The following is a 42,621-nucleotide window of genomic DNA, read 5'->3' on the forward strand; positions in this document are numbered from 1 at the left end:
TCTCGTAGGTGGGCGCTGCGGGTGCCGGAGAGGTGACGCCGCACGTCGGGTCGTCGGCGTCCGCGCGGGCCGCCTTGGCGACAGCACTCGCCGGGACCCGCATCCGCCGCTCCGCGGTGCGCGCGGCGCTTGTGCGCGCCGGCGCGGACTGGGGCCTGCCCCGCGCGGTCCTGACGCGCGCGCGCCTGCGCGACCTCACCCCCCTGCAGCGCTCGCGCCTGCAGAGCGCACTGGCAAGCGCCGCCGCCGAACTGGGCGGCGCGGGCTGGCTCGTGCTCGAGGCGCCGTTCGGCGGCCTGGCGGGCCGCGAGCGCGCGGGCGCCCGCGACCACCTCGTGCGCACCCTCGCCCGGCGCGGCCTGGGCCTCGTCATGAGCACCGCGGATCCCGTGGACGCGGGGGTGGTCGGCGGGCGCGTCACGGTCCTCGAGAAGGGCCAGGTCGCCGATTCCGGCCCGTTCGGCGCGCAGCTCGCAGCCCCCCGCTCGAACCTGGCCGCCGGCCTGGCGGGCGTCAACGTCTTCTCCGCGCTGGCCCGCGGCGGGTGGATCTCGATCGGCCACTCGCAGGTGCGCGCGCGCACCGAGCTCGACGGCAAGCTCTTCGTCACGATCCCGACCTCCGCGGTGCGCCTGGCCGTCGACGAGTTCTCCGCGCACCTGACCTCCGATGCCGTCTTCGAGGCCGTCGTGGTGGGCATCCACGACCGCGGCGAGGGCGTCCAGCTCACCCTCTCCCCCACCGACACCGAGGCCGGGCTCGCCCTGGCCGCCGACCTCTTCGACTTCTCCGCCGCCGCCGCGCACGCAGCCGCCGCCCGCGCCGCGGGCGAGCAGGACGCTGGAGCGCTGGACGCTGGAGCTGGGAGCGCTGAGGCACAGGCTGCGGGACCGGACGACGATGCGCCCGCATGGGGCATCCTCCACCCGGCTCTGGGCGCGGACGTCGCGGCGCAGCTCGCGGTCACCGGCGTGGGCGCGCACCTGTTCGTCGAGGTCGACACCGCGGCGCTGCGCGCGTATCCCGTGGACCGGGCGCCCACCGCGCTCCAGTAGCCGGCCGCGGGCTGGCGGCGGGCCGGCGCGGAGCCTTGCGATAGTGTGCACGAACAGCGCCCAGACCGAGCCGGAGGTGGAGATGCGCGAAGCAGCGCGCAGCGCCGCGGCCTCCCAGTGGGCCCTCATCGCGGGCCTCCTCGTCGTGGTGCTCGGCGTCGCCTCCGTGCCGCTGGCCAATGCGGTGCTCTACACCCCGCAGCGCGCGGTGCTCGCCTACCTCGACGCCCTGGGCGACGCCGATGCCGGCCGGGCCCGCGGCTACCTCCAGGCGCCCGACGCCGCCAACCCGTCCGCGCTCAGCGATGCGGCGCTCGAGGGCGCCGCGGCGCTGCCCGCCCAGGCGCGGATCACCTCGGCGCAGGTGGAGGGCGCGAGCACGCGGGTGAGCGCGTCGTATGTGCTGGGCTCGAAGCCGCACGAGACGACGTTCGAGGTCATCCGCACCCGGCCCGTGTGGGGCCTCTACAGCCGCTGGGCGATCCGCATCGAGCAGTGGCCGACACTCGACCTCGATGTCTCCGGCGCCTCCGCGGTGGACGTGGGCAGCGCCACCGTGGCCGCCGAGGGCGGTGCGCCCGCCGTGCTGTTCCCCGTCAGCTACGGGATCGGCTTCAACGAGAAGTACCTGCGCGCGCAGACGAAGCGGGTGGACGTCGTCAGCGCCGACGATGCCGCGCGCGCGGCGCTCAAGCCCCAGCCCACCGAGGAGCTGCGCAAGCGGGTCGACGAGATCGTCCGCTCCCAGCTCGACGAGTGCGCCAAGCAGCCCACGCTCATGCCCGCGGGCTGCGCGTTCGGCTACGAGACGAACAACGACGTCCTCGGCAAACCGCAGTGGACGGTCGTGAAGTACCCGAAGATCGAACTGCAGTCCGAGGGCGACGAACTGCGGGTCGTGCCCACGACGGTGGGACTGCGGCTCACGGCGCGGATGCGCGACGCCGTCACCGCCTACATCTCCCAGACGCAGGAGCCGGTCTCCGCCCCCCTCGGCGCGAGCGTGCGCGTGGTGGGCGACGACGTCACGGTCGAGCAGGACACGGGCGAGTCGCTCGGCGGGAGCTGAGCCGGCCGCTTGCGCCCAGCGCTCAGCCGCCCGCGCCGCGCAGGTCGAGGTCGAGCACCGCGGGGCCGTCCGCGCCCAGCTCCACCGGGATGCCCCAGTCCTGCTGGTAGAGGTGGCAGGCCGCGTGCAGCGGGATCTCGCCGCCGGGTTCGCCATCGCAGGCGGCCGCGCGCGCGGTGATGTGCAGCACCCCGGAGTCGAAGCCCTCGGCCAGCTTGATCGTCCGGTCGATGCCCTCGGATCCTCCGGCGCCGGCCGCGATGAGCTCGGGGGGCGTGGCGGAGACCTGCAGGTACGTCGGATCACCCCAGCGGTCGTCGAGCTTCTGGCCCCTGGGGACGTCGAAGTGCACGCGCACGCGCAGGCTCCCGGTGCCGATGCGGGTGGCCGGTCGGCTCGTCTGCTGCGCCCCCTCGGTGACCCGGGCCAGCTGGTCGGCGATGGCGACGGCGGTGAGGCGGTGGGCGGCCGATTCGACGACGAGCAGGTGCGCTGGTACACCGTCGGCCTCGCCCACGACGAGGAGGTCCGAGGGCTCCGCGAGGCCGCGGGCCAGGGTGCCGACCTCGCCGGTGGCCGGGTCGTAGCGGCGGATGGCTCCGTTGTACGTGTCGGCCACCGCGATCGAGCCGTCCGGCAGCTCGGCCGCACCCAGGGGGTGCTGGAAGCGGGCCTGCTCCGCCGGGCCGTCCTGGAACCCGAAGTCGAAGAGGCCGGTGCCGACGTACGTCGTGACCTCGCCCGTTGCCGGGTCGAGGCGGCGCAGGGCCGAGGTCTCTGAGTCCGCCACGATGAGCGAGCCCTCGGCCGCGGGCGCCAGGCCGGAGGTCTGGGCGAACCACGCCTCTTCCGGCCCGCCGTCGACGAGTCCCTCGTTCATCGTGCCCGCGAACTGCCGGATGGTCCCGGCGGCCGGGTCGAAGGACCAGATCGTGTGGTTGCCGGCCATGGCGACGAGCACCTCGGCGGTGGGCTGCGAGAACGCGAGGTCCCACGGGCTCGACAGCTTCACGGCGCGGGCGGCGCCGCTGTAGCGCCCGGCCTCGCCGCTGCGGCCGGCGACGTTGTCGCTCGCGCCGATCATGTACTGCTCACCGGTGCCGGCGATCGTGCTCACGGTGCCGGCGGCCAGGCTGATGCCGCGCAGCAGGTGGTTGACGGTGTCCGCGGCGACAAGGTCGTAGCCCACCCGCTGGGCGAGCTCGGGCGGCAGCTCGACGGCGCCGCCCGGCTCCGCGAAGCGGGCGGCGGCGAAGTCCCCGTCGGCGCGGCCCCGCTCGCCGCTGCCGATGCGCTGGAGGAGCCGGGCGCCGCTGGGATCGTATTCGGCATAGGAGTGGTGGCCGGAGTCCGCGACGAGCAGATTGCCCTCGTGGCCGGGTGCGGTGAGCCGGATGACCTTGCCGGGGAAGCGCAGCTCGCCCTCCACCGGCTCCGGGGGCACGTAGGGCCCATCACCGCGGTGCAGGGTGCCCTTGGCCGCGTGCTCCGCGATGAGGTCCTCGATGAGCCCGGCCAGGCCCGCCGAGTGGCCCTCGCCGGACATCGAGGCGACGAGGTAGCCCTCCGGGTCGATGACGGCGAGCGTGGGCCACGCGCGGGCAGTGTAGGCCTGCCAGGTCACGAGGTCCGGGTCGTCGAGGACGATGTGCTCCACCTGGTAGCGCTCGACCGCCTGGTCGACGGCCTCGACCGTGCGCTCGAACTCGAACTTGGGGCTGTGGACGCCGATGATGACGAGCTCGTCGCGGTACTTCTCCTCGATGGGCCGCAGCTCGTCGAGGACGTGCAGGCAGTTGATGCAGCAGAACGTCCAGAAGTCCAGGAGCACGACCTTGCCGCGCAGGTCGGCGAGGCTGAGCTCGCGGCCGCCGGTGTTGATCCAGCGGCGGCCGGTCAGCTGCGGGGCGTGCAGGCGCGGGGCGCCGCCGCGAGCCGGGGAGGGTGCGGATTCGCTCATGCGCACAGTGTGGCACGCAGCCCCAGCGCTCCAGGCGGCGCGGGTCACGGGGCGTCACGGCCGTCTCCGGCTAGGATCGGCGCATGGTCACGGTGAGCGAGTACCGCAGGACGATCTTCGACCTCGTGAGCCGGCTGCGGCGCAGCGAGGAGGTGCCGCTGGCCGCGAGTGCGGGGCACGTCCTCGTCCTCGCCGAGGACGTTCACAGCCCCGCCGACGTCCCCCCGTTCGACAACTCGCAGATGGACGGCTTCGCCGTGTCCTCCGAGGATCCCGCCGTCACCGGGGCGCAGGCCCCGGCCGCCCCGGCGCAGACCGCGGGGGACGTGCGCGCCGCCGCGGACGCGAGCTTCGGGGGCCCCGCCCTGCCGCTCATGCCCATGGTCCCCGCCGGCCGCGCGCCCGAGCCGCTGCGCCGCCGGCACGCCGCGCCCGTCATGACCGGCAGCCGGATGCCCGCGGGCGCCGACTGCGTGATCCCGGTCGAGCAGACCGCCGACGGCTTCGAGCGCGCCGACGCCGTGTCCTTCACCGAGTCCCTGGGCGAGCTCGCCCAGCCCGGCCGGTTCGTCAGGCGCCGCGGCTCCGACACCGCCGCCGGCGAGCGCATCGCCCGCGCGGGCGAGCGCCTGAGCCCCGCGCTGGCCGGCGTCCTCGCCTCCTGCGGGCTCGCCCACGCCCCGGTCTGGGCGCCGCTGCGCATCCTCGTCGTCTCCACCGGCGACGAGGTCGTGGCGCCCGGCGCCGAGCGCGGCGAGGCGCAGATCTTCGACGCCAACGGCATCGCCGTGACCGGCGCGCTCATGGCCGCAGGCGCCCGGATCGTCGCGACGCTGCACGTCTCGGACGATCCCGCGGACCTCTTCGCCCAGGTGGGCCGGTGGGCCGCGCAGACGGACCTCGTCGTGTCCATGGGCGGCATCTCCCAGGGCGCGCGCGAGGTCATCCGCCTCGCCGCCGCCGCGGAGGCCGAGGGTTCCGGCGGCGCGGCTGCCGGCGGCATGGTGTTCGACGCCGTGGGCATGCAGCCGGGCGGGCCCCAGGCGCACGGCAGGCTCGCGGGCCTGCCGTGGATCGCGCTGCCGGGCAACCCGGTCTCCAGCCTGGTGAGCATCGAGATGTTCGTGCGGCCCGCGCTGCTCGCCGTGCCCCCGGAGCGCGCGCCCCGGCCCGTCGCCGAGGCGCGCCTCGAGCTGGCGGCGCCCCAGGACTCGCCGACGGGCAAGCTCCAGGTCCGGCGCGCCCACCTGCGCCCGGACGCCACTGTCGAGCTCATCTCCGGGCCCAGCTCGCACCTGCTGGGTGCGTACGCGCGCGCCGATGCCCTGGCGCTCATCGGCGCGGAGACCACGCAGATCGCCGACGGCGACGAGGTCATCGTGTGGAGCATCGCATGAGCGGCGGGGCGCACCGGCCCGGGCCCGCGCAGCGCGAGCCCGCAGCGGAGCGGGGGCCGGCGGGTACCTCGGGCGCGGCAGGCCGGCTCAGCCACCTCGACGAGGCGGGCCGGGCGGTCATGGTCGACGTGTCGGACAAGGACGTGACGAAGCGCAGGGCGGTGGCCCGCGGGAGGGTGCGGACGACGCGGCAGGTCATCGCGCTCATGCGCGCGGGCGGCCTGCCCAAGGGCGAGGCCGTGCACACCGCGCGGCTGGCCGGGATCATGGGGGCCAAGCGCACCGCCGAGCTCATCCCCATGTGCCACCCGCTCCCGCTGTCGGGCATCGACGTGGACATCGAGCTGGGCGAGGCCGAGGTGCGCCTCGTCGCGGCGGCGAAGACCACGGGCCGCACCGGGGTGGAGATGGAGGCCCTCACCGCCGTGAGCATCGCGGCGCTCACGGTCGTGGACATGATCAAGGCCGTCGACCCGGCCGCGGTGATCGGCGACATCACGGTCGTGGAGAAGTCCGGCGGCAAGTCCGGCCACTGGCACAGCCCAGCGGACCCCGCCGGCACCGCAGACGACACGAGCACCGCAGGCAGCGCAGGCGCCACAGACAGCGCAGGCAACACAGAGACCGCAGGCACCGCGCAGCGGTCAGCAGACACCCCGGAGCACCCAGCAGAGAAGGAGCCATCATGAGCATGCACCGCGTCGCCCAGGCAGCAGCGTTCGTGGGGGTGAGCACGGATACCCTGCGGCGGTGGATCGCCCAGGGCCGCCTGAGCGAGCACCAGGACTCGGCGGGCCGCCTCGTGGTCGACGGGGCCGAGCTCGCGGCCCTGGCCCGCGACACGGCCGTCCTGCCGGCGGACCCGAGCGGCGTGGCCTCCTCGGCCCGCAACCGCCTCGTGGGCCTCGTCACGAAGGTCACGACCGATACGGTCATGGCGCAGGTCGACATGCAGTGCGGGCCCCACCGGATCGTCTCCCTCATGTCGCGCGAGGCGGTCGAGGACCTCGACCTCAAGCCCGGCGATGTCGCGGTTGCCTCGGTCAAGGCGACCACCGTCGTCGTGGAGACCCCGCGGGACTGAGCGCGTGCGCGCCGCGTTCGGCACACTCCGACGAAACGGGCGAAACCCCACGCGGAGCCGCACCTGCCGACTAACACGGCCACTGAAGGCGCATATGATGGAATCACCAGCCCCCGTCAAGGAGATCCCATGCCGCGCCGCACCCGTCTCACCACCGCCCTCGCCGGCTCCGCCGCGCTCGCTCTCGCCCTGAGCGCCTGTTCGGGCGGGCAGGGCTCCGATTCGAAGGACGGCGGGGAGAAGACGCTCACCGTCTTCGCCGCCGCCTCGCTGAACTCGACCTTCTCCCAGATCGGCAAGCAGTTCGAATCCGACCACGACGGCGTGAGCGTGAAGTTCAACTTCGCGGGCTCCTCCGACCTCGTCGGCCAGCTCAAGGAGGGCGCCCCGGCGGACGTCTTCGCCTCCGCTGACGAGAAGAACATGAAGAAGGCCACCGACGACAGCCTCATGGACGGCGAGCCCAAGGCCTTCGCGACGAACGTCCTCACGATCGTCACCGCCCCGGGCAACCCCAAGAAGATCACCGGGCTCGAAGACCTCTCGAAGAGCGGCGTCCAGACCGTCGTGTGCGCGGACGGCGTGCCCTGCGGCAACGCCGCGAAGCAGGTGACCGAGAAGGCGAAGGTCACGCTCAAGCCCGTGAGCGAGGAGTCCAAGGTCACGGACGTGCTCGGCAAGGTGGAGTCCGGCCAAGCCGATGCCGGCCTCGTCTACGTCACGGACGCCAAGAGCGCCGGCGACAAGGTCGAGGAGGTCGACTTCCCCGAATCGAAGGCCGTCGTCAACACGTACCCGATCGGCGTCGTCAAGGCCGCCCAGGACAAGGACCTCGCGCAGCAGTTCGAGGACGCGGTGATGTCCGAGTCGGGGCAGCAGGTGCTGGGCGAAGCGGGCTTCGGCAAGCCGTGAGCGCCCTCCTCCGCGCGGCCGGGCCCGTGCGCCCGAACCGCCGGAGGCGCTGATGCGCGTTCCGCTGCCCCGCTGGCTCTGTGCGCCCGCGGCACTCGGCGCGCTGCTCATCGTGCTGCCCCTGGTGGGGCTCATCGCGCGCGTCGACGTCGCCGCGTTCTGGGGCCTCATCACGTCGCAGAGCGCCCTGACGGCCCTGGGGCTCTCGCTGCGGACCTCCCTGGTCGCCACGGCGATCTGCCTGCTGGTGGGCGTGCCGCTGGCGGTGGTCCTGGCGCGCAGCCGGTTCCCGGGCCAGCGGCTGCTGCGCACGCTCGTGCTGCTCCCGCTCGTGCTGCCCCCGGTGGTGGGCGGCATCGCACTGCTCTACACATTCGGCCGGATGGGATTCGTGGGCACGTACTTCGAGGCTGCGGGGATCCGCATCGCCTTCACCTCCGCGGCGGTCGTGCTCGCGCAGTCGTTCGTGTCCCTGCCGTTCATGGTCATGACGGTCGAGGGCGCCCTGGCCAGCCAGGATGAGCGCTACGAGGTCGTGGGGCTGGGCCTGGGCGCCTCACCGGGCTACGTGCTGCGCCGCATCACGCTGCCGCTGCTGCGCCCGGCTCTCGTGTCCGGCACGGTGCTCTCCTTCGCCCGCGCGCTGGGCGAGTTCGGCGCGACGATCACGTTCGCCGGCTCCCTCGAGGGCACGACGCGCACCCTGCCGCTCGAGATCTACCTCCAGCGCGAGACGGACCCGGATGCCGCCGTCGCGCTCTCCCTCGTCCTCGTCGTCATCGCCGTCGTCATCGTACTCGCCACCTACGGTGCGCAGGGGGCCAGCGCCGGCGGGGCCCTGCGCCGGCTGCGCGCGTTCCGGCGCGGGCACGGGGAACGCACCGGGCGCGGGGAACGCGGTGCGCACGGTGGGCACACGCCGCTGGGCGATGCGCCCGAGCGTCACCGCGGGGACGCCGTCGCGGTGAGCCCCTCCGGGCAGCCCCCCGCCGCCGAGGCGCCCGCCGGGCCGGCCGCGCCCGCACCCCCAGTGGCGGCCGAGGGCACGAGAGGGGCTCCGGCCGGTGCCGCATCCGAGTCTCCCGCGGGTCCCGGGTTGCGCGTCGCGTTCGCGTGCCCGGTGCGCGGGATCACCGCGGACTTCGCCGTGGCCGCGGGCTCGACCACGGCCATCATCGGGCCGAACGGCGCGGGCAAGTCCACGTGCTGCGAGGTGATCTCCGGCCTGCTGCGCCCCGCGGCGGTGCTCGTCGAGCTCGACGGGCGGGTCCTGGCCCGCGAGCATCGGCGCCGCGGGCACGCACCCACCGCGGAGCCTGGGGGCACGGGGGGCGCGGGGGTTGACGAGATTCGCGCCGCGATCGCCGGTGCGGGGAGCGGGCGCGCGTGGGTGCCCTCGCACCGCCGCGGGGTCGTGCAGCTGGCGCAGAGCCCGCTGCTGTTCCCCACGCTGCGGGTGGAGGAGAACGCGGCGTTCGGACTGCGCGCGGCGGGCGAGGGGCGGGCGGCCGCGCGGTCGCGGGCCCGGGTGATGCTCGAACGGGTGGGCGCGCTGCCGCTGGCGGACCGACTGCCGTCCGAGCTGTCCGGGGGGCAGGCCCAGCGCGCCGCGATCGCGCGGGCGCTGGCGGCCCGGCCGCAGCTGCTGCTCCTCGACGAGCCGATGGCCGCGCTCGACTGGGACTCCGCCCGCGCGATCCGCGAGCTGCTCGGCGGTGTGCTGGCCGCTCAGACGGCACTGCTCATCACCCACGACGTGCGCGATGTGCGCGCCCTGGCCGACCACGTCATCGTGCTCGAGGACGGCGGGGTGCTCCAGTCCGGCACCGTCGCCGAGGTGTTCGCAGCCCCTGCGTCCCCGTTCGTTGCGCGCTTCGCCGCGCAGGGGTAGCAGCACGGCACGGTGAGAGGCCGGCCGGCGAGAGCAGCGGGCGGGCTCGGCGGAGGGGCGGGGGACTCAGCCGCGGAGGCTCAGCGGAGCACGGGGTGCTCGAGGTCCGTGTTGTCGAGGAGCCAGTCGGCGCGCTCGCGCGGGCGCGCCTCGGCCAGGTAGAGCCGCTGGCCGCCCACATAGCGATGGTTCGAGGGCGCCTCGGGGTCCGGGTCGTGGGGTTCCGGATAGCGCACCGCGCCCCGCGGAACCGTGACCTCGAACGGCGCATCCACCCAGACGGCGGCATCCCACACGGCGCGCAGCTCGGGGCGCTGCAGGAAGATGCCGTCGACCACGACGAGCGCGCCCGGCGGCACTTCCACGGTCCGCAGGGTCACCGGGGCGTCCGCATCGACGTCCCAGACCTCCGGGGTGATCGGCTCGCCCCGGTGCAGCGGCTCGACGACGCACGCCCGGAACGCGGCATAGTCATAGGAGCCGCGATAGGCGCCCTCCGGCCCCAGGCCGGCGGCGGCGCGCTGGGCTCGGGGGACGTGGAAGCCGTCGATGCCGACGTTCACGACGGGACGGCCACCCGTGCGCTGGGCGCGCAGCACGAGCTCGGCCGCCAGGTGGGACTTGCCCACCCCATCGACGCCGTCGAGGGCCACGAGCGCGCGGCGCTCGGGGTGCACCGCGCGCAGCCGCTCCAGCAGGCGCTCCACGACGAGGCCCCGGCGGGACTCCGACGCAGCATCGGGTTCACCAGGCTCCGTCTCTACCCTCGACTCATTCGCCGATCCCGGGTCGCTCGCTGGCCCCGCCCCCACACCGCCAGCGCTCATGCCGGCTCCGTGCGCGCCCACGCCTCGAACCCGCCGGTCACGTCGAAGACGCGCGGGGCTCGGGGGCGCGCGCGGGCAGCCGCCAGGAGCGCCTCGACCGCCATCGCGGAGCGCGCGCCGGAGGCGCAGTGGACGTAGAGGGCGCCGTTCGCCCCGGCATTGGCCTTCGGCTCCCCTGCGTCCGGCCCACGCGGCCCTGCCGCCGGCTCCCACGACGCCGACTCCCCCGGCGCCGCGAGGTCCAGAACCGCCTCTGGGTCGGCCAGCACGCGGGCGAGCGGCACGTTGACTGAGCCGGGGATCGCACCTGCGGCCGCCTCTGCGGGCTCGCGGACATCCACGACGACCGCACCCTGCCCGGCGGTCGCCAGGACCTCCCGCAGCCGCGCGGCGGTGACGGACGCGGCCAGGCCGGCCCCCACCTCGGCGGCGGACTGCGGGCGTCTGACCTGCGGGTTCGCGGCAAGGGGCAGCTCGTCCCAGCGGCCCTCGCGCATGTCGTAGACGGCCACGCGGCCCACCAGCGGCTCGCCCCAGCCCAGGATGAGCTTGAGCGCCTCGGCCGCCAGGGCCGTGCCGAGGATGCCCGGCACGGTGCCGAGCACGCCCGCCTGCGCGCAGCTGGGCACGGAGCCGGCCGCGGGGATCGTGGGGAACAGGTCGCGGTAGACGGGGCCGCGGCGGGCGTCGAAGACGCTGAGCTGACCGCCGGAGCCCAGCACCGCCGCCCACACGTGCGGAATGCCGAGCAGCGTGGTCGCATCGGAGACGATGTAGCGGGTGGCGAACGTGTCCGCGCCGTCGATGACGAGGTCGTAGCCGGCCATGAGCTCCAGGGCGTTGCCCGCCTCGAGGCGCACGGGATGGGCGATGACGGCGGTGTGGGGGTTGAGCGCGCGCAGCCACTCGGATGCGGAGTCTGCCTTGGATCGTCCCAGGTCAGGCGTGGCGTGCAGCGGCTGGCGGTGGAGGTTGCTGAGCTCGACGACGTCGTCGTCGACGATTCCGATCGTGCCCACGCCGGCCGCGGCCAGGTAGGTCGCCGCGGGCGACCCCAGGCCGCCGGCGCCCACGCACAGCACCCGCGCCGCGGCGAGCCGGCGCTGGCCGTCCGGTCCGACACCGGGGACCGCGAGCTGGCGGGCGTAGCGCGGATCGGCGGCCGGGTCAGCGCAGGCGCCCGGTGCAGCGGTGGCATCGCAGCGCGGAGCGTGGCCCGTCCCGCTCACTGCAGTCCCACCCAGTCGTGGCCGCCGGCGGCGTAGTGCTGCTGCTTCCAGATCGGCACGCGCGCCTTGACCTCGTCGACGACTTGCGCGCAGCACGCGAAGGCCGCCCCGCGGTGCGCCGCCGCGACGGCCACGACGATGGCGTCCTCGCCCACCGCCAGCTCGCCGATCCGGTGCCGGCAGTAGACGCGCACCCCGGGGTGGCGCTCGGCGACCTCGGCGACGACGCGCGCCATGACCGCCTGCGCATCCGGGTGCGCGGTGTAGTCCAGACCCACGACGTCCTCGCGGCCGGCGTCGTGGTGCCGGATGAGGCCGCGGAACTGCGCCACGGCGCCCATCGCGGGGGTGACGACCGCGGCCGCCACCGCATCGGCGTCGAGCGGCTCGGGCCCCACGGCGGCCTCGACGACTGCGGAGTCCTCGGTCGCGGGCACTGCGGCCCAGGCGCGGGGCGCGGAGGACCCGTCGGCGGGCGCTGTGGAGTGCGCACCGTGGCCCTTGCCACCGGTGTGCGGTCCCGCACCGGCATGCGGACCCACGCCCGCGTGCTTCTGGGCCTGGGCCCTGGCGTGCTGCTGGGCGCGCGGGGCGTGGTCGCGGATGTCGTCGAGCTGGGCAAGCAGGTGCGGCAGCAGCGGTTCGAGCACGGCCATCCCATCGCGCACCCCGCCCTCCGAACCGGGCAGGTTGACGATGAACGTGCGGCCGGCCACCCCGGCCAGCCCCCGGGAGAGAACCGCGGTGGCGGTGTTGCGGGTGCCCGCCTCCCACAGCGCGTGGGCGATGCCCGGCAGCGTGCGGTCGAGCAGCGGGGCGGTCTGCTCGGGGGTGAGGTCCGCGGAGGTGACCCCGGTGCCGCCCGAGGTGACGATGACGCGAGGGCGGCCCGCCTCGGGCTCGGCCAGGAGCGCGGCGAGCGCGGCGCCCACGGGCGCGCCATCGGCCACGACCTGCGGCTCGCCGCAGCGCAGGCCCAGGCCCCGCAGCCACGCGACCAGCCGCGGACCGGTCGTGTCCGCCGACCGGCCGGCGGCCGCGGAGTTCGAGGCGATGATGACGGCGGCGCGGTGACCCGTCGCAGCGTGTTCCGAGCCCGCGTGGGCCGCATGCGATTCGCTGTCCATGACCACCACGCTACCGCCGCCGGCGCGCGGCCCCTGCCCGCACCGCTGGGCCCCGCGGCGCCGCGCAGCCGGGTCGACCGCGGCGCCTGCGGGCGCACAGCCCGCGTTGTTACGATGGTCCGCATGTCCATCGCGCTGGGTATGCCCTCGTTGCGCGCCCCCGAAACCCCCGGTGAGCGCGCGCTCGAGCTTGAGCGCGGCCTGGCCGAGCGCGCCGGTGATGCCCCCCGCTCGGCAGCGCTGGGCGATCGCTTCGGCCGCGCCGCGACGGACCTGCGGATCTCCCTGACGGACAAGTGCAACCTGCGCTGCACCTACTGCATGCCGGCCGAGGGGATGGACTGGATGCCGCAGTCCTCCCTGCTCACCGCCGCGGAGGTCGCCCGGCTCGTGCGGATCGGAGTGGAGCGCTTCGGCATCGCCGACCTGCGCCTGACCGGCGGGGAGCCGCTCATCCGCCCGGACCTCGAGGACATCATCGCCCGCGTGCGCACCGCCCACCCCCGGCTGCCCATCGCGCTGACGACGAACGCGATCGGCCTGGCCAAGCGCGCACACGGCCTCGCCCAGGCGGGCCTCACGCGGATCAACATCTCCCTCGACACCATCGACGCGGACACCTATGCGGCACTCGCCCGGCGCGACCGCCTGGGCCAGGTGCTCCAGGGCATCGACGGGGCGCTGGCGGCGGGCCTCGCACCCATCAAGATCAACGCGGTGCTCATGCGCGGCGTCAACGACGAGCAGGCCCCGGAGCTCCTGCAGTTCTGCCTGGACCGCGGCCTGCAGCTGCGCTTCATCGAGCAGATGCCGCTCGACGGCGAGCACGGCTGGACGCGGGAGAACATGGTGACGGCCGCTGACGTGCGGGCACGCCTGGCCGAGCGCTTCGACCTGCTGCCGGACTCGCACGCCCGCGGCGGCGCCCCCGCCGAGCTCTTCCGGGTCACAGCGCGCGGCGGCGGCCCGGTGCTGGGCCGGGTGGGGGTCATCGCCTCGGTCACCGAGCCGTTCTGCGCCGCCTGCACCCGCACACGCATCACCGCCGAGGGCAAGGTGCGCTCGTGCCTGTTCTCCCACGAGGAGTTCGACCTAGGCGCGCTGCTGCGCTCCGAACGCGACGACGCGCAGGTGGCGCGCGCCTGGCAGCAGGCCATGTGGCTCAAGCCGCGCGCCCACGGGATGGACCACGCCGGCCTCGGCGCTGCGGACTACGTCCAGCCGGAGCGCTCGATGAGCGCGATCGGCGGCTGAGCATGCTCACGGTCCGCTACTTCGCCGCGGCGAAGGCCGCCGCCGGCCTGTCCTCCGAGCAGGTCGACTACGCCGAGTTCGCCGCCGAGGTGCGCGCGCAGGCCTCCGCGTCCGCCGGGGTGGTCGGAGTGGCCGGGGAAACGGCCGGAGCGACGGCCGGGCAGAAAGGCGACGACGCGGCTTCGGGTGCCGACGGGGAGCGCCTCTCCCCCGCCGAGGTGCACCGGCGGGCGCTCTTCGCCCTCCTTGCGCGCCGGCATCCCACGCCCCCGCCCGGGGAGCCCAGCCTGGAGACGGTGCTCGCCCAGAGCACGTGCCTGGTCGACGGCCTGGCCCTCACCGGTAAGGCGCAGCTGGCCGACGGCGCGCGCGCGGACGTGCTGCCGCCCTTCGCTGGCGGCTAAGCCGTACCCCGTCGCCCGGGGCCGGTCCCGCGCCTGCGCTCCCTTCCGCTCGTGTGCCGCGCCCGCGCTGGCCCCTGAGCCCCGCGGCCGCACAGAGGCGGCCGCCCGGTGCCCGAACCGGGCCAGCACAGCCGGTCCGGGCACCGACCGACCGCCGGTCCGGAGGTGCGGTGCCCGGTGGCGCGCACCGGGCACCCGGGGGTCAGCGCGCAGCTGCCCCGGCGCCCGCGCCCACGGGTGCCGCCCCCAGGTCGTCGAGGGTGTACGAGGCGATGCCGAACGACAGCGTCATACCGATCCCGCTCGTCACGGAGATCGCGCGGGTGCGCGCGTCGACGTCCTCGCGCACGAGCGAGGTCAGCGGCGAAGAGGCGTAGATGCCCTGCCAGCGCTGCGTGATGGGCAGCGGCGCGCCGATGATCTGGGAGATGTCGCGCACGGCGCGCTCCGTGATGGAGTCCTCCATGAACGGGGGCATGGTGTCCGCGTACGCGTGGCTGTCGCCCAGCAGCATGGTCCCGTCGGGGCGGCGGGTGAACATGATGTTCGCGCCGAAGTCCAGCATGTCCTGCGAGGACTGCTGCAGCTCCGCAAGCACCTCCGCGTAGCCGGGCATGGTGGTGAAGCCGTCGTAGCGGGTCATCGAGGTGCCCGTGAGGACCGCGGACTCGGTGGTAAACGACGCGGGCGCCGGTGCCATCGCCATCTGCAGCGAGCAGCGGGTGATCTGATTGGCCGCGGCGACGTCCGGCTTGAGGTAGTCGAGGTCGTGGCCCACGCAGATGAGCACGCGGTCGCCCGTGAACTCCCCGCGCGAGGTGCTGACCGCGCCATCGGCCACCGCGCCCACCGTGGTGCCCCACTCGATCGAGACACCGGGCTGCTCCTGGAGCCACAGTCCCAGCTCAGGGGCCGCGGTGCGCGGGTCGACGCGCAGGTCCGCGGGCAGGAACGCGCCGCCGACGATCGTGGGGTCGGGGGTCCCGCCCAGCCGCTGGCCGACCTCGTCCTTCGTCTGCATGATGACAGCATCGTCCCCGCGCTCCTGGCGCAGCTCGTCGAGCACGGCGAGCTCGAGGTCGGTGCGGGCCACGACGATCGCGCCGGCCTCGCGGGCCCAGAAGCCGGCGGCCTGGGCAGCGGCCAGCCAGCCGTCGCGCGAGCGGTAGGCGATGGGCAGCAGGTCTCCGGCCTGCGCCGTGATGCAGGCGTGGCCGAAGTTGCGGATGGAGGCGCCGTTGGGCGCCCAGTCGCGCTCGACGACGCGCACGCTCAGGCCGCGGCGGTGGGCCTCGAAGGCGTGCGCGAGGCCGACGATGCCGCCGCCGACGATGAGGAGGTCGGTGTGCTGCTCGGTCATGGTGTCGCTCCTTGTGCTGGATTCCGTCGTGGTCTGGCCGCCGTGCGGGCGACGGTGCTGCTGGCAGAGGCGATCGGGCGGTCAGCGCGTGGCGGCCGCCACGCGCGGCTCAGGCCGCCGGCCACGCCTCGAGGCCGGTGAAGGCCGTGGTGAACTGCGCCTCGAGATCGGTCAGCCGGACCCCGGCGGGCTGGAGGGCGGTGACCGGCCGGCGCGGTGGGGGCGGGTCGATGCGCAGGGCCCTCAGGGTGCCGAACTCGAGGTCCTGGGCGATGACGTGCTCGGAGACGAGGACGATGCCCAACCCGGCGCGGGCGCATTCGCGGGCGCCCTCCGCACCCCAGATCGTCCACTGCTCGGCCTCGGCGAGCTTCCAGGCGGCCAGCGTCGACTCCTGCACTGAGCGCGTCGCGGAGCCGATCTCCCGCATGAGGAACCGGTGGCCCCGCAGATCCTGCAGGTGCAGCTCCCGCTCCTCCTGCGCCAGCGCCAGCGGGTGGTCCGGGGCGGCCGCGGCGACGATCGCCTCGTCGAGGAAGGGGGTGCTGCGCAGCTGCGGATGGTCGATCCGGCCGGCCGCCAGTCCCACGGTGGCCTCCCGGTCGATGACCCGCTGGATCACCTGCTCCGCATTGCCCACGCGCAGCTCCACTCGCACCGACGGGTGGTCGGCCGTGAAGCGGGCGAGCATCTGGGGGACCAGGTAGCTGCCCAGGGTGGAGGTCGCAGCAACCGCGAGCCGGGAGTCGACGAGCCCCTGGGCCGCCGAGACCTCGGCCTCGATCCCCCCGATGACGGAGAGGATCTCCGCCGCCCGCGCGGCCAGCACGCGCCCCGCCGCAGTGGGCGTCACGCCCGTGGGCGAGCGCTCGAGCAGGTGCGTGCCGAGCGCGGTCTCGAGGCTGCGGATCTGCGCGGAGACGGACGGCTGGCTCATGTACTTCGTCCGCGCGGCCTTCGACAGGCTGCCGTGCTCGACGACGCTGAGGAAGATCCCCAGGCTGTGCGTGCTCAGGTGCATGCTTCATTCCACCACACGCGCACCGCCTGCGGAGCGCCCTCTGCGCGCCGGGCAGCTGAAGTCTGGGTGACCCGCCGGTGACGGCCGCCGCCGGGCTCGCGAAGGTCCCCGGGCCCGCAGCCTCCGGCGCGCGCGCTGCCGCCCCCGCGCGCGGCAGCGCGGGGCACCGGGGCGGCATACGGGCGGCGGAGGCGGCGGTCATGGTCTCGGCTCAGCTCGGGAAGGCGACGCAGGCCGAGCGCCACTCGGTGTAGTAGTCCCAGGTCTCCGCCGAGCACTCCGGTGGGCCGTACTGCGAGAGCTTGGCGCCCATGTGGGGCATGTGCGGCCAGGCGCCTACTCCGGGGCGGCTGACGTGGAGCATGCCGGCCTCGAAGCGGTCGAGGGCGTCGTAGATGTGCCCGCGGTCGTTCGTGAAGATCGTCCCGGACATCCCGTAGACCACGGAGTTCGACACGTCCATCGCATCGTCGAAGCCGTCGACGTCGATGACGGAGAGCACCGGGCCGAACACCTCCTCCGTGCCGATGTAGGAGTCCCGGGCGACGTCGGTGAGCACGGTGGGCTGCATGAAGTAGCCGCCCTCGAGGTCGCCGTCGGTGGCACGCTTGCCCCCGTGACGATCGTCGCACCGTCCTGCTCCGCACGCTCGACGGCTGCGAGGCAGGCGCTCAGCCGGGCGTCGTCGACGACGGGTCCCAGGGTCGTGCCGTCCTGCGCGGGGTCGCCGATGACGAACGCGTCGAGCCGCTCGCGCAGCCGGCCCACGAGGTCGTCGCGGACCCTGCGGTCGACGAGCACCCGGCTCGTGGCGCTGCAGCGCTGGCCTGCCTGGCCGAATGCCCCGAAGACGATCGCGTCGGCCGCGGTGTCCAGGTCCGCGTCGTCGAGGACGATGACCGCGTTCTTGCCGCCCAGCTCCAGCTGGGTGCGGGCGAGGCGGCCGGCGGCGGCCTTCTGGATGGCCTGGCCCACCGGCAGCGAGCCGGTGAATGAGATGCCGCGGACATCCGGGTGCGCGGTCAGGGTCTCCCCGGCCTCGCGGTCGCCCTGGACGAGGTTGAGCACGCCGGCGGGGACACCGGAGTCGATCATGATGTCGACGATCGCGGTGGTGCACAGCGGGGCCAGCGGCGAGGGCTTGATGATCGCGGTGCAGCCGGAGAGCAGCGCAGGGGCGATCTTCCACACGGGGATGGCGACGGGGAAGTTCCACGGCGTGATGAGGGCGACGATGCCCAGGGGCTTGCGCCAGGTCAGCGCCATCGTCCGGCCCGAATCGGCCGGCAGGGTGGAGCCGTGCATGCGCCGGCCCTCACCCGCGGTGAAGCGCAGGATGTCGATGCCGCGCTGGACCTCGCCCCGCGCCTCGGCGAGGGTCTTGCCCTGCTCGCGGGTGACGATCGCGGCGAGTGACTCCTTGCGCTTGGCCATGGTCTGGGCGGCCGCGAAGAGGATGTCCCCGCGCTTGATGGAGCCCAGCTTCTCCCATTCGGCCGCCGCGTCCGCGGCCGCCTGGATGGCGGCGAGCGAGTCCTCGCGGGTCGATTCGGGGAACCTGCCGATCACGTCGGAGGTGTCCGTGGGATTGATGTCGGCGAACGTGGCGCCGTCAGAGGCCGGGACCCACTGGTCGCCGATGCGGTTGAGGAGCAGCCGGCTGGGGACTGCGGTGGGCGTGGTGGCGGATTCGACTGTCGTGGTCATGGTTCTCACTCCGAATTCGGTCGCTTGTTCCAGCAGGGGATGAGGATGAGCGCGGCGACGGCGGCGGCGCCGGCGAACACGTAGAAGACGGTCGCGGTGCTGAGGAAGCCGGGCAGCAGGCCGCCCATGATCGCGCCGATCGAGCCGCAGCCGTTGATGAAGCCGGTGGCGCCGGCCGCGTACTTGCTCGTGCCGAAGTCCACGGCGGCCACACCGGAGACCATCGCGTCCGCTCCGTAGGCGGTGAGGCCCACGACGCCCAGGAGCACGCAGACCAGCGCGATCGACTTCGTGTGCGCGGCGGGGCTCCACAGGATGAGGGCGATGACGAGGATGCCCAGCGAGAGCACGGTGGGCGGGATGCGGCGGGCGTGGAAGAGCGTGTCCGAGGTCCAGCCCACGGCCACCGGGGCGATGACGCCGGCGATGCCGAACGCGATCGGGACCATCGAGGCCGTGACGGCGGAGAGCTCGGGGATCGCGTCGAGCACGAGCACGGGGCCCCACAGCAGGACCGCGTAGCGCGCCGGCTTGATGAGGAAGTACACGATGCCCAGGCGCAGCACCATCGCGTCGTTGCGGGCCGCGGCGATGAGGTCGTGCGGGGAGAACCTGTTGGCGACCTTGACCACCGGGACGGGCGCGCGCGTCTTGCGGTGCTCGTGCGGTTCGTCGAGGCCGGAGAGGTCGTCGTCGATGGCGGGCAGGCCCACCTCGCGCGGGCTGTTGCGCTGGAAGACGAGGAACAGCGCGAGCGCCAGGAAGATGACCGCCGCGCCGGCGAAGAAGGCCGCGTGCCACGTGTGGAAGATCGAGTAGGCCACCCAGCTGAGGATCGGCACGGCGACGAGGCCGCCGAAGGCGTAGCTCGTCGAGAACAGGCCCATGGCCCGGCCGCGGGTCCTGATGGTGAAGAACGAGGCGATGTTCTTGCTCAGGGCGGACCAGCCGGTGGACTGGGCAAGGCCCTGGACGATCATGAGCGGCATGAACAGCCACAGGGCCGGGATGAGGCCCATGAAGAGCGCAGCGACACCGGCCATCGCCATGCCGCCGGCAACGACGACGCGGGTGCCGAAGCGCTCGGCGAGCGCACCCCAGACGAACTGGCCGACCGCATAGGCGGCGAGGTAGCCGGAGTCGAGGATGCCCAGGTGCTGGCGGGACATGAAGCCGTCGTCGAGGATGCCGACCTTGGCGGCGGAGAAGGCGTTGCGGGGGAAGTAGAACGCCGCGTAGGACAGCCAGGACAGGGCGAAGATGCGCAGCTGCCACGTGCGCAGCACCTGGCGCTTCGTCTTGCGGACCCGGCCGTCGGGGCCGATGCTGCGGCTGGTGGCGGGCTGCGCCGACGACGCTGTCGGCGACTGGGGGGCTGCGCTCGGGGGCTCGGGGGAATCGCGGGGGGCGGGGGCGGCTGTGCCAGCGGTGCCGGGCGGGGAGGAATCACACCGGGGCGCCTGCGGTGACGGCGGCGTGGGTGGTGACGACCCAGTAGGCGTCGTAGTTGTGGAGGATGGCCGTGCTGCCGTCGGGGCCGGTGGCCTCGGTGTCCGTGGGGGCGGGCAGCGTGCGGTTGATGATGAACGGGATGTTCAGCTCGCCCAGTCCGCCGTGCGAGCGCAGCGGCACCTCGAGGTTGCTCAGGTCGTGCCAGGCCGGGAAGCGGCCGATCGCGGCGTCCTTGTCGGAGAGCACGGTGAGGTCGCCCATGCGGTCGAGGGGCATCTCGTAGATCTCCGCGGCCTCCTCGGACGGCAGGACGGCGGAGACGCCCTCGCGCCCGCGCAGCGCCTCGATGACCTTGTTCCGGTCCGCGCCCTCGGGCAGGTAGACGTTGGCGAACGAGCCCAGCGCGCCGTGGTGGACGGTGTAGGGGTCGGTGATGGGGAGGATGACGCGGCTGCCGGTCTCGCCCTCGCCGATGCCCAGGATCGTGTCGACCTCCTCCTCCAGGTAGATGACGCGGGGCGTGCCGTCCGCATGGTGCTTGGGCGACATGCCGTGGTCGGCGGTGATGGCGACGACGGCGCCCAGCTCGTCGAGCTGCGAGGCGTAGGTGTCGACCATCGCGTAGAAGTCGTTGGCCACCTCGGTGCCCGGCGCGTTCTTGTGCTGGATGTAGTCGGTGAGCGTGAGGTACATGACGTCGGGGCGGCGGGTGCGCAGCAGCTCGACGCCGGCCGCGAGCGCGAACTCGCTGAGCTCGGCGGAGTAGACGCTGGGCAGCTCCATGCCGGTGAGGCCCAGGGCGTCCTCGATCCCGTTGTCCTCCTGCGTCACCGTGTCGGCCTTCTCCGCGGAGAAGCAGATGCCGGGGTTCTGGGGCTCGACGTACTCGCCGGAGCCATCGGGGTCGAGGCCGGGCTGCGTGATGCCGGAGGCCAGCAGGCGGCGCAGCTTGTCCTTCGCGGTCACGACCGCGACGTCGAGGCCTGCTGCGGCCGCGGCGGCGAAGACGGTGGGGCGCGCAGGAACTTGGGGTCGTTCATGAGCACCTCCTCGCCGGTGGAGGGGTCGAGGATGTAGTTGCCGCAGATGCCGTGGTAGGCCGGCGGGCGGCCCGTGGCGATCGACATGTTGTTCGGGTTGGTCAGCGTGGGAATCGCGCAGTGCGCGCCCCAGTACTCGCCCGTCTGCGATTCGAGGAGGTTCTTGAGCCACGGCATGCGCCCGGCCGCGATGGCCTCTTCGTGGTACGCGGGCTCGCTGCCGTCGATGCAGATGACGACGACCGGTGTGCCGTCGTGGACGTATTCGCGGCCGTTGACGTCGAACTTCACAGTGCTCATTTCGGCTCCTTGTCGGTGTGCTGGTGAGTTCAGTCTTCGCCAGCGCACTCCGAAGCAGAAGTGGGCGTTTATATATGGGGGTATAGGCGCGCTCTATGGCCTGCGCTGCGCGTTGGGAACATCCCGCGGGCAGCGGGGGGCAGCGGGGCAGGGGGCACGTGCAGACTCCGCCGCCGAGGCGCGGGCCGGGCACGGCGCGCCCGCGCCGGCTGCGGCCGTCACCGGCCGGTGAACTCCGGGCGCCGGCGCCCCTGGAAGGCCGTGAAGCCCTCCCGGTAGTCGGCGGTGGTGCGCGCGGCCTCCTGGAGCCGCGCCTCGGCGGCGAGCACCTGGGCGACCGGCGGGCGCTGGTCGAAGGCCTCCTGGGTACGCCTTCTCCATGGCGTAGGCGCGGGCCGGGCCCGCCGCGAGCCGCGGGGCCGTGGCGGTCACCCGCTCGGCCAGCTGCGCGGCGGGCAGGGCGCGTGAGACGAGGCCGGCGGCTGCCGCCTCGGTGCCGGTAAGGAGCTCGCCGGTGAGGATGAGGTCCATGGTGCGGTGGTAGCCGAACGCGTCGAGGAAGTAGCGGTGGGCCCCGGAGTCGAGCACGGCGCCGAGTGCGGCGAACGGCGAGCCGAACTTCGCGTCCGCCGCGGCGTAGACGAGGTCCGCGGCCGCGGCGAGCCCGAACCCCAGGCCCAGCGCGGCCCCCTGGACCTGGGCGATGACGGGGATGGGCAGGGCGCGCAGGGACTCGAAGACGGGGCCGAAGTCCTCGGTGAGGAACGCGTGGGCATCGTCGGCCTCGACGTCGACGTCCGCGATGTCGCGGCCAGCGCAGAAGACGCTGCCCTCGCCCCGCAGCACGAGGACGCGGATGCGCCCCGCGGTGTCGAGGGTGCCGGCGTCGGCGGCGACGCGGTCCACGGCCGCGCGCAGCTCACCGAGCGCGCGGGCGTCCAGGGCGTTGCGGGTGCGCGGCCCGTCCAGGACGATCGTCGCGACCGCGCCGTCGGTCTCGAGGCGGATGTCCGTCATGGCTGCTCCTTCTTCCGCGGGTTCCTCCGCGGCGTTCGCCGGCCGCGCTCGGCCTGCCCGTTGCGCTCGGCGTTTCCGCCGTGCTGTGCCCTCCGACGCCGCGCCGCCTACTGGTCGTAGTCGACGTCGACGACCTCGCTGGTGGGGGTGGACTGGCACGTGAGCACGTACCCGGCGGCCAGTTCGTCGGGTTCGAGCGCGAAGTTGTCGGCCATGTCCACGGTGCCCGCGCACAGCTTGGCCTTGCAGGTGCCGCACACCCCGCCGGCACACGCGTAGGGCACGTCCGGCCGCGAGCGCAGGGCCGCCGCGAGGATCGTCTCCGGGCTGCGCCGCGGGGTGCGCACGGTGCCGGTGCGCCCGTCGAGGGTGAACCGGATGCTCGCCTGGGGCCCGGTCTCCTCGTCCGGGCGGGTGCGGCGGGGGGCCGGTGCGCGGTCCTCCCCGGGCCTGCCGGTGTTGAACAGCTCGAAGCGGATCCGCGCGCGCTCAACCCCGTGCGCGTCGAGGCGCGTGCGCGCGAGCTCCACGAGCGGCAGCGGCCCGCACAGGAACCACTCGTCCACCGTCTCCGGCGGCACCAGGTGGGTGAGCAGGGCATCGAGCTTCGGCGCGTCGATGCGACCGGAGTAGAGCTCCGCGGAGCGCCCCTCCGCGGAGAGCACGTGGTGCATGTCGAAGCGCGCGGGATAGCGGTCCTTGAGGTCGGCGAGCTCCTCGAGGAACATGACGTCGGCACTCGAGCGGTTGGCGTAGACGAGGGTGAACGTGCACCCCGGCTTCTCCCGCAGGGCCGCGGCCCCCAGCGCCATGACCGGGGTGATCCCGGAGCCCGCCGCGATCGCGACGATCCGCCCGGACTGGACCTCGGAGGTGAATGTGCCCTGCGGATTCATCACCTCCAGCTCGTCGCCCACGGTGAGTTCGCGGCGCACGAACGAGGAGAACAGCCCGTCCGGCGTCTCCTTCACGCCGATGCGCAGCTGGCGGCCGTCCGGGGGCGCGCACAGGGAGTAGCTGCGGCGCACCTCGTGCCCGTCGATGCGGGTGCGGACCGCGATGTGCTGGCCGGGCACGAAGGAGAACTCCTGGGCCAGCGCCTCGGGCACGGCGAAGGCGACCTCCACGGCGTCGGCGGTGAGCTCGCGGATCTCCTCGACGCGCAGGGAGTGGAAGGCCAGCCGCCGCCGAGGCGGGGGCTGGGTCGCGGGGCCGCCCTCCTGGGCGGCGGCGGGCGCGGCGGTCTGGCTCATCAGTGCACCTTGAAGTAGTCGAAGGGCTCCAGGCACTCGAGGCACTGGTGGAGCGCCTTGCAGGAGGTGGAGCCGAAGCGGGAGAGCTCGCGGGTGCGCAGCGAGTGGCAGTGGGGGCACTTGACGGCCAGGCCCAGGCCGACGGGCCCGGCGGGACGGGCGGCGGCGGTGCCGCTGGGCGGGGCGATGCCGTACTCGGCCAGCTTGGCCCGCCCGGCGGCGCTCATCCAGTCCGTGGTCCACGCGGGCTGGAGCGACAGGTCGATGTCGACCCGGCCTGCCCCGGCGCTGCGCGCGGCGCGGGCGATGTCGTTGCGGATCGTCTCCATCGCGGGGCACCCGGAGTACGTGGGGGTGATGACGACGCGGACGCGGGGGGCGAGCGCCTCGTCGGCATCCGCCTGGCGGCCGTGGGCGAGTCGTTCGGTGTGCCCCCGGCCGTCCGTCGGAGGGGATGGTCGGTCGTCTGCCGGTTCCACCCGCGCGTCGAACTCGAGCGCGCGGAGGATGCCGAGGTCCGCGATGCTGAGCACGGGGATCTCCGGGTCCGCGACGGCGGCGATCGCGGCGCGGATCCGCGCGCGGTCCGCCGACTCGTCCCGCGGAGCGGCCGCAGCCGCCGCGGCATCGGGCCCGCGCGCCGCCTCGGGCTCCCGAGTCCCCGCGGGTGCGGGCGGACCCTCGCCCACCCCTCCGGGGACAGTGCGCTGGCCCACGCGGTCCTGGCACACGGCGGCGCTCACCAGGTCGCCCCGGGGTGCTGGCGCGCGAGCACCTGCATCTCGGCCAGGAGGAAGCCCAGGTGCGGGGTGTGGCGGCCCTGGCGCGCGCCCACCATGAGCGGAGCAGCGGTCGGAACGCTCAGCGTCGCCTGCTCGATGACCTCGGCGACCCGGGCCTCGAAGGCCTCGCGCAGCCCTGCGCGCTCGGGGGCGATGCCCGCGGTGATGAGCTCGGCGTTGCCGGTGTCGTCGAAGAGCTCGGCCACGGCCGGCCACACCTCCGCGAGCCCCTGCTGCATGCGGCGGTGCGATTCGACCGTGCCATCGCCCAGCCGCAGCACCCACAGGTCCGCGTGCTCCACGTGGTAGTCGACCTCCTTGAGCGATTTGGCGGCGACGGCGGCGAGGAACTCGTCCGCGGAGCCCAGCAGGGCGCCGTAGAGCAGCTGCTGGAAGTGGGCGACGAGGAAGACCTTGGCGATCGTCTGCGCGAAGTCGCCGTTGGGCTGCTCGACGAGGGCGCAGCAGCGGAACTCCGACTCGTCGCGGAAGTACGCGAGCTCGTCCTCGCTGCGGCCCAGCCCGCGGCCGGCGTACTGGAGCAGCAGGCGGGCCGCGCCCAGCTGGTCGAGCCCGATGTTCGTCAGCGCGATGTCCTCCTCCAGCTCCGGGCCCTTGGCCACGAGCTCGCCCAGGCGCTGGGCCATGATGAGCGCGTCGTCGCCCAGCTCGAGGGCGTAGCGTGCGGTCGCCTCAGCGGGGACGGCGGTGATCGCGGCGGTGAGCGGCGTACCGGCCTGCGGGTCGAGGGCATAGGCCTCGAGCTCGTCGGCGACGGCCGGCATGCCGTACGCGGCCGGCTGGGCTGCGGTCTGCTCGGCGGCGTGGCCCGCCACCTGATCCGGGGCCTGCTCGGCGGCCTGGCCGGCAGCCGGGCCCGCAGGCTGGCCCGCGCGCTGCCCCTCGGCCTGGCCCGCGGTCTGCTCTGCCACCTGGCCAGCCGGTGCCGCGGCGGCGGGCGCCTGCGGCTCCGGCGCGTGCGCGTCTGCCCCGTTCACAGGTGCGGCACCCCCTCCGCGCGGGCGTAGAACGTGGGGTGGCGGTAGACCTTGTCGCCCGCCGTCTCGAAGTAGGCGCCCCTGCGATCTGGATCCGAGGCGGTGATCTGGGCACTGGGCACCACCCACAGCGAGACGCCCTCGGAGCGCCGCGTGTAGAGATCGCGCGCGTTCTCCAGCGCCATCTGGGCATCCGCGGCGTGCAGCGAGCCCGCGTGCACGTGGCTCAGCCCGCGCGCCGAGCGCACGAAGACCTCCCACAGCGGCCAGCTGCGCGCGGGCAGCTCGGCCACACCCGCACCCTGCTCGGCGGGCGAGCGCCGATCCTCCCCGCTCGCCGTGGCATCCCGAGTGCCCCGCTCGTCGGCCATCAGCTCGCCTCCGCCATCCGCCGATCGTGTGCTGAACCCTGCCCCGAGCCCTGCGCTGCGGCCCGCTCCTCGTTCGCAGCCGCGCCCCCTCCGGCCTGGGCAGCGGCGCGCGCAGCCTGCTTCTGCGCGTAGGCGGCGGCCGCCTCGCGCACCCAGGCGCCGCCCTCGTGGGCGCGCCGGCGGTTCGACACGCGCAGGGCGTTGCAGGGCCCGCGGCCCTTGAGGACCTCCGTGAACTCCGTCCAGTCGATCTCGCCGGAGTCGTAGTGCCCCGTCGCCTCGTTCCAGCGCAGGTCCGGATCGGGCAGGGCGAGGCCCAGCACCTCGGCCTGGGGCACGGACATGTCGATGAAGCGCTGGCGCAGCTCATCGTTGGTGAAGCGCTTGATCTTCCACTCCATGGACTGGGCGGTGTTGGGCGAGTCCGCGTCCGGCGGGCCGAACATCATGAGCGCCGGCCACCACCAGCGGTCCACGGCCTCCTGGGCCATGCGGTGCTGGGCGGGCGTGCCGTGGCTGAGCTCGTAGAGGATCTCGAAGCCCTGCCGCTGGTGGAAGGACTCCTCCTTGCAGATGCGCACCATGGCGCGGCCGTAGGGCCCGTAGGAGGCGCGGCACAGCGGGACCTGGTTGCAGATCGCGGCGCCGTCGACCAGCCAGCCAATCGCACCCATGTCCGCCCAGGTGGGGGTGGGGTAGTTGAAGATCGACGAGTACTTGGCGGTGCCGTCGATGAGCTGCTCGGTCATGGTCGTGCGGTCGATGCCCAGCGTCTCCGCGGCGCTGTAGAGGTAGAGCCCGTGGCCCGCCTCGTCCTGCACCTTGGCCATGAGGATGGACTTGCGCTTGAGGCTGGGCGCGCGGGTGATCCAGTTGCCCTCCGGCTGCATGCCGATGATCTCCGAGTGCGCGTGCTGGCCGATCTGGCGGATGAGGGTCCTGCGGTACGCCTCCGGCATCCAGTCGCGCGGCTCGATGCGCTGCTCGGCCGCGATGGTCGCGTCGAAGCGCTCCTGCAGGTCATCGAGTTCCGCCTGGTCCACGAGGTGTGCGCCGTCGGCGGGCGCGGTCTTCGCGTGCTCCATTGCTCCTCCACGAAGGCTGTCCGGCTCCATCGCCGGGAATTACTGACCGTTTGGTCTTTAAATATAGCCGCCGAGGCGCGGGCCGGCAAGGCGCATTCCGCGCCCGCCGCTCAGATTGCCCGCCCCCGAGGCGCGGGCCCGCAGGGCGTGCGCTCGGCGCACCCGCCCGCCGAGCCGTCCCCGGGGTGAGGGTCGGTGCGGTGCTCGCGCCCGCCGCCCGCGCTGCGGCAATCCGGCCGCGGCTTGACAGGCGGCAGGCGTGCGGTGTTGATTTAGTGACCGTATGGTCGGGAAATGCCGCGCGGAGACCCAAGCGGCGACGGCGAGGGCAGCACCGCCCCGCCGGCCACCCCGCCACGGCGGCTCAAGGAGGAGCACATGGGCACGACGCCCCTGACCCCGGGCTTGGCGCCCTCGCCCGGCTCCGATGGCACCGGCGTCGTCGAAATGTACGCCGGCGACCGCGCCTCGCAGGCCCTGGGCATCGTCGTCGAGGACTTCGGTGAGGACTGGGCACGCTGCTCCATGACCGTGGGCCCGGACATGGCCAACGGCCACGGCATCACCCACGGCGGCTACCTCTTCCTCTTCGCGGACACGACGTTCGCCATGGCCTGCAACACCGAGGGCTCGGTGACGGTGGCCTCCGGCGGGGACATCACGTTCCTCAGGCCCTCGCACGTGGGCGATGCGCTCACCGCGGAGGGCCGAGCCGTGGCCACGACCGGGCGCTCGGGGGTCTACGACATCACGGTGCGCCGCGGCGACGAGGTCATCGCCGTCTACCGCGGCCGCTCGCGCACGCTGCCCGCCCGCCCGGCTCCGCCCGCCGCGGGCTGAGCCCGGGCGCACCGCGAACCGGCCAAGCCCACAGCAGACGAAGGAGTCACGCGCATGGCGACAACCACCTCGGCGGCCCAGCCCGCGAACCCCACCGGACGCGCCCACCCGGGGCGCGGGGACGCGGGAGCGGGCGCAGGACTCGATCCGGCCGAGGCGATGGGCCTCGACGAACTGCGCGCGCTGCAGCTCGAGCGGATGCGCGCGACCCTCCAGCGCGCCTACGAGGCCATCCCGTTCTACCGGAAGAGCTTCGACGCGGCCGGGACCCATCCCAGCGAGCTGCGCGAGCTCGCGGACCTCTCGCGCTTCCCCTTCACCCGCAAGTCGGACCTGCGCGACCAGTACCCGTTCGGGATGTTCGCCGTGCCGCGCGAACGGCTGGCCCGCATCCACGCCTCGTCCGGGACCACCGGCAAGCCCACCGTCGTGGGCTACACCGCAGGCGACATCGAGGCGTGGGCCGGGCTCATCGGCCGCAGCCTGCGCATGGCCGGTGGGCAGCCGGGCGACATGATCCACAACGCCTACGGCTACGGGCTCTTCACCGGCGGGCAGGGCGTGCACACCGGCGCCGAGCGCTCCGGCTACTGCGTCGTGCCCATCAGCGGCGGCCAGACACCGCGCCAGGCACAGCTCATCAACGACTTCCGGCCGGACATCATCACCGCAACCCCCACGTACCTGCTCACGATCATCGACGAGTTCGCCCGCCAGGACATCGACCCCGCGGGGACCTCGCTGCGCATCGCGGTATGCGGCGCGGAGCCGTGGACGGACGGGATGCGCCGGGAGATCGAGGGCGCGCTGGGCGTGGATGCGGTCGACATCTACGGGCTCTCCGAGGTGATGGGGCCGGGGGTCGCCATGGAGTCCGCGGAGACGAAGGACGGGCCCACGGTGTGGGAGGACCACTTCTGGCCCGAGATCATCGACCCGTTCACCGGCGACCCGGTGCCCGACGGCGAGGAGGGCGAACTCGTCTTCACGTCGCTGACGAAGGAGGCCACACCGGTCATCCGCTACCGCACCCACGACCTGGCGCGCCTGCTCCCGGGCACCGCTCGGCCGGCCATGCGGCGGATGTCGCGGATCACCGGGCGCTCGGATGACCTCATGATCATCCGCGGCGTCAACGTCTACCCCGCCCAGATCGAGGAGGTGCTCTTCGAATTCCCGGAGCTCAGCCCGCACTTCCAGCTCGTGCTCACCCGGCCCGGCCGGATGGACGAGCTGACGGTCGAGGTCGAGTCGCGTCCGGGGGCCGGCTCAACCGGGCTGGGCGACCTCGCGGCCTTGGTCTCCGCCGCCATCAAGGAGCGCGTGGGCGTCACCTCCGCCGTCGCGATCGTGGAGCCGGACACGCTGGTGCGCTCGGTGGGCAAGCTCAAGCGGATCATCGACCGCCGCGAGGGCGTGCGCTGACGTGGTGCGGCGGGCGCGGACCGGGGAGGCGGCGATGACGGCTGGCGAACTCGCCCCCGGGGATCCGGGTGCGGGCCCGGTGCGCGAGGGCGCATCCGCGCCTCGGCCACACGATGCAGGCCCCGTACGAGGTGCGGGCCCGGGGCAGGGTCCGAGACAGGCGGGCGCGGGCCGTTCCCGCTCCACCCGCGCGCGACGGAGGCCCTGGTGAGCCCGGGCGGCGTCGTCATTAGGATGAGGGGCATGGCGCACCCCGGAACCCCCGCGAGCGCCGGCGCCGAGCACTCGGCTCCGGCGGCACGCCGGCTGTCCGCGGTGGGCTCGCAGCCGGCCGAACCGCGCGGCGAGCGGGCGAGCACCCCGAAGCCGGGGCGCGGCCGGCCCGGCTACGACCGCGACACGCTCGTGGCCCGCGCCATCGAGGTCTTCATGCGCCGCGGCTACAACGGCACATCCATGGACGTCCTGGCCCGCGAGCTGGGGATCACGAAGTCGGCGATCTACCATCACGTGGGATCCAAGGAGGAGCTGCTGCGCTCGGCGCTGTCGGTGGGGCTGGGCGAGCTCGATGCTGCGCTGACCAGGCAGGAGCAGCGCAGGGGCGTGAGCGCGGGCGAGCGCCTGCGCGGCGCCGTCCGCTCCGCCGTCGAGGTGCTCATCGCCCACCAGGCGTCCGTCACGCTGCTGCTGCGCGTGCACGGCAACTCGGAGGTGGAGCGCGAGGCTCTCGAGCAGCGCCGCCAGATCGACCGCCGCCTCACGGCCCTCGTGCGCCAGGCGCAGGCGGAGGGATCGGTGCGCTCGGACCTCGACGCGCACGTCGCCGCGCGCCTGCTGTTCGGCACGGTCAACTCGCTCACGGAGTGGTACCGCGCGGATTCGGCGATCGCGGCGGGCGAGATCGCCCACGCGCTCACCACAATGGCCTTCGACGGCCTCTCGGTCCGCTGACGCGAGGCCGAGGGGGCAGCAGGGCCTAGGGGCCGGGGCCCCGAGCGCGAGTACTGCTCCCCGTTGAAGCCGCGCGCTGAGCGCGGGTGCATCCCCGGCTCAGCGCGCCCGCACCTCTCGCCGGCCACCTTCCCTTCACCCGCCCGTGCGAGCATGGCCCCACGCAGAAAGGGGCGTCTCATGGAGCAGGAGCGCACAGCGCAGAGCGCACACACCCGCACGCCGGATGCAACGGCCACGGCGGCCGTGTGGTCGGGGGATGCGCTGACCATCGAGCGGCTCGCTCTGCCCCGGCTTGCCCCGGGCGAGGTGCTGGTGCGCACGGAGCTCGCCACGATCTGCGGCAGCGATCTGCACACGCTCAACGGCGACCGGCAGACGCCGGTGCCCACGATCCTCGGGCACGAGGCGATCGGCGAGGTGATCGCCCTCGAGGGCGAGCCCCGCTGCACGGACGGCACACCGCTCGCGCTGAGCGACCGCGTCACCTGGACGATCGGCACGGCCTGCGGCGAATGCGACCGCTGCGCGGCGGGCCTGTCCCAGAAGTGCGAATCCGTCCGCAAGTACGGTCACGAGGCCATGGACGACCACTGGAGCCTGAGCGGCGGATTCGCCTCGCACATCCACCTGCTGCCGGGCACCGGCCTGGTGCGCGTGCCGCCGGACATGGAAGCGGCGCTCGCCGCGCCGGCCAACTGCGCCACCGCCACTGTTGCCGGCGCAGCCCGGCGCGTCGCCCTGGACGCCCGCGACACCGTCGTCGTCATGGGCTGCGGGATGCTGGGCCTCACCGCCATCGCCTACGCCCGCGATCGCGGGTGCTCCACGGTCATCGCCAGCGACGTCGATCCGCGGCGCCTGCGGCTGGCCCGGGAATTCGGCGCAACCGCCACGGCCACTCCCAAGGCGCTGGGCGACGCCGTCGGCAGGGAGCGCGGCGCGGACGTCGTCTTCGAGCTCTCCGGCAGCCACCGGGCGGTGCAGGCGGCACTCGGCCTCGTGGCCATCGGCGGGCGGATCGCGCTCGTCGGCTCGGTCTCACCGGGCCCGGCCGTGCAGGTGGATCCCAGCTCAGTGGTCAAGAACCTCACGAGCATCGTGGGCTGCCACAATTACCGCGCCGACGACCTGGAAGACGCCATCGGCTTCCTCCAGCGCAGCGCCGTGCGCGACGGGCTGGCGCGGCTCGTCTCCACCCCGTGGCCGCTGGCCGAGATCGTCGAGGCCGTCGGCGCCGCCAACGCCGGCACGCACCCGCGCGTCGCGGTGGACCCGCGCTGAGCCGGGCCCGCGCTCCTCACCCCGCCGCGCCACCGCCCACGGCAGCCCGCTCCTTCGCCACGAGCGTGAGCACGTCGTAGGCGGCCACGGGCGCACCGTCCTGGTTGACGACCTGCGCATCCCAGCGCACCTCGCCGTAGTCGGAGCCCTCGCGCGGCGTGATCTGCTTGGCCGTGAGCGTCACGGTCAGCGCATCGCCGGGGCTCACGGGGGTGATGAAGGACAGGTTCTCCAGCCCGTAGTTCGCCAGGACGGGGCCGGGGTCCGGCCACACGAAGAGGCCGGCGGCAAACGAGACCACCAGGTAGCCGTGGGCCACCCGCCCCGGGAAGAACGGATTGGCCCGCGCGGCCTCCTCGTCCGTGTGCGCGTAGAACGTGTCGCCGGTGAACTGCGCGAAGTGGTCGATGTCCTCGAGCGTCACGGTCCGCGGTCCCGCCACGATCGCGTCGCCCAGGCGCAGCTCGCTCAGGCTCAGCGCGAACGGGTGCTCGCCGTCCGTGTGCCGCGGCGCGCCCTCCACCCACGTGTGGGTGAGCGCGCCCAGCATCTGCGGTGAGGCCTGCAGCGCGGTGCGCTGCATGAAGTGCGTGACGCCGCGCAGGCCGCCCAGTTCCTCGCCACCTCCAGCGCGGCCGGGGCCGCCGTGGATGAGCTGGGGCAGCGGAGACCCGTGGCCGGTCTGGCGCTTCGCATCGTCGCGGTCGAGCACGAGCAGCCGCCCGTGCCACGGGGCGGTGCCCATGACGACGGCCCGCACCGTGTCCACGTCGTGGCTGACCACGGAGCCCACGAGCGAACCGCGCCCGCGGCGGGCCAGCCGCACGGCCTCGTCGAGGTCCTGGTAGCCGATGAGCACGGCCACCGGCCCGAACGCCTCCACATCGTGGATGGCGTCGGCCCACGGGTCCTCGGCGACGAGCAGCGTGGGCGCCACGAACGCCCCGCCCTCGGCCACACCGTCCGCCGCGCCCGCGGCCTGTGCCGCATCACCCGCCGAGGCGCCGCTCCCGGCCCGCTCACCGCGCGCATCCTGCTCGCCGCGCGCATCCCGTTCGCTCAGCCCGTCTCGTTCGCAGCGCTCCGCCCGCAGCCGCCGCGCCAGCTCGTCCGAGGCCTCCCGGCCGCCCACGGCGGCCTGCGCTCCGGCCGCGACGAGCGCGTCCACGGCATCCAGCACGTCCTCGCGCTGCGCCGCGGAGACCAGCGGGCCCATCGTGGTGTTCGGGTCGCGGGGATCGCCCACCACAGCGGCGGCGAGGCGCGCAGCGGCCGCCGCGCGCACCTCGGCGACGGCGCCGGCGGGCACCAGCGCACGGCGGATGGCCGTGCACTTCTGGCCGGCCTTGGCGGTCATCTCCGTCACGAGCGAGTCGATGAAGAGGTCGAACTCCGGGGTGCCGGGGCGCGCATCGGGGCCCAGCAGTGAGAAGTTCAGCGAGTCGGCCTCCGCTGTGAACCGGGTCCCGCGCTCCACGACGCAGGGGCTCGCGGCCAGGGTGCGCGCGGTGGCGGCCGATCCGGTGAACGCAATAGCGTCCTGCTCGCCCAGTGCGTCGAACAGCCCGTCCAGGCGCCCGCACACCAGCTGCAGCGCCCCGTCCGGCAGCAGGCCGGAGCCCACGATGTCGCGCACCACGGCCCATGCGACCTGCGCCGTCGCGTGGCGGGCTTGACGATGGCCGGGCGGCCTGCGACGAACATCGGGGCGAGCTTCTCGAGCATGCCCCACACGGGGAAGTTGAACGCGTTGATCTGCACCCCCACGCCGGCGGCGCTCGTCCACACGTGCGCGCCGGCGAACGTGGAGTCCTTCGCCAGCCGCTCCACCGCCCCGTCGAGCATGAGCACGTCGTTGGGCATCTGGCGCCGGGCCACGGAGGAGTAGGCGAAGAGGGTGCCGATGCCGCCCTCCACGTCGCTCCGGGCGTCGGCCTCCGTCGTGCCGGTCGTCTGCGAGATCCGGTGGTACTCCGGCGCCCGCTCCATGAGGTGTTGTCCCAGGCGCTTGAGGATCATCCCGCGCTGGTGGAAGGTGAGCGCGGCGAGCCCCGGCAGGCCCACCCCGCGGGCGTAGGCGACGGTTGCGGCGGGGTCGAAGCCCTCGCTCGTCACCCCCGTGACGAGGGCACCGGTGCTGGCATCGCGCACCTGCGCCGCCGAGGCGCGGGCCGCCTGGCCGGGCTCGTGCCAGCGCCCGCGAACAAACGAGGGCAGGACGTCCGGCAGCTCGATGGGCGGTGCGGTGGGGGCGGAATCGGCGGTCATGGCGGCTCCTCATCGAGTCGGGTTCGGTCCCAACGACCCGCGCGGGCAGCGGCGGCGGCCGTGCGCGGGGCGGCCGGGCGCTGCGCGCGTTGCGCGTGCGGCGCGCACGGGCTGGGTGCGCCCACCGCAGCTCGGGCAACGCGGCGGGCACACAGCCACACGATATACCAACCGTTCGGTCGGTAATTGGCTCGCCGGGAGCCCCTGCCCCTCCGCCCCGCCTCGCACCCCGTGGCCGGCGACAAGTCCCCCAGCGGACCGATGCCCAGGGACCGCACGGCCGCGCCCGCTTCCGCGAGCGCCCAGGGACCGCACGACCGCGCCCACCCGCAAGAGCACCGACGACTGCGCCGGGGCACCACCGCCGTCACCGCCGCTAGCCGCCGCGGCCACCGCTCACCGCCGCCTGACCAAGCGGTCGGCTATCCTGCCTACAGCGCAGCCCGGCTCAGCCCGGGCAGGCCGCGGCCGCTTCGGACGCCGCGACCGCCGCCGGTGGATTCGCCTCCGCCGGCGCCGCACCGCCCATGCTCCAAAGGAGAAGCATGAAGTACCGCCTCGACGACATCGACCGGCGCATCGTGGCCGAACTCGCGGAGGACTCCCGCCTGTCGGTGCGCCAGCTCGCCGAGCACGTCCACATCTCCCGCTCCGCCGCCCATTCGCGCCTGGCCGCCCTCATGGCCTACGGCATCATCCGCCGCTTCACGATCGACGTCGACCGCGCCGCGCTGGGCCAGGGCGTCTCCGCGATCATCGTCGTGAAGATCGGCGACCGCCCGTGGCCCGAGGTGCGCGACGAGCTGGCCCTCATTCCCTGCGTCGAGCGCGTCCAGGCCGTCAGCGGCGACATCGACGCCCTCGTCACGGTGCACGCGGAGTCGAACACGGAGCTCTCGCAGGTCATCCTCGCCCAGGTCCACGAGGTGCCGGGCGTCGTCGCCTCGCGCTCCCTGCTCATCCTGGACGAGGCCGAGGGCCAGGGCATGCGGAGCTGACCACCGCAGGCGGGCACACGGGCACACGCACCCCCGGTTGGAAGCGCCGCCGTCCCGGACAAACTGCTCGCCTGGGCTGCCCTGCCCGCGCGCCTGTCCCGAATCCCCAGGACAGGACGCCACTCGTCCCCCATCGCCGCGCAGCGCTCGCACCGTGAAGCAGATCACATCACGATGGAGCGCATGACGATCGAACTCCCCCGCACGGCGCGAGCCCTGCCGCACACCGATCCGGTCTCGTTCATCGACCCGGCCGGGCGGCCCGTGGAGCCCGGCCTCCACGCGGGCTACACCCTGCCGGACGCGCAGACGCTCATCCGGTTCTACCGCCGCATGGTGCGCGCCCGCCGCTTCGAGTCCCAGGTCACGGCCCTCACCCGGCAGGGCAGGCTGGCCACGTACCCGTCCGCGTTCGGGCAAGAGGCCTGCGAGGTGGGAGCGGCGTCCGCGCTCGCGGAGGACGACTGGATGTTCCCCACGTACCGCGATTCCGCGGCGATCCTCACCCGCGGCGCGGAGCCCGGTGACATCCTGGGCTCCTTCCGCGGTGACTGGCACTGCGGCTACGACTCCCAGGGGCTGCGCACCTCACCCCAGGCAACCCCGCTGGCCACCCAGACGCTCCACGCGGTGGGCTTCGCGATGGCCGCGAAGCTGCGCGGCACGCAGCAGGCCACGCTCACGTTCATCGGCGACGGGGCGACGAGCGAGGGCGATGCCCACGAGGCGTTCAACTTCGCCGCCGTGTGGCAGACGCCCACCGTCTTCTTCATCCAGAACAACCAGTACGCGATCTCCGTGCCGCTGCGCGAGCAGTCGAACGCCACGATGCTCGCGGACAAGGCCGTGGGCTACGGCATGCCGGGCGTGCGCGTGGACGGCAACGACATCGCGGCCGTCTTCGCCGTGGTCAGCGCCGCATTCGAACGCGCACGCCGCGGGGAGGGCCCCACCCTGGTGGAGGGCCTGACCTACCGCCTCGAGGCGCACACGAACTCCGATGACCCCAGTCGCTACCGGTCCGCCGAGGAGGTCGACATCTGGCGCACCCGCGATCCGCTGACCCGCCTCGAGGCCTATCTGCGCTCCGCCGGTGACCTCGACGACGAGTCCGTCGCGGCCATCGCCGCCGACGCCGAGGACCTCGCCGCCCACGTCCGCGAGCTCATGAACACCGAGGCGCAGGTCGATCCCACGGAGATCTTCGCCCACGTCTACGCCCACGAGCGCCCCCAGCTGCGCGAGCAGCGGGCCCTCCTCGAAGCCGAGCTCGCCGCCGCGGGTCCCGCTGCCCTCTCACAGCCCACAACTCAGCCGCAGCCCGCTCCCGAGCCCCAGCGGGCCGGCGCATGAGCGCGCCGGCGACCCGCGCCTCGGCGGCGGGTGCGCAGGCGGGCGCCTCTGAGCGCCGTCCGGCAGCACCGGCTGAGGCGCAGGACGCCTCCGCCGGCCGGCCACAGGGCGACTCACAGGGCCAGCCGCAGGGCCACTCACAGGCCCAGCGGGCCACCGCCCCCGGGGCGCGGCCCAAGCCCGTGACCATGACGAAGGCACTCAACACCGCGCTGCGCGATGCGCTCGCCGCCGATGACTCGGTCGTCATCTTCGGTGAGGACGTGGGCCGGCTGGGCGGGGTCTTCCGCGTCACCGACGGGCTGCGCGACGAGTTCGGCCCCGAGCGGGTCTGGGACTCGCCGCTCGCGGAGGCCGGGATCATCGGCACCGCGGTCGGCATGGCCATGGCCGGCATGCGCCCGGTCGTGGAGATGCAGTTCGACGCGTTCTCCTACCCCGCCTTCGAGCAGGTGGTCAGCCACGTGGCGAAGATGCGCAACCGCACGAAGGGCCGCGTGGAGCTGCCGCTGGTCATCCGGATCCCGGTGGCCGGTGACATCGGAGGCGTCGAGCACCACTCGGACTCCTCCGAGGCCTACTGGTGCGCCACCCCCGGCCTCACCGTCGTCACCCCGTCCAATTCGGCGGACGCGTATTCGATGCTGCGCGAGGCCATCGACGCCCAGGACCCCGTCATCTTCATGGAGCCCAAGTCGCGCTACTGGTCGAAGGATGCGATCGAGCTGCCCGTGCGCACCGAGTCCATGTACTGCGCGCGCGTGGTGCGCGAGGGCACGGACGTCACGCTCCTGGCCTACGGGCCCACGGTGCGCACCGCGCTGGAGACCGCGGAGGCCGGGGCGCAGGACGGGCTGAGCGTCGAGGTCATCGACCTGCGCTCGCTCTCCCCCTTCGACGATGCGACGGTCACGGCCTCCGTGCGCAAGACGGGGCGGGCGGCCGTCCTGCACGAGGCTGCGCAGTTCGGCGGCTACGGGGCGGAGGTGGCCGCGCGCGTGACCGAGCGGAGCTTCTTCCACCTGGCCGCGCCCGTCCTGCGCATCACGGGCTTCGACATCCCGTTCCCCTCCCCCAAGCTCGAGGAGTTCCACCTGCCCACGCCCACCCGCATCCTCGATGCCCTGGAGACCTGGGAGTGGGAGCTGTGAGCGCGGAGACCGTGACCGCGGGCCAGGACTTCATCGTCCCGGACCTGGGCGAAGGCCTCACCGAGGCCGAGGTGGTGGGCTGGCTCGTCGCCGTGGGCGACGAGGTCGCCATCGACCAGCCGGTCGTCGAGCTCGAGTCCGCGAAGAGCGTCGTCGACCTACCCTGCCCGTTCGCGGGCACCGTCACCGCCCTGTACGCCCAGGTGGGCGACACCGTCTACGCGGGCAACGCGATCCTCACCGTGGGCGCGGCAGGTGCCCCGGGCGGTGGGGACCGGCCGGTTCCCGAGGCGCGGGCCGGCGACGCCGTCGCCTCACCGCCCGCTGCCGCCGGGCCGGTGGGTGCGACCCGCGGAGACGACGGGAAGGTGCCCGGGGCATCGGGGGCCGACTCGGCGGACTCCACCGGCACAGGCACTATGGGCACGGACTCCTCGGGCACGGACACCGGCACCGGCTCGGCGAGCACAGACTTGGCGAGCACGAGCTCAGCGGGCGCCGCGCTCGACGCTCCGCCGGCCGCCGGCGTGGATGCCGGTGCGCAGGCACCCGAGTCCGTTCCCGGCACGGCCCTGCGCGACGGTGCGGCCCTGCGCGACGGTGCGGCGGCAGACGGTGCGGCGGACGAAGGATCGGCGGGCGGGGTCGCGGCGGACGAGGGTTCGGGCGCCGTGCTCATCGGCTACGGCACGAAGGAGAAGGCCGCGCCGACCACCGGGCGCCGGCGCAGCTTCGGCTCGCGCGCATCCCGGGCGGGTGCGCCGCACGCGGCCGACGGCGGAGCCCCGGGCCCGGCCGCCCCACCCTCAACCGCAGACCAGCCCGGGGGCCGCTCGCCGGTGGTCTCGCCGCTTGTGCGGATGCTCGCCCACGAGGCCGGGTTCGCGGCCAAGGACCTGCGGGGCACCGGCCCCCACGGTCTCGTCACGCGGGCCGACGTCATCGCCGAGATCGCGCACCGCGCCACGGTCGGCGCCACCACGGGGAGCGCCCACGCGCCCGGCACCACGGCCGCCCATAGTGCGGGGCAGAGCGCCCAGGCGAGCGCGCCCCTCACAGGGCGGAGCACCCCCGCGTCGCCAGTCGCGGGGCGCGCGGCCCCGCCGGACGCGCACCGGGCGCAGCCCGGTGCGGGTGCCGCACCTGCCAGCGGCGACCCGACGGGCGCCTCGGCGGTGGGAGGCGGTGCGCACGCCGCCGCGCACACTCAGCCCGGCCCGCAGACCGACCCCCAGGCCGCGGTCGAGCGCATCCCGCTCACCGGGCTGCGCAAGGCGGTGGCGGCGAAGCTCGGGCAGTCGCGCCGGGAGATCCCCGAGGCCACCATCTGGCTCGACGTCGACGCAACCGAGCTGCTGGCCTTCCGCAAGCGCCTCGAGGCGCGCAGCGGAGAGAAGTTCTCCCTGCTCACACTGCTCGCGCGGTTCACGATCGCGGGACTGCGGAAGTACCCCATCCTCAACGCGACATTCGACCAGGATGCGCAGGAGATCCTCGTGCACCGCGACATCGACCTGGGCATCGCCGCGAACACGCCCCGCGGCCTCATGGTCCCGGCCATCCGTGACGCCGGAACCATGACGATGCGGGCGCTGCGCGATGGGATCGGCGAGGTCGTGCAGGCGGCGGCCACCGGCAGGTTCGCGCCCGGGCAGCTGGCCGGGGGCACGTTCACGCTCAACAACTACGGCCCGCTGGGGGTGGACGGCTCCGCGCCGATCATCAACCACCCGGAGGTCGCGATGCTCGGCATGGGGCGCATCATGGACCGGCCGTGGGCGGTCGACGGCGAACTCGCGGTCCGCCAGGTCACCCACCTCTCGCTCGTCTTCGACCACCGCGTGTGCGACGGCCTGGAGCCCAGCGAGTTCATCACGTTCGTGGCCCGCTGCATCGAGGACCCGATCGGCTTCTTCGCCGAGGTGTGAGCCGCCGAGCGCACAGCGGCAAGAGCCCGGGCGCGGGGTGCGCGGCGCGGCCCGAACCTCGGCGGGGCCCGGCCTGTCGCCGGCGAGCAGCAGCCTGGCTGACGGGCCGGGTGGACACCGCGGCTCAGCGGGACGGCGAGCGAGCGGGACCGGGCCGGCCGGTCGAGCCGGGGCTCAGCGGGAGGCGATTGCCCGAAGCCTCAGCGGGGCGTGTCGGCGGGGGTCTCCCCCGCCTCGGGCGCGGTGGGCTCGACGACCTCGCGGCGCTTCGTGCCGCGGCTCTTGAGCCACGCGATCACCATGGGGATGACGGAGAGCCCCACGAGCACGATCGCCCACAGGTCCACGTGCTCGCGGATGATGTCGATCGAGCCCAGGAAGTAGCCGGCGACGGAGAGCAGCGTGCCCCACAGGAGCGCGCCGGAGACGTTCCAGCCGATGAAGCGGCGATAGGGGTAGGCGGCGATGCCCGCGGCCAGCGGCGTGAACGTGCGCACGAACGGCACGAAGCGCGCCAGCACCAGGGAGGGGCCGCCGTGCTTGGCGAAGAACTGCTCGGCGGCGTGGAGGCGGGTGGTGTTGAGGATCTTCGCGTCGTCCTTGAAGAACCTGCGGCCGAAGCGCCTGCCCAGGAAGTAGCCCACCTGATCGCCCAGGATGGCGGCGGCCCAGACCACGACGATGAAGAGGAACAGGTTCACGCCCATGGCCGGGGCGAGCATCCCGCCCACGAACAGCAGCGAATCGCCGGGCAGGAACGGGAACAGCACGCCCGATTCGATGAAGACGATGAGCGCGACGACCGCGAGCATCCAGGGGCCGGCGCCCTCGAGGATGGGGGTCGGGTCGAGCAGCCCGGAGGCCTGCACGTCGAGGGCAGGTGAGACGTCGGCGGCCGCGGTGGCGAGCACATCGAGCATGTGTGAGGAGTCCTTTGGTCGGGGCGTCGCTTCCATGATGCCGGATGAGCCTGTGACTCGCCTGCACCGCGCTCAGGGGCGGGACCACGCCTCCCACAGCCGCGCGTAGAGCCCGCCGGCGGCGGCGAGGCGCTCGTGGGTGCCCTCCTCCGCGATCCGTCCGCCGTCCATGACGACGATCCGATCCGCGGCGGCGGCCTGGGAGAGCCGGTGGGCGATGACGATGCCGCCGCGCTCGCGCAGCACGGCGGCGGCCGCTGCGTCGAGGGCGCGGGCGCCGGCCGACCCCGCCTCGGCCGTGGCCTCGTCGAGCACGGCGAAGTCGGGGTCCGCGGCCTCGAGGCGAGCGAGCGCGAGCATCTGCTCCTGCATGGGGGTCAGCGGGTGCCCGGTGCCGCCCACCCGGGTCTCCGCCCCCTGCGGCAGGCGCGCCACCCAGCTCGCGGCGCCTACGGTGGCCAGGGCGGCCTCGAGGCGAGCGCGCGGGGCCTCCGGTGCGCCCACCGCCACGTTCTCCAGCACGGTGCCCTCGAACGTGTGCACCTCCTGGCTGACCATGGCGATGTGGCGACGCAGCCGCGCGGCGGGCAGGCGGCGCACGGGCACGCGCACCGGTTCGCGCGGCGTGCGGGAGGGGCCGGCCGGTGTGGGGGCGAATTCCAGCAGGGCCGTGCCGGAGGCGGGTTCGAGCGCGCCGATCGCCGCCTGGGCCACCGTCGTCTTGCCGGCTCCGCTGGGCCCGACGATCGCGACGACCTCGCCGGCGGACACCCGCAGCGAGACCCCGTCGACGGCCGGGCGCGCGCCGCCATAGTCGACGCAGATCCCCGACAGGACGAGGGCTGCAGGCGACCCCGCACCGCACCCCGCGCCCGGAGCAGCGGGGGGCTCGCCGTCGGCTGCGCCAGCGGAATCGCCGCCCGCACGGGTGGAAGAGCCACCGGCCGCGAGGCCGGAGGGCTCGGCACCGGCAGAACCCGAGGCACCGGGGACGCCGGGATCGGCATTCGCGGAACCACTGGAACACTGCGCGGCCGCGGGCGCGGTGGCGTCGGCGAGCTCGATGACTCCCACCATGCGCGTCAGCGACGCCCCGGCGGACTGCACCTCGTCGAAGAGGTCGACGACGACGCTGATGGGGTCGAACAGGCGGTGGAAGATGAGCGCCGCGGTCGCCACGGCGCCCGCGCTCGCCCAGCCGCCCGAGACCAGCGCGAACCCGGCCGCCAGGATCGCGGCCAGGGTGATGGCCTCCGCGCGGTTGTTGCGGGCCGCGGCCAGCGTGAGGAGCCGGAAGACGCCGATCGACAGGTCGCGGGCACGTGCCGACGCCGCGTCGATGCGCCGCAGCTCACCGGCGGCCGCGTCGTAGGCGCGCAGCGTCTCCACGCCGGTCAGCGCGCCGAGCATCCGCTGCGTGCGCACCCCGAACGCCTGCCTCTCCCGGCGGTACATGGGCGCCGAGCGCGGCAGGTACCAGCGCACGGTCAGGGCGTAGAGCGGCAGGGCGATGAGGCCCACGAGCGCCAGGCGCCAGTCCACGGCGGCCAGGCCCAGCGCCGCGACGACGACGGTCAGCCCCGCCTGCAGGAACATGGGCAGGACCTCGGAGGCGGACTCGGAGACCCGGTCGGAGTCCGCGGTGACGCGCGAGACCAGGTCACCGCGCCCGCTCGCCTCGATCCGGGCCGCATCCGCGCTCACCGCGGCGTCGAAGACCTGGATGCGCAGCTCCCCCACCGCGGGCTCGGCAAGCCGCCCCAGCCAGCGCTCGCTCAGCCAGGTGCCCGTGCCCGCGACGACCGCGGCCACCGCGATGAGCGCCGCCCCCACCACCACGGGCTCCAGCGCGGGGTGGGCGGTGAGGACGTCGACGAGGCGTCCCACGACGGCGGGGCCCACGAGGGCCGCGGCGGCGGCCAGCAGCCCGGTCATGGTGACACCCGCGAGCAGTGCGCGCCGCCCGCGCAGCAGCCGCCAGACCGCTGCGGCACTGGCCCGCCCGCTGGCCGCGGGGATGGCGCCGGGGGGAACCGGGGCACCAGCGGCCGGATCCGGTTCAGCCATGGGTCGCCTCCCCGGTGCCGAGGGCCGGCTGGAGCCGGGCGGGCAGCTCGACCACGTGCCCGGCGGCGGCGCGGAAGGCAGGCGAGGCGCTCAGCACGATCGTTGTGCGGCCCTCGCGCAGCCGCGCAACGGCGGCGGCGATCTGCCACTCCGTCACCGAGTCCACCGCCGAGGTGGGGTCGTCGAGGACGAGCACCGGCGGGTCCGCGTGCAGGGCGCGGGCCAGGGCGATGCGCTGGCGCTGGCCGCCGGAGAGGTTGCCTCCGCCCTCCGCGATGGTGTGCTCGAGCCCGGCGGGCACGAGGGTGAGGATGTCGGCCACTGCGGAGGCGCTCAGCACCTCGGCGGCGACCTCGGCGGTGATCTCGGCGGGCACCGGAGTCGCCACCTGCCCGCCGGCGCCGCCGCTCGGCTGTCCGCTCGGGCCGCCCTGAGCTCCCTGGGCGCCCTGGGTTCCATGGGCGCCCTGCGCGCCCTGCCCCTCGCTCGGCGCCGGGGCCAGCGTGATGTTCGAGCCGATCGTGCCCTCGAAGAGGTGGGCCGCGTGCGGGGCGGCGATGAGCTCGCCGCCCGCCACGGCCAGGGCCGCCGCGCACCGGCGCGCCAGCTCCGGGTCCGCGGCGTCGATGACGGTGAGCGCGCCGGCGGGCAGGGTGAGCTCGCCCGGGGGCTCGTGCTCACCCGGGGGTTCGGGCCCATCCGCGGCGGCGCGGTCATGCCCCTCCTCTTCGGCAGCGCTGTGCCCGTCCGCGGGCCCGACGCTCCCGTCGGCAGCCGTGGCGCTCCCGTCGGCGGCCGTGGCGCCGGCGCCGCCCCGCGCGGGGGTGAGCAGGGACGCGGG

General features: G+C 74.2%; 36 protein-coding genes and 2 pseudogenes. 17 read left to right on the forward strand and 21 right to left on the reverse strand.

Features of this window, described 5'->3' with window-relative positions; all coding sequences use genetic code 11:
* Nucleotides 1–74: 74 nt before the first annotated feature.
* Together GSY69_RS06910 and GSY69_RS06915 are read left to right on the forward strand one after the other, a co-directional pair.
* On the forward strand, nt 75–1,055 hold the full coding sequence (locus GSY69_RS06910; RefSeq protein WP_160953141.1) for an ABC transporter: 981 nt from the start codon (nt 75–77) through the stop codon (nt 1,053–1,055).
* 43 nt (nt 1,056–1,098) lie between these two features.
* Nucleotides 1,099–2,124: a hypothetical protein gene (locus GSY69_RS06915; protein WP_160953142.1), complete on the forward strand. Its 1,026-nt coding sequence runs from the start codon at nt 1,099–1,101 to the stop codon at nt 2,122–2,124.
* 22 nt (nt 2,125–2,146) lie between these two features.
* Here the strand turns inward: GSY69_RS06915 and GSY69_RS06920 are convergent, their stop codons facing one another.
* On the reverse strand, nt 2,147–4,084 hold the full coding sequence (locus GSY69_RS06920) for an NHL domain-containing thioredoxin family protein (protein ID WP_160953143.1): 1,938 nt from the start codon (nt 4,082–4,084) through the stop codon (nt 2,147–2,149).
* A gap of 83 nt (nt 4,085–4,167) precedes the next feature.
* On the opposite strand from GSY69_RS06920, the gene GSY69_RS06925 reads away from it, so the two are divergent.
* The 5 genes from GSY69_RS06925 (at nt 4,168) to GSY69_RS15170 (ending at nt 9,368) form a co-directional block, all read left to right on the forward strand.
* The gene (locus GSY69_RS06925) at nt 4,168–5,481 is read left to right on the forward strand and encodes a molybdopterin molybdotransferase MoeA (RefSeq protein WP_160953144.1); all 1,314 of its coding nucleotides are present in this window, start codon (nt 4,168–4,170) and stop codon (nt 5,479–5,481) included.
* Nucleotides 5,478–6,170: a cyclic pyranopterin monophosphate synthase MoaC gene (moaC, locus tag GSY69_RS14565; protein WP_160953145.1), complete on the forward strand. Its 693-nt coding sequence runs from the start codon at nt 5,478–5,480 to the stop codon at nt 6,168–6,170. Before GSY69_RS06925 ends, moaC begins: the two co-directional genes overlap by 4 nt.
* Nucleotides 6,167–6,565 (forward strand): TOBE domain-containing protein, encoded by a 399-nt coding sequence (locus GSY69_RS06935; RefSeq protein WP_160953146.1) that lies wholly within the window; start codon nt 6,167–6,169, stop codon nt 6,563–6,565. Before moaC ends, GSY69_RS06935 begins: the two co-directional genes overlap by 4 nt.
* Before the next feature lie 129 nt (nt 6,566–6,694).
* A complete protein-coding gene (gene modA, locus GSY69_RS06940) occupies nt 6,695–7,477 on the forward strand; it encodes a molybdate ABC transporter substrate-binding protein (RefSeq protein WP_160953147.1) in 783 nt (260 codons plus the stop codon).
* A gap of 52 nt (nt 7,478–7,529) precedes the next feature.
* Complete coding sequence (locus GSY69_RS15170; RefSeq protein WP_160953148.1) at nt 7,530–9,368, forward strand: ABC transporter permease; 1,839 nt, start codon at nt 7,530–7,532, stop codon at nt 9,366–9,368.
* An 80-nt stretch (nt 9,369–9,448) separates the two neighbouring features.
* Here the strand turns inward: GSY69_RS15170 and GSY69_RS06950 are convergent, their stop codons facing one another.
* From GSY69_RS06950 to GSY69_RS06960, 3 genes are all read right to left on the reverse strand, one after another.
* Entirely contained in the window at nt 9,449–10,075 is a 627-nt protein-coding gene (locus GSY69_RS06950) for a nucleoside/nucleotide kinase family protein (protein ID WP_160953149.1), read from the reverse strand.
* A 116-nt stretch (nt 10,076–10,191) separates the two neighbouring features.
* Nucleotides 10,192–11,424: a ThiF family adenylyltransferase gene (locus GSY69_RS06955; protein WP_160953150.1), complete on the reverse strand. Its 1,233-nt coding sequence runs from the start codon at nt 11,422–11,424 to the stop codon at nt 10,192–10,194.
* Entirely contained in the window at nt 11,421–12,551 is a 1,131-nt protein-coding gene (locus tag GSY69_RS06960) for a molybdenum cofactor biosynthesis protein MoaE (RefSeq protein WP_160953151.1), read from the reverse strand. Before GSY69_RS06960 ends, GSY69_RS06955 begins: the two co-directional genes overlap by 4 nt.
* Before the next feature lie 123 nt (nt 12,552–12,674).
* Here GSY69_RS06960 and moaA point away from each other — a divergent pair, with 123 nt between their 5' ends.
* Both moaA and GSY69_RS06970 read left to right on the forward strand, forming a co-directional pair.
* Entirely contained in the window at nt 12,675–13,805 is a 1,131-nt protein-coding gene (moaA, locus tag GSY69_RS06965; protein ID WP_160953152.1) for a GTP 3',8-cyclase MoaA, read from the forward strand.
* A gap of 2 nt (nt 13,806–13,807) precedes the next feature.
* The gene (locus tag GSY69_RS06970; RefSeq protein ID WP_202410901.1) at nt 13,808–14,209 is read left to right on the forward strand and encodes a hypothetical protein; all 402 of its coding nucleotides are present in this window, start codon (nt 13,808–13,810) and stop codon (nt 14,207–14,209) included.
* A gap of 202 nt (nt 14,210–14,411) precedes the next feature.
* On the opposite strand, the gene GSY69_RS06975 is transcribed toward GSY69_RS06970, so the two are convergent.
* The 12 genes and pseudogenes from GSY69_RS06975 to paaA form a co-directional block, all read right to left on the reverse strand.
* Nucleotides 14,412–15,569 carry a TIGR03364 family FAD-dependent oxidoreductase gene (locus tag GSY69_RS06975; protein WP_160953153.1) on the reverse strand — a complete coding sequence of 386 codons (1,158 nt, stop codon included), beginning with the start codon at nt 15,567–15,569 and terminating at the stop codon, nt 14,412–14,414.
* A gap of 109 nt (nt 15,570–15,678) precedes the next feature.
* The gene (locus GSY69_RS06980) at nt 15,679–16,590 is read right to left on the reverse strand and encodes a LysR family transcriptional regulator (protein WP_160953154.1); all 912 of its coding nucleotides are present in this window, start codon (nt 16,588–16,590) and stop codon (nt 15,679–15,681) included.
* 211 nt (nt 16,591–16,801) lie between these two features.
* Nucleotides 16,802–18,297 (reverse strand): annotated as a pseudogene (locus GSY69_RS14585) (aldehyde dehydrogenase family protein).
* A 5-nt stretch (nt 18,298–18,302) separates the two neighbouring features.
* Nucleotides 18,303–19,583: an MFS transporter gene (locus GSY69_RS06990; protein WP_202410902.1), complete on the reverse strand. Its 1,281-nt coding sequence runs from the start codon at nt 19,581–19,583 to the stop codon at nt 18,303–18,305.
* Between the two features lie 160 nt (nt 19,584–19,743).
* Nucleotides 19,744–20,715 (reverse strand): alkaline phosphatase family protein, encoded by a 972-nt coding sequence (locus GSY69_RS06995; protein WP_202410903.1) that lies wholly within the window; start codon nt 20,713–20,715, stop codon nt 19,744–19,746.
* Nucleotides 20,712–21,089 (reverse strand): alkaline phosphatase family protein, encoded by a 378-nt coding sequence (locus tag GSY69_RS14935; protein ID WP_202410904.1) that lies wholly within the window; start codon nt 21,087–21,089, stop codon nt 20,712–20,714. The genes GSY69_RS06995 and GSY69_RS14935 overlap by 4 nt, the downstream gene beginning before the upstream one ends.
* A 93-nt stretch (nt 21,090–21,182) precedes the next feature.
* A complete protein-coding gene (locus tag GSY69_RS07000; RefSeq protein ID WP_235936364.1) occupies nt 21,183–22,106 on the reverse strand; it encodes an enoyl-CoA hydratase/isomerase family protein in 924 nt (307 codons plus the stop codon).
* A 107-nt stretch (nt 22,107–22,213) separates the two neighbouring features.
* Nucleotides 22,214–23,359, reverse strand: a complete 1,146-nt coding sequence (gene paaE, locus GSY69_RS07005; protein ID WP_160953155.1) for a 1,2-phenylacetyl-CoA epoxidase subunit PaaE — start codon at nt 23,357–23,359, stop codon at nt 22,214–22,216.
* Complete coding sequence (gene paaD, locus GSY69_RS07010) at nt 23,359–23,934, reverse strand: 1,2-phenylacetyl-CoA epoxidase subunit PaaD (RefSeq protein ID WP_328698792.1); 576 nt, start codon at nt 23,932–23,934, stop codon at nt 23,359–23,361. Before paaD ends, paaE begins: the two co-directional genes overlap by 1 nt.
* Nucleotides 23,935–24,098: 164 nt before the next feature.
* Nucleotides 24,099–25,073, reverse strand: a complete 975-nt coding sequence (gene paaC, locus GSY69_RS07015) for a 1,2-phenylacetyl-CoA epoxidase subunit PaaC (protein ID WP_202410905.1) — start codon at nt 25,071–25,073, stop codon at nt 24,099–24,101.
* A 62-nt stretch (nt 25,074–25,135) separates the two neighbouring features.
* On the reverse strand, nt 25,136–25,510 hold the full coding sequence (gene paaB / locus GSY69_RS07020) for a 1,2-phenylacetyl-CoA epoxidase subunit PaaB (RefSeq protein ID WP_160953156.1): 375 nt from the start codon (nt 25,508–25,510) through the stop codon (nt 25,136–25,138).
* Complete coding sequence (gene paaA / locus GSY69_RS07025) at nt 25,510–26,595, reverse strand: 1,2-phenylacetyl-CoA epoxidase subunit PaaA (protein WP_202410906.1); 1,086 nt, start codon at nt 26,593–26,595, stop codon at nt 25,510–25,512. Before paaA ends, paaB begins: the two co-directional genes overlap by 1 nt.
* Before the next feature lie 378 nt (nt 26,596–26,973).
* Between paaA and paaI the strand changes: the two genes are divergently transcribed.
* From paaI to GSY69_RS07045, 4 genes are all read left to right on the forward strand, one after another.
* Entirely contained in the window at nt 26,974–27,435 is a 462-nt protein-coding gene (gene paaI, locus GSY69_RS07030; RefSeq protein WP_160953158.1) for a hydroxyphenylacetyl-CoA thioesterase PaaI, read from the forward strand.
* 54 nt (nt 27,436–27,489) lie between these two features.
* On the forward strand, nt 27,490–28,860 hold the full coding sequence (gene paaK, locus GSY69_RS07035; RefSeq protein WP_160953159.1) for a phenylacetate--CoA ligase PaaK: 1,371 nt from the start codon (nt 27,490–27,492) through the stop codon (nt 28,858–28,860).
* Between the two features lie 243 nt (nt 28,861–29,103).
* The gene (locus GSY69_RS07040; RefSeq protein WP_160953160.1) at nt 29,104–29,811 is read left to right on the forward strand and encodes a TetR/AcrR family transcriptional regulator; all 708 of its coding nucleotides are present in this window, start codon (nt 29,104–29,106) and stop codon (nt 29,809–29,811) included.
* 180 nt (nt 29,812–29,991) lie between these two features.
* Nucleotides 29,992–31,095, forward strand: a complete 1,104-nt coding sequence (locus tag GSY69_RS07045; protein WP_202410907.1) for a zinc-binding dehydrogenase — start codon at nt 29,992–29,994, stop codon at nt 31,093–31,095.
* A 16-nt stretch (nt 31,096–31,111) separates the two neighbouring features.
* Here the strand turns inward: GSY69_RS07045 and GSY69_RS07050 are convergent, their stop codons facing one another.
* Entirely contained in the window at nt 31,112–32,731 is a 1,620-nt protein-coding gene (locus GSY69_RS07050) for an aldehyde dehydrogenase family protein (protein WP_328698791.1), read from the reverse strand.
* Nucleotides 32,732–32,814: 83 nt separating this feature from the next.
* Nucleotides 32,815–33,363 (reverse strand): annotated as a pseudogene (locus tag GSY69_RS14940) (aldehyde dehydrogenase family protein); the annotation flags it as partial.
* Between the two features lie 545 nt (nt 33,364–33,908).
* Here GSY69_RS14940 and GSY69_RS07055 point away from each other — a divergent pair.
* The 4 genes from GSY69_RS07055 to GSY69_RS07070 all read left to right on the forward strand — a co-directional run bounded on the left by GSY69_RS07055 (nt 33,909) and on the right by GSY69_RS07070 (nt 38,793).
* The gene (locus tag GSY69_RS07055) at nt 33,909–34,361 is read left to right on the forward strand and encodes an Lrp/AsnC family transcriptional regulator (protein WP_160953163.1); all 453 of its coding nucleotides are present in this window, start codon (nt 33,909–33,911) and stop codon (nt 34,359–34,361) included.
* 183 nt (nt 34,362–34,544) lie between these two features.
* Nucleotides 34,545–35,714 carry a pyruvate dehydrogenase (acetyl-transferring) E1 component subunit alpha gene (gene pdhA, locus GSY69_RS07060; protein ID WP_160953164.1) on the forward strand — a complete coding sequence of 390 codons (1,170 nt, stop codon included), beginning with the start codon at nt 34,545–34,547 and terminating at the stop codon, nt 35,712–35,714.
* 188 nt (nt 35,715–35,902) lie between these two features.
* Nucleotides 35,903–36,865 (forward strand): alpha-ketoacid dehydrogenase subunit beta, encoded by a 963-nt coding sequence (locus GSY69_RS07065; RefSeq protein ID WP_235936370.1) that lies wholly within the window; start codon nt 35,903–35,905, stop codon nt 36,863–36,865.
* Nucleotides 36,862–38,793: a dihydrolipoamide acetyltransferase family protein gene (locus GSY69_RS07070; RefSeq protein ID WP_160953166.1), complete on the forward strand. Its 1,932-nt coding sequence runs from the start codon at nt 36,862–36,864 to the stop codon at nt 38,791–38,793. The genes GSY69_RS07065 and GSY69_RS07070 overlap by 4 nt, the downstream gene beginning before the upstream one ends.
* A 200-nt stretch (nt 38,794–38,993) precedes the next feature.
* Here GSY69_RS07070 and GSY69_RS07075 read toward each other — a convergent pair whose 3' ends face one another.
* The 3 genes from GSY69_RS07075 to GSY69_RS07085 all read right to left on the reverse strand — a co-directional run.
* Nucleotides 38,994–39,749 carry a DedA family protein gene (locus tag GSY69_RS07075; RefSeq protein WP_235936365.1) on the reverse strand — a complete coding sequence of 252 codons (756 nt, stop codon included), beginning with the start codon at nt 39,747–39,749 and terminating at the stop codon, nt 38,994–38,996.
* A gap of 36 nt (nt 39,750–39,785) precedes the next feature.
* Entirely contained in the window at nt 39,786–41,780 is a 1,995-nt protein-coding gene (locus GSY69_RS07080) for an ABC transporter ATP-binding protein (RefSeq protein ID WP_160953167.1), read from the reverse strand.
* Nucleotides 41,773–42,621, reverse strand: an 849-nt coding sequence (locus tag GSY69_RS07085) for an ATP-binding cassette domain-containing protein (protein ID WP_160953168.1), incomplete at its 5' end; no start/stop codon positions are given. The genes GSY69_RS07080 and GSY69_RS07085, both read right to left, overlap by 8 nt.

Origin of the sequence: Brevibacterium rongguiense, from assembly GCF_009857845.1 — a bacterium.
In the GTDB taxonomy this organism is placed as follows: domain Bacteria; phylum Actinomycetota; class Actinomycetes; order Actinomycetales; family Brevibacteriaceae; genus Brevibacterium; species Brevibacterium rongguiense.

Bases quoted from the DNA above. Each gene is read 5' to 3' on its own strand.
- GSY69_RS07080 (WP_160953167.1), bottom strand. From the start codon at position 41,780: ATGGCTGAACCGGATCCGGCCGCTGGTGCCCCGGTTCCCCCCGGCGCC.
- GSY69_RS06980 (WP_160953154.1), bottom strand. From the start codon at position 16,590: ATGCACCTGAGCACGCACAGCCTGGGGATCTTCCTCAGCGTCGTCGAG.
- GSY69_RS06960 (WP_160953151.1), bottom strand. From the start codon at position 12,551: ATGGACAGCGAATCGCATGCGGCCCACGCGGGCTCGGAACACGCTGCG.
- GSY69_RS06935 (WP_160953146.1), top strand. From the start codon at position 6,167: ATGAGCATGCACCGCGTCGCCCAGGCAGCAGCGTTCGTGGGGGTGAGC.
- GSY69_RS07000 (WP_235936364.1), bottom strand. From the start codon at position 22,106: ATGACGGACATCCGCCTCGAGACCGACGGCGCGGTCGCGACGATCGTC.
- paaA (WP_202410906.1), bottom strand. From the start codon at position 26,595: ATGGAGCACGCGAAGACCGCGCCCGCCGACGGCGCACACCTCGTGGAC.
- GSY69_RS07065 (WP_235936370.1), top strand. From the start codon at position 35,903: ATGACGAAGGCACTCAACACCGCGCTGCGCGATGCGCTCGCCGCCGAT.
- paaI (WP_160953158.1), top strand. From the start codon at position 26,974: ATGGGCACGACGCCCCTGACCCCGGGCTTGGCGCCCTCGCCCGGCTCC.
- GSY69_RS06925 (WP_160953144.1), top strand. From the start codon at position 4,168: ATGGTCACGGTGAGCGAGTACCGCAGGACGATCTTCGACCTCGTGAGC.
- pdhA (WP_160953164.1), top strand. From the start codon at position 34,545: ATGACGATCGAACTCCCCCGCACGGCGCGAGCCCTGCCGCACACCGAT.
- GSY69_RS15170 (WP_160953148.1), top strand. From the start codon at position 7,530: ATGCGCGTTCCGCTGCCCCGCTGGCTCTGTGCGCCCGCGGCACTCGGC.
- modA (WP_160953147.1), top strand. From the start codon at position 6,695: ATGCCGCGCCGCACCCGTCTCACCACCGCCCTCGCCGGCTCCGCCGCG.
- GSY69_RS07045 (WP_202410907.1), top strand. From the start codon at position 29,992: ATGGAGCAGGAGCGCACAGCGCAGAGCGCACACACCCGCACGCCGGAT.
- moaC (WP_160953145.1), top strand. From the start codon at position 5,478: ATGAGCGGCGGGGCGCACCGGCCCGGGCCCGCGCAGCGCGAGCCCGCA.
- GSY69_RS06920 (WP_160953143.1), bottom strand. From the start codon at position 4,084: ATGAGCGAATCCGCACCCTCCCCGGCTCGCGGCGGCGCCCCGCGCCTG.
- GSY69_RS07040 (WP_160953160.1), top strand. From the start codon at position 29,104: ATGGCGCACCCCGGAACCCCCGCGAGCGCCGGCGCCGAGCACTCGGCT.
- GSY69_RS06970 (WP_202410901.1), top strand. From the start codon at position 13,808: ATGCTCACGGTCCGCTACTTCGCCGCGGCGAAGGCCGCCGCCGGCCTG.
- GSY69_RS14935 (WP_202410904.1), bottom strand. From the start codon at position 21,089: ATGAGCACTGTGAAGTTCGACGTCAACGGCCGCGAATACGTCCACGAC.
- moaA (WP_160953152.1), top strand. From the start codon at position 12,675: ATGTCCATCGCGCTGGGTATGCCCTCGTTGCGCGCCCCCGAAACCCCC.
- paaK (WP_160953159.1), top strand. From the start codon at position 27,490: ATGGCGACAACCACCTCGGCGGCCCAGCCCGCGAACCCCACCGGACGC.
- GSY69_RS07055 (WP_160953163.1), top strand. From the start codon at position 33,909: ATGAAGTACCGCCTCGACGACATCGACCGGCGCATCGTGGCCGAACTC.
- paaE (WP_160953155.1), bottom strand. From the start codon at position 23,359: ATGAGCCAGACCGCCGCGCCCGCCGCCGCCCAGGAGGGCGGCCCCGCG.
- GSY69_RS07075 (WP_235936365.1), bottom strand. From the start codon at position 39,749: ATGGAAGCGACGCCCCGACCAAAGGACTCCTCACACATGCTCGATGTG.
- paaB (WP_160953156.1), bottom strand. From the start codon at position 25,510: ATGGCCGACGAGCGGGGCACTCGGGATGCCACGGCGAGCGGGGAGGAT.
- GSY69_RS06975 (WP_160953153.1), bottom strand. From the start codon at position 15,569: ATGACCGAGCAGCACACCGACCTCCTCATCGTCGGCGGCGGCATCGTC.